At 68.3% G+C, this 57,671-nt stretch carries 48 protein-coding genes and 1 pseudogene (2 of these 49 cut by a window edge); 28 read left to right on the top strand and 21 right to left on the bottom strand.

All coding sequences use genetic code 11. From position 1 onward, the window contains the following. Positions 1 to 1,003 carry the 5' portion of an alanine dehydrogenase gene (ald, locus tag JWS13_RS20795; protein ID WP_206007307.1) on the bottom strand. It extends 104 nt beyond the left edge of the window, so the window shows 1,003 of its 1,107 coding nt (coding positions 1-1,003); the start codon lies at positions 1,001 to 1,003; its stop codon lies off the left edge, out of view. Between the two features lie 213 nt (positions 1,004 to 1,216). After that, the gene (locus JWS13_RS20790; protein WP_206007306.1) at positions 1,217 to 2,824 is read right to left on the bottom strand and encodes a PucR family transcriptional regulator; all 1,608 of its coding nucleotides are present in this window, start codon (positions 2,822 to 2,824) and stop codon (positions 1,217 to 1,219) included. A gap of 139 nt (positions 2,825 to 2,963) precedes the next feature. Between JWS13_RS20790 and JWS13_RS20785 the strand changes: the two genes are divergently transcribed. From JWS13_RS20785 to JWS13_RS20775, 3 genes are all read left to right on the top strand, one after another. Then, positions 2,964 to 4,508, top strand: a complete 1,545-nt coding sequence (locus JWS13_RS20785) for a CoA-acylating methylmalonate-semialdehyde dehydrogenase (RefSeq protein WP_241032258.1) — start codon at positions 2,964 to 2,966, stop codon at positions 4,506 to 4,508. 20 nt (positions 4,509 to 4,528) lie between these two features. Beyond that, positions 4,529 to 5,917 (top strand): aspartate aminotransferase family protein, encoded by a 1,389-nt coding sequence (locus JWS13_RS20780; RefSeq protein ID WP_206007305.1) that lies wholly within the window; start codon positions 4,529 to 4,531, stop codon positions 5,915 to 5,917. A gap of 129 nt (positions 5,918 to 6,046) precedes the next feature. After that, on the top strand, positions 6,047 to 9,313 hold the full coding sequence (locus JWS13_RS20775; protein WP_206007304.1) for an NAD-glutamate dehydrogenase domain-containing protein: 3,267 nt from the start codon (positions 6,047 to 6,049) through the stop codon (positions 9,311 to 9,313). 77 nt (positions 9,314 to 9,390) lie between these two features. Here JWS13_RS20775 and JWS13_RS20770 read toward each other — a convergent pair whose 3' ends face one another. Further along, entirely contained in the window at positions 9,391 to 10,884 is a 1,494-nt protein-coding gene (locus tag JWS13_RS20770) for an APC family permease (protein WP_206007303.1), read from the bottom strand. Between the two features lie 253 nt (positions 10,885 to 11,137). Between JWS13_RS20770 and JWS13_RS20765 the strand changes: the two genes are divergently transcribed. Beyond that, positions 11,138 to 11,599, top strand: coding sequence for an Lrp/AsnC family transcriptional regulator (locus JWS13_RS20765; protein ID WP_160095411.1), 462 nt, complete (start codon positions 11,138 to 11,140; stop codon positions 11,597 to 11,599). Positions 11,600 to 11,601: 2 nt separating this feature from the next. Here JWS13_RS20765 and JWS13_RS20760 read toward each other — a convergent pair whose 3' ends face one another. Further along, positions 11,602 to 13,128, bottom strand: a complete 1,527-nt coding sequence (locus tag JWS13_RS20760; RefSeq protein ID WP_206007302.1) for a gamma-aminobutyraldehyde dehydrogenase — start codon at positions 13,126 to 13,128, stop codon at positions 11,602 to 11,604. Between the two features lie 290 nt (positions 13,129 to 13,418). On the opposite strand from JWS13_RS20760, the gene JWS13_RS20755 reads away from it, so the two are divergent. From JWS13_RS20755 to JWS13_RS20730, 6 genes are all read left to right on the top strand, one after another. Continuing rightward, on the top strand, positions 13,419 to 14,798 hold the full coding sequence (locus tag JWS13_RS20755; protein ID WP_206007301.1) for an aspartate aminotransferase family protein: 1,380 nt from the start codon (positions 13,419 to 13,421) through the stop codon (positions 14,796 to 14,798). 321 nt (positions 14,799 to 15,119) lie between these two features. Beyond that, entirely contained in the window at positions 15,120 to 15,956 is an 837-nt protein-coding gene (locus tag JWS13_RS20750; protein WP_206007300.1) for a polysaccharide deacetylase family protein, read from the top strand. Beyond that, entirely contained in the window at positions 15,953 to 17,458 is a 1,506-nt protein-coding gene (locus JWS13_RS20745; protein WP_206007299.1) for a C45 family autoproteolytic acyltransferase/hydrolase, read from the top strand. The genes JWS13_RS20750 and JWS13_RS20745 overlap by 4 nt, the downstream gene beginning before the upstream one ends. Next, positions 17,455 to 18,225: an SDR family NAD(P)-dependent oxidoreductase gene (locus JWS13_RS20740; RefSeq protein ID WP_206007298.1), complete on the top strand. Its 771-nt coding sequence runs from the start codon at positions 17,455 to 17,457 to the stop codon at positions 18,223 to 18,225. Before JWS13_RS20745 ends, JWS13_RS20740 begins: the two co-directional genes overlap by 4 nt. 19 nt (positions 18,226 to 18,244) lie before the next feature. Next, positions 18,245 to 19,270 (top strand): aromatic ring-hydroxylating oxygenase subunit alpha, encoded by a 1,026-nt coding sequence (locus JWS13_RS20735; RefSeq protein WP_206007297.1) that lies wholly within the window; start codon positions 18,245 to 18,247, stop codon positions 19,268 to 19,270. Then, positions 19,251 to 20,204, top strand: a complete 954-nt coding sequence (locus tag JWS13_RS20730; protein WP_206007296.1) for a PDR/VanB family oxidoreductase — start codon at positions 19,251 to 19,253, stop codon at positions 20,202 to 20,204. The genes JWS13_RS20735 and JWS13_RS20730 overlap by 20 nt, the downstream gene beginning before the upstream one ends. A 21-nt stretch (positions 20,205 to 20,225) precedes the next feature. On the opposite strand, the gene JWS13_RS20725 is transcribed toward JWS13_RS20730, so the two are convergent. Continuing rightward, positions 20,226 to 20,846, bottom strand: a complete 621-nt coding sequence (locus tag JWS13_RS20725; RefSeq protein WP_206007295.1) for a 5-oxoprolinase subunit B family protein — start codon at positions 20,844 to 20,846, stop codon at positions 20,226 to 20,228. Then, the gene (locus JWS13_RS20720) at positions 20,846 to 21,604 is read right to left on the bottom strand and encodes a LamB/YcsF family protein (RefSeq protein WP_206007294.1); all 759 of its coding nucleotides are present in this window, start codon (positions 21,602 to 21,604) and stop codon (positions 20,846 to 20,848) included. The genes JWS13_RS20725 and JWS13_RS20720 overlap by 1 nt, the downstream gene beginning before the upstream one ends. Before the next feature lie 129 nt (positions 21,605 to 21,733). Here JWS13_RS20720 and JWS13_RS20715 point away from each other — a divergent pair, with 129 nt between their 5' ends. From JWS13_RS20715 to JWS13_RS20685, 6 genes and pseudogenes are all read left to right on the top strand, one after another. After that, a complete protein-coding gene (locus JWS13_RS20715) occupies positions 21,734 to 22,906 on the top strand; it encodes a PPE domain-containing protein (protein WP_206007293.1) in 1,173 nt (390 codons plus the stop codon). Next, positions 22,903 to 23,664 carry an ESX secretion-associated protein EspG gene (locus JWS13_RS20710; RefSeq protein WP_206007292.1) on the top strand — a complete coding sequence of 254 codons (762 nt, stop codon included), beginning with the start codon at positions 22,903 to 22,905 and terminating at the stop codon, positions 23,662 to 23,664. The genes JWS13_RS20715 and JWS13_RS20710 overlap by 4 nt, the downstream gene beginning before the upstream one ends. Positions 23,665 to 23,717: 53 nt before the next feature. Further along, positions 23,718 to 24,131 carry a hypothetical protein gene (locus tag JWS13_RS20705; protein WP_206007291.1) on the top strand — a complete coding sequence of 138 codons (414 nt, stop codon included), beginning with the start codon at positions 23,718 to 23,720 and terminating at the stop codon, positions 24,129 to 24,131. A 38-nt stretch (positions 24,132 to 24,169) separates the two neighbouring features. Beyond that, complete coding sequence (locus tag JWS13_RS20700; RefSeq protein ID WP_206007290.1) at positions 24,170 to 24,664, top strand: DUF3558 domain-containing protein; 495 nt, start codon at positions 24,170 to 24,172, stop codon at positions 24,662 to 24,664. A 937-nt stretch (positions 24,665 to 25,601) separates the two neighbouring features. Further along, positions 25,602 to 26,043 (top strand): annotated as a pseudogene (locus JWS13_RS46615) (IS110 family RNA-guided transposase); the annotation flags it as partial. A 317-nt stretch (positions 26,044 to 26,360) separates the two neighbouring features. Beyond that, the gene (locus JWS13_RS20685) at positions 26,361 to 27,503 is read left to right on the top strand and encodes an RNA-guided endonuclease InsQ/TnpB family protein (protein WP_206007289.1); all 1,143 of its coding nucleotides are present in this window, start codon (positions 26,361 to 26,363) and stop codon (positions 27,501 to 27,503) included. A gap of 167 nt (positions 27,504 to 27,670) precedes the next feature. Here JWS13_RS20685 and JWS13_RS20680 read toward each other — a convergent pair whose 3' ends face one another. From JWS13_RS20680 to JWS13_RS20670, 3 genes are read right to left on the bottom strand one after another with little or no spacing between them, the layout of a single operon-like run. Continuing rightward, the gene (locus JWS13_RS20680; protein ID WP_206007288.1) at positions 27,671 to 28,564 is read right to left on the bottom strand and encodes a metal ABC transporter permease; all 894 of its coding nucleotides are present in this window, start codon (positions 28,562 to 28,564) and stop codon (positions 27,671 to 27,673) included. Then, on the bottom strand, positions 28,561 to 29,439 hold the full coding sequence (locus JWS13_RS20675; protein WP_206007287.1) for a metal ABC transporter ATP-binding protein: 879 nt from the start codon (positions 29,437 to 29,439) through the stop codon (positions 28,561 to 28,563). Before JWS13_RS20675 ends, JWS13_RS20680 begins: the two co-directional genes overlap by 4 nt. Before the next feature lie 13 nt (positions 29,440 to 29,452). Continuing rightward, positions 29,453 to 30,418 carry a metal ABC transporter solute-binding protein, Zn/Mn family gene (locus tag JWS13_RS20670; RefSeq protein WP_206007286.1) on the bottom strand — a complete coding sequence of 322 codons (966 nt, stop codon included), beginning with the start codon at positions 30,416 to 30,418 and terminating at the stop codon, positions 29,453 to 29,455. A 137-nt stretch (positions 30,419 to 30,555) separates the two neighbouring features. Between JWS13_RS20670 and JWS13_RS20665 the strand changes: the two genes are divergently transcribed. Continuing rightward, entirely contained in the window at positions 30,556 to 31,644 is a 1,089-nt protein-coding gene (locus tag JWS13_RS20665) for a LacI family DNA-binding transcriptional regulator (RefSeq protein WP_206007285.1), read from the top strand. Between the two features lie 13 nt (positions 31,645 to 31,657). Here the strand turns inward: JWS13_RS20665 and otsB are convergent, their stop codons facing one another. Continuing rightward, positions 31,658 to 34,198 carry a trehalose-phosphatase gene (otsB, locus tag JWS13_RS20660; protein ID WP_206007284.1) on the bottom strand — a complete coding sequence of 847 codons (2,541 nt, stop codon included), beginning with the start codon at positions 34,196 to 34,198 and terminating at the stop codon, positions 31,658 to 31,660. Between the two features lie 68 nt (positions 34,199 to 34,266). After that, entirely contained in the window at positions 34,267 to 34,905 is a 639-nt protein-coding gene (gene kstR / locus JWS13_RS20655) for a cholesterol catabolism transcriptional regulator KstR (RefSeq protein WP_005566090.1), read from the bottom strand. 94 nt (positions 34,906 to 34,999) lie between these two features. On the opposite strand from kstR, the gene JWS13_RS20650 reads away from it, so the two are divergent. The 6 genes from JWS13_RS20650 to JWS13_RS20625 all read left to right on the top strand — a co-directional run bounded on the left by JWS13_RS20650 (position 35,000) and on the right by JWS13_RS20625 (position 42,017). Next, positions 35,000 to 37,162, top strand: coding sequence for an acyl-CoA dehydrogenase family protein (locus tag JWS13_RS20650; RefSeq protein ID WP_206007283.1), 2,163 nt, complete (start codon positions 35,000 to 35,002; stop codon positions 37,160 to 37,162). 83 nt (positions 37,163 to 37,245) lie between these two features. Next, positions 37,246 to 38,286: an acyl-CoA dehydrogenase family protein gene (locus tag JWS13_RS20645; protein ID WP_206007282.1), complete on the top strand. Its 1,041-nt coding sequence runs from the start codon at positions 37,246 to 37,248 to the stop codon at positions 38,284 to 38,286. Further along, positions 38,271 to 39,422, top strand: a complete 1,152-nt coding sequence (locus tag JWS13_RS20640) for an acyl-CoA dehydrogenase family protein (RefSeq protein WP_206007281.1) — start codon at positions 38,271 to 38,273, stop codon at positions 39,420 to 39,422. Before JWS13_RS20645 ends, JWS13_RS20640 begins: the two co-directional genes overlap by 16 nt. A 14-nt stretch (positions 39,423 to 39,436) precedes the next feature. Further along, positions 39,437 to 40,432, top strand: coding sequence for a bifunctional MaoC family dehydratase N-terminal/OB-fold nucleic acid binding domain-containing protein (locus JWS13_RS20635; RefSeq protein ID WP_206007280.1), 996 nt, complete (start codon positions 39,437 to 39,439; stop codon positions 40,430 to 40,432). Beyond that, positions 40,429 to 40,851: a MaoC family dehydratase gene (locus JWS13_RS20630; protein WP_206007279.1), complete on the top strand. Its 423-nt coding sequence runs from the start codon at positions 40,429 to 40,431 to the stop codon at positions 40,849 to 40,851. The genes JWS13_RS20635 and JWS13_RS20630 overlap by 4 nt, the downstream gene beginning before the upstream one ends. Continuing rightward, a complete protein-coding gene (locus tag JWS13_RS20625) occupies positions 40,848 to 42,017 on the top strand; it encodes a lipid-transfer protein (RefSeq protein WP_206007278.1) in 1,170 nt (389 codons plus the stop codon). Before JWS13_RS20630 ends, JWS13_RS20625 begins: the two co-directional genes overlap by 4 nt. Here JWS13_RS20625 and JWS13_RS20620 read toward each other — a convergent pair. Beyond that, the gene (locus JWS13_RS20620; protein WP_206007277.1) at positions 41,989 to 43,098 is read right to left on the bottom strand and encodes a flavin-containing monooxygenase; all 1,110 of its coding nucleotides are present in this window, start codon (positions 43,096 to 43,098) and stop codon (positions 41,989 to 41,991) included. The two genes, JWS13_RS20625 and JWS13_RS20620, sit on opposite strands and share 29 nt — an antisense overlap. 108 nt (positions 43,099 to 43,206) lie before the next feature. Continuing rightward, on the bottom strand, positions 43,207 to 44,847 hold the full coding sequence (locus JWS13_RS20615; protein WP_206011673.1) for a helix-turn-helix transcriptional regulator: 1,641 nt from the start codon (positions 44,845 to 44,847) through the stop codon (positions 43,207 to 43,209). Between the two features lie 149 nt (positions 44,848 to 44,996). Between JWS13_RS20615 and JWS13_RS20610 the strand changes: the two genes are divergently transcribed. Both JWS13_RS20610 and JWS13_RS20605 read left to right on the top strand, forming a co-directional pair. Beyond that, on the top strand, positions 44,997 to 45,953 hold the full coding sequence (locus JWS13_RS20610; RefSeq protein ID WP_124396275.1) for an ATP-binding cassette domain-containing protein: 957 nt from the start codon (positions 44,997 to 44,999) through the stop codon (positions 45,951 to 45,953). Continuing rightward, on the top strand, positions 45,950 to 46,768 hold the full coding sequence (locus JWS13_RS20605) for an ABC transporter permease (protein WP_124396276.1): 819 nt from the start codon (positions 45,950 to 45,952) through the stop codon (positions 46,766 to 46,768). The genes JWS13_RS20610 and JWS13_RS20605 overlap by 4 nt, the downstream gene beginning before the upstream one ends. A 12-nt stretch (positions 46,769 to 46,780) precedes the next feature. On the opposite strand, the gene JWS13_RS20600 is transcribed toward JWS13_RS20605, so the two are convergent. Beyond that, positions 46,781 to 47,209 (bottom strand): ester cyclase, encoded by a 429-nt coding sequence (locus JWS13_RS20600; protein ID WP_206007276.1) that lies wholly within the window; start codon positions 47,207 to 47,209, stop codon positions 46,781 to 46,783. Positions 47,210 to 47,267: 58 nt separating this feature from the next. Then, positions 47,268 to 47,861, bottom strand: a complete 594-nt coding sequence (locus tag JWS13_RS20595) for a nucleotidyltransferase family protein (protein ID WP_206007275.1) — start codon at positions 47,859 to 47,861, stop codon at positions 47,268 to 47,270. Between the two features lie 132 nt (positions 47,862 to 47,993). Between JWS13_RS20595 and JWS13_RS20590 the strand changes: the two genes are divergently transcribed. Continuing rightward, positions 47,994 to 48,938: an alpha/beta fold hydrolase gene (locus tag JWS13_RS20590; RefSeq protein ID WP_206007274.1), complete on the top strand. Its 945-nt coding sequence runs from the start codon at positions 47,994 to 47,996 to the stop codon at positions 48,936 to 48,938. Here the strand turns inward: JWS13_RS20590 and JWS13_RS20585 are convergent. Then, positions 48,935 to 49,834, bottom strand: coding sequence for a LysR family transcriptional regulator (locus JWS13_RS20585; protein WP_206007273.1), 900 nt, complete (start codon positions 49,832 to 49,834; stop codon positions 48,935 to 48,937). The genes JWS13_RS20590 and JWS13_RS20585 overlap by 4 nt on opposite strands. 155 nt (positions 49,835 to 49,989) lie before the next feature. Between JWS13_RS20585 and JWS13_RS20580 the strand changes: the two genes are divergently transcribed. Continuing rightward, on the top strand, positions 49,990 to 51,294 hold the full coding sequence (locus JWS13_RS20580) for an NAD(P)/FAD-dependent oxidoreductase (RefSeq protein WP_124396280.1): 1,305 nt from the start codon (positions 49,990 to 49,992) through the stop codon (positions 51,292 to 51,294). A 9-nt stretch (positions 51,295 to 51,303) separates the two neighbouring features. Further along, positions 51,304 to 51,780, top strand: coding sequence for an NUDIX hydrolase (locus JWS13_RS20575; protein WP_206007272.1), 477 nt, complete (start codon positions 51,304 to 51,306; stop codon positions 51,778 to 51,780). A gap of 7 nt (positions 51,781 to 51,787) precedes the next feature. Here JWS13_RS20575 and JWS13_RS20570 read toward each other — a convergent pair whose 3' ends face one another. The 5 genes in view from JWS13_RS20570 to uraH are tightly spaced (at most 4 nt apart) and all read right to left on the bottom strand, a layout consistent with a single transcriptional unit that may run on beyond the window. Further along, the gene (locus JWS13_RS20570) at positions 51,788 to 54,499 is read right to left on the bottom strand and encodes a molybdopterin-dependent oxidoreductase (protein WP_206007271.1); all 2,712 of its coding nucleotides are present in this window, start codon (positions 54,497 to 54,499) and stop codon (positions 51,788 to 51,790) included. Then, on the bottom strand, positions 54,496 to 55,305 hold the full coding sequence (locus JWS13_RS20565; RefSeq protein WP_206007270.1) for an FAD binding domain-containing protein: 810 nt from the start codon (positions 55,303 to 55,305) through the stop codon (positions 54,496 to 54,498). Before JWS13_RS20565 ends, JWS13_RS20570 begins: the two co-directional genes overlap by 4 nt. 4 nt (positions 55,306 to 55,309) lie before the next feature. Further along, the gene (locus JWS13_RS20560) at positions 55,310 to 56,677 is read right to left on the bottom strand and encodes an 8-oxoguanine deaminase (RefSeq protein ID WP_206007269.1); all 1,368 of its coding nucleotides are present in this window, start codon (positions 56,675 to 56,677) and stop codon (positions 55,310 to 55,312) included. Further along, positions 56,677 to 57,588, bottom strand: a complete 912-nt coding sequence (pucL, locus tag JWS13_RS20555) for a factor-independent urate hydroxylase (protein ID WP_206007268.1) — start codon at positions 57,586 to 57,588, stop codon at positions 56,677 to 56,679. Before pucL ends, JWS13_RS20560 begins: the two co-directional genes overlap by 1 nt. A gap of 2 nt (positions 57,589 to 57,590) precedes the next feature. Beyond that, positions 57,591 to 57,671, bottom strand: the 3' end of a protein-coding gene (gene uraH, locus JWS13_RS20550) for a hydroxyisourate hydrolase (RefSeq protein ID WP_206007267.1). It continues 249 nt past the right edge of the window; the window shows 81 of its 330 coding nt (coding positions 250-330); its start codon lies beyond the right edge, outside the window; its stop codon occupies positions 57,591 to 57,593.

The raw sequence follows: 57,671 nt of genomic DNA, 5'->3' as shown, positions 1-57,671 counted from the left end.
TGGCGGTGGCTTCCTTCCAGCCCTTGTCGGCGAGGGCGACGACGTACGGCAGGGTCGCGTTGGTGAGGGCGTAGGTGGAGGTGCGGGGGACGGCGCCGGGCATGTTGGCGACGCAGTAGAACACCGAGTCGTGGACCTGGTACGTGGGTTCGGCGTGGGTGGTGGGCTTCGAGTCCTCGAAGCAGCCGCCCTGGTCGATGGCGATGTCGACGAGCACCGAACCGGGCTTCATCCGCGAGACCAGGTTGTTGGAGACGAGTGTGGGGGCCTTGGCGCCGGGGACGAGGACGGCGCCGATGACCAGGTCGGCGTCGAGGACGGCCTGCTCGAGTTCGAGGGTGTTGGAGGTGATGGTCTTGACCTGGCCGTGGTACTGGGCGTCGATTTCGCGGAGGCGCGCGATGGACAGGTCGAGGACGGTGACGTCGGCGTGCATGCCGTAGGCGACGGCGATGGCGTTCTTGCCGGAGACGCCGGCGCCGATGACGACGACCTTGGCGGGGCGTACGCCGGGGACGCCGCCCATGAGGACGCCGCGGCCGCCGCCCTGGCGCATGAGGTGGTAGGCGCCGGCTTGCGGGGCGAGGCGTCCGGCGACCTCGCTCATCGGGGCCAACAGGGGCAGGGACCCGTCGGCGCCGACGACGGTTTCGTAGGCGATGGAGGTGGTCTTCGACGCCAGCAGTGCGTCGGTGCAGTCCTTGGATGCGGCGAGGTGCAGGTAGGTGAACAGGACCTGGTCCTGGCGCAGTCGGGCGTATTCCTCGGCGATGGGTTCCTTGACCTTGAGCAGCAGGTCGGTGCTCTCCCAGACCTGGTCGGCGGTCGAGAGGATCTGGGCGCCTGCGGCTTTGAAGTCCGCGTCGGCGAAGGATGATCCGACGCCGGCACCGGCTTCGATGATCACGTCGTGGCCGCGGCCGACGAGTTCGTGGACACCGGCGGGGCTGATGGCCACGCGGTATTCGTGGTTCTTGATTTCGCGGGGGATGCCGATCTTCATGAGAGCTCCGTGCTGTTGGAAATTCGATTGGTAGGTGCCAATAGTGAAGAAAGCGATCATTCATGCCAACAGTTCTGAAGATAATTCTCAAAATTGCCGCCACGGCATGCGACAATTCGAACGCGGCCGTACCGGGGACGTTCTCGTCGAACGATGTTCGGCCAGTGGCTCCGCCCCGTGAGTACTTATTAACGTCGGGCGGTTAATAAGTACTCACGGGCGGCGGAGCTGCAGGATCAGCATCGCCGTGTGCAGCGACGTCCGGGACTCGGCGTCGTCGAGGTCGACACCGAGCAGGCGCTCGATCGTGGCCAGCTTCGCGTAGAGCGTGGGTCGGGAGAGGTGGAGCCGCTTCGCGAGTTCCGTCTTGTTGCCGCCGACTTCGAGGAAGCTTTGCAGGACGTCGACGCTGTCGCCGCCGTGACGCGCCCGATGCTCCAGCAAGCCGCGGAGTTCGGTTTCGGCGAACGCCTGCACCCGCGGATCGGTCCGGATGAGGGCGAGGAGCCCGCGCAACCGGATGTCGGCTGCCCGGTGAAAGGCCTTGTCGTCCGGTGGCAACGACAGCGCGACGTCGGCGATGTGCGCGGATTCCGTGAGGCCGCCCGCGGCGTCCAGTAGTCGGGTCGATTCGGGGCCGACGCCGATCGTGCAGTGCAGGACGCCGTCGAGTCGGGTGAGTGCGGCGCGGATCGCCCGACAGAGTTCGGGCAGCGCACCGGGTGCGGACGCCGGCGGATGGGACAGGAGCAGGTCGATCTGCCCGGCCCGGGTGTTCGCGGTCAGTGCCGTCTGCCGCGACGTCCGGACCGCGTGACGCACGGCGTCGAGCATGGTGACGCGGCGTCGTTGCGCCAGAACCTGGTCGGCGCTTGCGGTTTCGCTTACCCGGACCGTCATCGGCAGGTAGGTCAGTGCAGGCCGGAGACCGAGTGCGTGGGCGCGTGCGGTCGCCTCCGCCTCGTCCTGGATGCGTCCGCGGCGGAGTTCGTCGATGAGCCCGCTCTGGGCCTGCTGCTCGAGCGCGGTCCGGTCCTGTTCGACCATGCGATGCAGTGCGAGCGCCTGGGCCGCGCGTTCGAGGGTCATCCGCGCGCGACCTTCCGCGGCGACGGGGCGGGGGGCGACGAGTCGTCCCCATTCCTGACGATGTGCGCCGACGGGCGTCGTCGTCCACGACTCGGGACCGTCGACCGCGGTCTGATGCGACACGGGCGTGAGCCGCGACCGGCGTTCCCACTCGGCGAGAAGGTCCGCCGTCGCGATGCCCTGCGCCGCGAACGCCAGCACCTGCCGGTTGAGGTCTTCGAGCACGATCGGGGCGCCGAGCATGCCGGCGGCGGCGTCGACGATCTCGCCGAGCGACGCCCGCTTCATGCTGAGGTCGGTGAAGACCTCGTGGGCGTGCCGTGCGAACGCGACCTCCTCGTACTGCTCCGCGACGATCGACCGGTGCACTGCCTCGGTGACCTCGACGAACTTGATCTGACGGTGCAGCGCGATCACGGGAAATGACAGTCGGTCGGCCGCGCGTGCCACCCCGTCCGGGACGGTGTCGACATGGACACCCAGTTCGACGACGAGTCCCGCCGCGCCCGCAGCGGCCAGTCCTTCCAGGTATTCCACGCTCGACGAGTCGTCCGCGAGGGGTTGCCCGGTGGTGAGGACGAGTTCGCTGCCCTGGAGGAGGTTCGACAGGTCGGGTAGATCGCTGACGTGCACCCACCGCACCGGCCGGTCGAGTGGTCCGCCGCCGATCACCTCCGGCGTTCCGGCCTGGACGACCGGGAGCGCCAGGATGTCTACGATCGTGGGCAGCATTTACGCAGTGTAAATCAGAAGGCGGATTGCTATACAGATCGTCGGGGTCTGGGGGCTGGTTCACGGACCAGAGTGGAGGCATCACGCGATCCGTGCGGATCGCCCCGGTATCCGCTCTCTCGGTAAGGACACCCATTTCATGACACACAGCGACGGCGCCGCGCAGACCCGAACGATCTCGCACTCCGGCGAAGGCCGGATCATCTCGCACTGGTTCGACAACAAGAGCTTCGCCGGCACGAGCGGGAACACCGCACCGGTCACCAACCCCGCGACCGGTGCCGTCACCGGTGAGGTCGCGTTGGCCAGTGTCGGGGACGCCCGCGCGGTCATCGACTCGGCTGCGGCGGCGTTCCCCGGATGGCGTGACACCTCCCTCGCCAAGCGGACACAGATCATCTTCAAGTTCCGGGAACTGCTCAACGAGCGCAAGGGTGAGCTCGCCGAGATCATCACCTCTGAGCACGGCAAGGTTGTCTCGGACGCCCTTGGTGAGGTGTCCCGCGGCCAGGAGGTCGTCGAATTCGCCTGTGGCATTGCGCACCTGCTCAAGGGCGGCATGACCGAAAACGCGTCGACGAACGTGGACGTGCATTCGATCCGCCAGCCCGTGGGCCCGGTCGCGATCATCTCCCCCTTCAACTTCCCCGCGATGGTCCCGATGTGGTTCTTCCCCGTCGCCATCGCCGCCGGCAACACGGTGGTGTTGAAGCCCTCGGAGAAGGACCCGACCGCCGCCATCTGGATGGCCGAACTCTGGGCCGAAGCCGGACTGCCCGCGGGTGTGTTCAACGTCCTGCAGGGTGACAAAACCTCCGTCGACGAACTTCTCACCAACCCCGCCGTCAAGGCCATCAGCTTCGTGGGATCCACCCCGATCGCCCAGTACGTGTACGCCACCGGTACCGCCCACGGCAAGCGCGTCCAGGCCTTGGGTGGGGCGAAGAACCACGCCATCGTCCTCCCGGACGCCGACCTGGATCTGGCGGCCGACGCCATGGTCAACGCCGGTTTCGGCTCCGCCGGTGAACGCTGCATGGCCATCTCCGCGCTGGTTGCGGTCGGGGACATCGCCGACGAGTTGGTCGCGAAGATCGAAGAGCGCACCAACACGTTGAAGATCGGCGACGGCACCAGGGACTCCGATATGGGACCGCTGGTGACGAAGGTGCACCGCGACAAGGTCGCCTCCTACATCGACGCCGGCGAGGCGGCCGGCGCCACCATCGTCGTGGACGGCCGGACCGTGCAGCCCGACGGTGGGGCGGACGGGTTCTGGCTCGGACCGACCCTGATCGACCACGTCACCACCGACATGTCCGTCTACACCGACGAGATCTTCGGACCCGTCCTGTCCGTGATCCGCGTCGAGAGTTACGACGAGGCCCTGGAACTCATCAACTCCGGCCCGTTCGGCAACGGCACCGCCATCTTCACCAACGACGGCGGCGCGGCCCGGCGGTTCCAGAACGAGGTCGAGGTCGGCATGGTCGGCATCAACGTCCCCATCCCCGTCCCGACGGCGTACTACTCCTTCGGTGGCTGGAAGAACTCGCTATTCGGCGACACCCACGCGCACGGCGCCGAGGGTGTGCACTTCTTCACCCGCGGCAAGGTCGTCACCAGTCGCTGGCTCGACCCGAGCCACGGTGGCATCAACCTCGGCTTCCCCCAGAACAACTGAGCAGGAAAGGACCCACGGTCATGACGACGACAGTCTCCCAGGAACTCCTGCCCACCGGTCAGCCCCTCGACGCGGCCCGTGCCGAGGGTGAGCGCACCTACGCGCTCGACCGCGCGCACGTGTTCCACTCGTGGTCCGCGCAGGAGCAGATCACACCGATGACGATCCTCGCGTCCGAGGGTTCATACGTGTGGGACGGTGCCGGGAACCGCATGCTGGACTTCTCGTCCCAGCTGGTCAACACGAACATCGGGCACCAGCACCCCAAAGTCGTTGCCGCCATTCAGGACCAGGCCGCGAAGCTGTGCACCATCGCACCTCAGTACGCGAACGACGCCCGCTCCGAGGCCGCGCGGCTGATCGCCGAACGGACGCCGGGCGATCTGAACAAGGTGTTCTTCACCAACGGTGGCGCCGACGCCAACGAGCACGCCGTGCGGATGGCCCGCCTGCACACCGGCCGGTACAAGGTGCTCTCCCGCTACCGCTCGTACCACGGTGGCACGGACACCGCGATCAACCTCACCGGAGATCCGCGCCGCTGGCCCAACGACTACGGCAACAGCGGAGTTGTCCACTTCCACGGACCGTTCCTGTACCGCTCGCAGTTCCACTCGGAGAACGAGCAGCAGGAAACCGAGCGCGCGCTCGAGCACCTCGATCAGTTGATCCGTCTCGAGGGGCCGAACTCGATCGCGGCGATCGTGCTCGAATCGGTTCCCGGAACCGCGGGGATCATGGTGCCCCCGCCCGGCTACATGGCGGGCGTCCGCGAGATCTGCGACCGCTACGGCATCGTGTTCATCGCCGACGAGGTGATGTCGGGGTTCGGCCGGACCGGAAAGTGGTTCGCGATCGACCATTTCGGCGTCGTACCCGACCTGATCACGTTCGCGAAGGGCGTCAACTCCGGTTACGTTCCGCTCGGCGGTGTCGCGATCAGCGAGAAGATCGCGGCGACGTTCGCGAACCGGCCGTATCCGGGCGGACTCACCTACTCGGGACATCCGCTGGCCACGGCCGCCGCGGTCGCGACGATCACTGCGATGGAGGACGAGCGGATCGTCGAGAACGCGGCCCGGATCGGTAGCGAGATTCTCGGTCCCGGACTGCGTGGCCTCGCCGACCGGCACCCGTCGATCGGTGAAGTCCGCGGGCTCGGCGTGTTCTGGGCGATCGAACTCGTCGCCGACCGTGCCACGAAGGAACCGCTCGCCCCGTACGGTGCGTCCAGTCCGGCGATGAACGAGGTGATCGCGGCGTGCAAGGCAAGTGGACTGCTGCCCTTCGCCAACTTCAACCGCATTCACGCGGTGCCGCCGTGCACCGTCACCGAGGCCGAGGTCCGTGAGGGTCTTGCGATCCTCGACTCGGTTCTCGACATCGCGGACGCACACCGCAACTCCTGACACACCCCGTCCGACGACACACCCGTGTCCCGACACTCGATCCGTCCCGCGGTCAATGGCGCCCGCGGGGCGGATCTTTCTCATTTCCACGACAACCACTCGGCGCCCGGATCTCAACGGAGAGAATCTATGAGCTCGATTACGTCCACGCTCGCCCCGTCCTTGCCGGAAGGCTATGTCGAAGAACGGGATCGGCCGCCGGTTCCCGACGTCGCCATCCTCGACCGATTGACCGCTGACGCCTTCGACCTGCACGTCGACACCGCCGGAACCGGTGAGAATCCGCAGTTCCGGGTCACGCTCTACAGTGGCGGCTCGACCGTGTCGCTCGAGCGGGTGCTCCGCCTTCTCGGAAGTCTCGACCTCGAGGTCGACGACCAGCGGACGTCCGTATTCCGCCGCGCCGACGGTCTGGTGTGCCGGCTCTACGACTTCCGGGTGTCCGCGGGACCGCTCGTCGCGTCCGCGATGGCCGCGGGGTCCGTCGAACCCGAGGCCGTCGTGGAGACGTTTCGGGCGATGTGGTCGGGCCGGGCGGAGGCGGATCGGTTCAACGTGCTGGTGCTGGCCGCCGGCCTGGACTGGCGGGAGGTCGTGCTCGTGCGCGCCTACGCACGCTTTCTGCGGCAGAGTGCTCTGCCCTACGACCAGGGCCGGATCGAGGCGGTGCTGCTGTCGCGCCCGGAGTTCGCGTCTGCGCTCGTGGGTCTGTTCCACGCGCACTTCGATCCGCGCGGGCATTCCACCGACGACGTCGAAACCCGCCGAGCCACGGTCGAATCACTGCTCGAGGAGGTCGAGGGCCTCGACGCCGACCGGATCCTGCGCGCGTACGTGAATCTCGTCTCGGCGACGACCCGCACCAACTTCTATCGAGACGGAGCGCTCGGTCCGGCGCGGCCCCAGCTGTCGCTGAAATTCCGCTCCGGCGAGATCGACGAGCTTCCGCGGCCGCGGCCGTTCTACGAGGTCTTCGTGTATTCACCGGACATGGAGGGTGTGCACCTGCGATACGGACCCGTCTCGCGCGGTGGCCTCCGCTGGTCCGACCGACCCGACGACTACCGCACCGAGATCCTCGGACTCGTCAAGGCGCAGGCGGTGAAGAACGCCGTGATCGTGCCCGCGGGCGCCAAGGGCGGTTTCGTCGTGCGCAATCCGTCGTCCACCGGCCTGGACTGCTACCGGCAGTTCATCTCCGGTTTGCTCGACGTCACCGACAACCGTTCGGACACAGCCGAATCGGTGCACCCGGACCGCGTCGTCTGCCGCGACGGCGACGACCCCTACCTGGTGGTGGCGGCGGACAAGGGCACGGCCACGTTCTCCGATGCCGCCAACGAGGTGGCCCGGAAATACGACTTCTGGCTCGGGGACGCGTTCGCGTCCGGCGGTTCGGTCGGCTACGACCACAAGAAGATGGGCATCACCGCGAAGGGCGCCTGGGTGAGCGTCACCCGGCATCTGGCCGAACTCGGAATCGACGTCGACGGTGACCCGTTCACGGTGGCGGGGATCGGTGACATGAGTGGCGACGTGTTCGGAAACGCCATGCTGGCGACGTCGGGCATCGGCCTGGTCGCCGCGTTCGACCACCGGCACATCTTCGTCGATCCCGCTCCCGGCCGCGAGCAGGCCTGGCAGGAACGCCGCCGGTTGTTCGAGCTGCCGAGGTCGTCGTGGGCCGACTACGACCGGGCCCTCATCAGTGAGGGCGGGGGTGTGTGGTCGCGGGAGAGCAAGTCGATTCCGGTGAGCAGCCAGATGCGGGTTGCGCTCGGACTGGCGCCGTCGGTGACGACGTTGACGCCGCCGGAGATGATCCGCGCCATCCTCGCCGCCCCGGTGGATCTGCTGTTCAACGGCGGCGTCGGGACGTACGTCAAGGCCTCGTCGGAGTCGCACACGGACGCGGGCGACAAGGCGAACGACAACGTCCGGATCGACGCCGGCCGGCTGCGTGCACGGGCCGTCGCCGAGGGCGGCAACCTGGGCCTGACCGCACTCGCCCGCATCGAATTCGCCCGCACGGGTGGACGCGTCAACACGGACGCACTGGACAACTCGGCCGGCGTGGACTGCTCGGACCACGAGGTGAACATCAAGATCCTGCTCGACTCGCTGCCGGTCGACCGGCGGCTCGACCCGGTCCGGCGCTCGGACCTGCTCGGGACGCTCACCGACGACGTGTCGGAACTCGTCCTCGCGAACAATCGAGCACAGAACCGGGTTCTCGGCGACGCCCGGTCGAACGCCCACCGGATGGTGGACGTGCACGCACGGATGGTGAACGATCTGGTCGACAAACGCGGTCTGGACCGCGAACTGGAGGCGCTGCCGACCGCCGACGGCTTCACCGAACTGTCGGAGGCGGGGCTTGGGCTGACCTCACCGGAACTCGCGACGGTCCTCGCGCACGCCAAGCTGGATCTGAAAGCGGAACTGGAGGATTCGGACGTCTTCACCGACGGGTACTTCTCCGGACGGCTCGGCGGGTATTTCCCGGCCGCATTGCGCTCCGTCCTCCCCGTCGACGCGCACCCCCTCCGCCAGGAAATCCTGGCCACCGAGATCGTGAACGACATCTTCGCCCGCGGCGGGCTCACCTACGCGCACCGGTTGCGCGAAGAGACCGGGGTCGGGCCCGCGGATGTGGTGCGCGCGTTCGTCATCACGTCGGAAGTGTTCGGGCTCGCGGAACTCTGGTCCGACATCGCCGCGGCGAAATTGCCGCCGGCGACGGAGTACGAATTGGTCGTCGAGGCCCGCAGGTTGCTCGACCGGGCGTCGCGGTGGTTCCTCGCCAACCGGCGTCAGCCGCTGTCGGTGGACGCCGAGATCGACGACTTCCGGCGCGCCGTCCACACGCATTCCGGTGACGTCGGCGGATGGTTGCGCGGCGCGGAGGCGCTGGCGATGGAGGAGTCGCGGCGCATTTACGACGAGGCGGGCGTCGAGACGTCCATCGCCCGTCGTATCGCGGACGGTCTCTACCGGTTCAGCCTGCTCGACATCGCCGACGTCGCCCGCGAACTGGACCACGACGTCGCGGAGGTGGCGCCGCTCTATTTCGCGCTTTCCGATCACCTCGGTGTGGATCGGTGGCTGATCAAGGTGTCGGCGCTTCCGCGGGGTGAACGGTGGCACACGCTCGCCCGGGTGGCGCTGCGTGACGACCTGTACCGCTCCGTCCGGCTCCTGACCCGCGACGTGTTGTCTTCGGGCGAACCCGGGGATTCGGCGGACTCCCGGATTCTGCTGTGGGAGAGCACGAATCGGGCGCGGATCGAGCGTGCTCGACGGACGCTGGGCGAGATCGACGCCGCGTCCACCCACGACCTCGCGTCGCTGTCGGTCGCGGCGCGCCACGTGCGGTCCATGGCGGACGGGCACTGATTCCACACACAAAAGGGGCGAATGTACCTCTCGGCGCTGTCATCGCGTCGAGAGGTACATTCGCCCGGGTGGGGGTCTTACAGGGTGCGTGCCGGATCGGCGGTGGGGGCGTCGTCCTCGTCGTCGGGCACGAAATCGGCCTCGACGGCGGACGCCGGTTCCTTCCAGACCCACGGCTGACCGTCCTGCACGACGCGCCGGTAGGCGTACAGCACGATCGACAGTGACAGGACGAAGACTCCGACGATCAGTTCCTTCGTACTGCCGTAGCCGGTGATGGAGGCACTGAGAGCGCCGACGACGACCATGATCGTGTCGACGACCACGAGGACACCGGCGATGTACACCCACTGCTTGCCGAGCTTGATGGGGCGATGGGCGTCCGGTTCGTCGCGGCGCAGGTTGAGGAAGCCGGTCAGCGACAGGATGTGGCAGATGAGGTAGCCGACGATGCCGGCGACGATGACGGCGAGGGCCTCGCCGACGAACAGGATCAGGACGACGTTGACGAGCAGATCCAGCGACATCGCGCGTCCCGGAACCTTGAAGCGGTTGAGCTCACCGAGTTGCTTGACGGTGAGCCCCTCCCGGGCGCTGCCGTGGAGGACGCGTCCGCCGTCGGCGGTGGTCATCACCATCAAGAGGACGAGGCCGGCGATGAGGCAGATCGCCATCACGATGTCGCCGCCGGGGAACAGGCTCTCGAACACGGTCAGGTAGAAGGAGACGGGGTTCTCGGCGACGTCCGCCTGGTCGACGAGTCCGCCGACGCCGAACGGGACGAGGATGTAGACGGCGATGACGAAGAAACCGGCCAGTCGCAATGCAATTCGGCTGTCCCGGATGGTGTCGCGGAACTCCGGCACGAATGAAGCGACCGCCTCGATGCCGTAGACCGACCAGGCGAGGACGAACATCCAGGCGATCGCGGTGCGCCAGCCCGCTTCACCGCTGGCGGCGATGTCCCAGTGCAGGTTGCTCATCGACCAGCTGTCGGACAGGAGCGGAGCGGCAGCGAAGACGACGATCGGGACGAGGACGAGGGCGCCGGTCGCGTACATCAGCCACATCGCGGGACGCATCCCGAGGACGTTCAGTCCCCAGCCCATGAACAGCACGCCCAGCGCGATGACGTGGGGTAGTCCGATGGTGGCCAGGCCCGTGGAGAACGTCCACGTCTGTTCGGGGAACCACTCGGCCTGGACCAGTTTCCCGATCTGCAGGCCGTAGATGGCCAGCGAACTGGACCACGAGAACCAGTAGCCGTACGTCGCGAGCGGACCGACGAGGGTCGAGCGGGTCCGCCAGCCCTGATGGGCGTACATGGAGATGCCGCCGACCTTGTCGACGAACATGCTGGCCATCTCGGAGTAGATGAAATTCTGCAGGCACGCCAGGACGGCGACGGCGCCGAGGAGGACGAGCGTCGTCCAGGCGCCGATCAGGCCGATTGCGTAGCCCATGCCGACGAACAGTGCGGCCGGGATGGAGAGGCTGATGGTGAAGCCGTCCCACCACCGCAGGTTCTTCTCATAGGTGTGGTCGTCGGCGAAGGAATCGTGCAAGCTCACGGGATTCTCCAGTTCTGGGCCTTGTCGGCGCAGTGTGTGTATTCAGAATGCGGCCCTCGGCGACTCGAGTCGAGTGGGGTGGAGGCCGACGGGCCGCCGCAAGTATGTGATTCAAGACACTAACACCGCGCAATGCGTCGCACAAGACGAAATTGTCCTCGCAATGCGTATTCACCGGTGTTTAACATCCACGAAATGCAGCCATTTGTGCCCGCAACGCCACTGATCTCGTCGTTCTGGATAGAGTCGGTCCATGTCTCAGCACACTCTGGACGAACTGGACCGCGCGATCCTGCGGCAACTCGAGGACGACGGGCGGCGGGCGTTCCGGGAAATCGCCCGCAACCTGGGCTCGTCCGAGGCGACGGTACGGGCCCGCGTGAAGCGTCTGCAGGACCTGAACATCCTGCGCATCGTCGCGTTCGCCGATCCCGAACGGCTCGGCGACTCCCAACTGGCTCTCGTGTTCCTGACCGTCGACCCAGCCAGGCACCAGGCCGTCGTGGACACGCTGACCGAGATGCCCGAGATCACGTACGTCTCGACGCTGCTGGGGCGGAGCGACATCTGCGCCGAGGTCGGCAGCGCCAACAACGCCGAACTGTGGGCCTTTCTCAATCAGCACGTCAGCGCCATCGAGGGCGTGCGCACCACGGAGACCATCTCGATCTGCAAAGTGCACAAGTTGCGGTACGGCACGCCCTCGAAGGAGTAGTCCTACTGCGCCGCGCCGAACACCGTGCGGTGCCACGCTTTCCGTGACACACCGGTGATGTCGCTCATGACGTGCTTGACGGTCAGGTACTCCTCGAACGAGTACGTCGACATGTCCTTGCCGAAGCCGGACGCGCCGACCCCGCCGTGCGGCATCTCGCTGATGATCGGGATGTGATCGTTGATCCACACGCATCCCGCGTCGATCTCCCGTGATGCGCGCTGCGCGCGGTACAGGTTTTTCGTCCATGCCGACGCGGCGAGACCGTAGTCGGTGTCGTTGGCGCGGCGGATCGCGTCGTCGTCGCCTGAATGGCGGCTCACGGTGAGCACCGGTCCGAACACCTCGTCGCGATACACCTCCGCGTCTTCGGTGACGTCGGCGATCAGGGTGGGGAGATAGAACGCTCCGGGCAGGTCGGGGGCGGATCCGCCCGTCACGATCCGGAAGCCGGCGGCGCGGGCGCGCTGCACCATGCCGTCGACCCGGTCGCGATGCGCGAGCGTGATCAGCGATCCGAGGTCGGTGTCCGGGTCGTAGGGATCGCCCACCACCACCCGCTCCATCAGTGCGGCCACACCGGCGACGAAGTCGTCGTACAGCGAGTCCGCCACGATCGCGCGGGTCGCCGCGGTGCAGTCCTGGCCGCCGTTGATCAGCGACGCCGCCACCGCGCCGTGCACGGCCGCCTCGAGATCGGCGTCCTCGAACACGACGAACGGGGCCTTGCCGCCCAGCTCGAGCTGCACGCGGGTGCCGTTCGTGGACGCCTGCGCCATCACCGTGCGGCCCACGGCGGTCGACCCGGTGAAGGTCAGCACGTCGATTCCGCGGTGTCCGGCGAGCGCGGCGCCCACCTCGGCGCCGGTGCCCGTCACCACGTTGAACACGCCGTCGGGCAGCCCGGATTCGGTGGCCAGCCGGGCGAGACGCAGCGTCGTGAGGGGAGTGAGCTCGCTCGGTTTGAGGACGACCGTGCACCCGGCGGCCAGTGCCGGGATCACCTTCCACACCGCCATCTGCAGCGGATAGTTCCACGGCGTGATCGACCCGACGACCCCGACGGCCTCACGCCGGATGCTCGATGTGTGATTGGGGGAGTACTCCGCCGAGGCCTTGCCCTCGAGATTGCGGGAGGCTCCGGCGAAGAAGTCGATGTTGTCGATGCTGCCCGGGACGTCGAACTCGCGAGCGAGCCGGATCGCCTTGCCGGTCTGCGCGACTTCTTCGCGGGCAAACAGTTCCGCGTCGCGCTCGAGTGCACGGGCAAGGGTGGTGAGGACTGCCGCTCGCTCGGCCGGGGCGGCACCCGACCAGCTGGGGAAGGCGGCACGCGCCGACCGGACGGCGGCGTCGACGTCCCCCGCGGTCGCGAGGGTCAGCGTCGTGACGGGGGTGCCCGTCGCCGGATCGATGATCCGGTGGACGGCACCCGAGCCCTCGGCCGGGCATCCGGAGATCCAGCAGCCGGGCACGGTGGGCGGCAGGTCGAGCGAGGTGGACGGCGGAAAAGGGACCGAGACGGTCATGAGATCACTCCAAGACGGGGGCGACGAAAAGGTGCACCCACAGTAGAAGAGCGCACCCGTGTTGGCTACCCGCTGCCACGAATTCAGTCAAAGAACCCCGATATTTTCTGCGCATTGCGTCAACATTTATCCCGTAACTACTTGAATTCGTCGGCTCGAGGCGTCACGATTGACGCATGCCGGATCGGACCTCGGCGTTCGACGACCTGTCGAGGCGATCGTCCCGGATTCGGCCACTGAAGCTGGACCGGTCCGAATTCGACTGAACCGAAACACAATTGAGGACTACGATGACTGCAGTCACCGAAAGAACCACCACCGGACTCGAACGCTCGGCCGCGCGCCACCTGTGGGGGCATTTCTCCCGGCACGGGGAGAACATCACCCCGCCGATCATCACCCGCGGCGACGGCGCCCGGATCTTCGACTCCACCGGGAAGAGTTACCTCGACGGGCTGTCCGGGCTGTTCGTCGTCCAGGCCGGGCACGGCCGCCTAGAGCTCGCCGAGGCCGCCGCCAAGCAGGCCGAACAACTCGCCTTCTTCCCACTCTGGTCCTACGCCACCGAACCGGCCATCGAACTCGCCGAACGCCTCGCCGGCTACGCCCCCGGCGATCTGAACCGGGTGTTCTTCACCACCGGCGGCGGCGAGGCCGTCGAAAGCGCCTGGAAACTGGCCAAACAGTACTTCAAACGGGTCGGCAAACCCGGCAAACACAAGGTCATCTCCCGCTCCATCGCCTACCACGGCACCCCCCAGGGCGCGCTGGCGATCACCGGCATCCCCGCGTTGAAGGCCCCGTTCGAACCGCTGACCCCCGGCGCGTTCCGGGTCCCGAACACCAACCTCTACCGCGCCCCCGACCCCCTCGGCGCCGATCCGAAGGCGTTCGGGATCTGGGCCGCCGACCGGATCGCCGAGGCCATCGAATTCGAGGGACCCGACACCGTCGCCGCCGTCTTCCTCGAACCGGTGCAGAACGCCGGCGGCTGCTTCCCGCCGCCGCCCGGCTACTTCGAACGGGTCCGGCAGATCTGCGACGACTACGACGTGCTGCTGGTCTCGGACGAGGTGATCTGCGCGTTCGGGCGGATCGGGTCGATGTTCGCGTGCGAGGACTTCGGGTACGTCCCCGACATCATCACCTGCGCCAAGGGCCTGACGTCGGGGTACTCGCCGATCGGGGCGATGATCGCCTCCGACCGGTTGTTCGCACCGTTCGCGGACGGGACGTCGATGTTCGCGCACGGCTACACCTTCGGCGGCCACCCGGTCTCCGCCGCGGTCGCATTGGCGAACCTGGACATCTTCGAACGCGAAGGCCTGAACGCGCACGTCGCCGAGCAGGCGCCGGCGTTCCGGGCCACCCTCGACAAACTCACCGATCTGCCGATGGTCGGGGACGTACGCGGGGAGGGCTTCTTCTACGGCATCGAACTGGTCAAGGACAAGGCCACGAAGGAGTCGTTCAGCGATGAGGAGGCCGAGCGGATCCTGCACGGGTTCCTCTCCACCGCCCTGTTCGACGCCGGCCTGTACTGCCGGGCCGACGACCGCGGCGACCCGGTCATCCAGCTCGCACCCCCGTTGATCTGCGGGCAAACCGAATTCGACGAGATCGAAACCATCCTCCGCAATGTCCTCACCGAAGCCTGGACCCTGCTGTAACGCACCAGGTTCCACGCCGGAAGGCGGCACCTCGACAATGGCGTCGAGGTGCCGCCTTCGTGTTGTCCGGTGCGCAGCCCGGCTGCCTATGCGGCGCTGCGGGACGGTGAACCGCAGAGTGGCGACTGACGCTGCGCAATGCGCAGCAGGGACGACGGAGTTCGACGCAAAGTTTTAGCAATTCTAGGGTTGTGTGCCGGTTTGCGTGCTGTTAATGTGGTCTGCAACACGCAAAGCGTTGAATCAATCGCCATTGGATGCCGAAATGCGCAGCATCGGGTCCCACCCGCCGCCGAAGCGGCGCAATCAGAGGAGCGTGTCTTGACGATTCAGGACTTTCCCACCGCAGACTGGCCGGGCGGCAAGGCCGCCGCAGTGTCGCTGACCTTCGACGTCGACGCGGAGGCCGGCTGGCTCGGGGAGGGCGACGAGTACGCACGCCGTCTGACCATCCTGTCCGAGGGTCGCTACGGCGTCACGCGCGGAGTGCCGCGCATCCTCGACCTGCTCGGCCGCTACGACATCCCGGCCACGTTCTTCGTCCCGGGGCATACCGCGCAGCACCATCCCGCGATGGTGGAGAGCCTGCTGGACGCGGGGCACGAGATCGGCCACCACGGACACCTGCACCTGCGCAGTGACAAGGTCAGCGAGCAGCAGCAGATCGACGAGATCGACAGGGGCCTCGAAGCTCTCGAGCGGCTCGGCGTCCCGCGGCCGCGGGGATACCGCTCCACGTCCTGGGAACTCACCCCCGAGACATTCGGACTGCTCGTCGACCGCGGATTCCTCTACGACTCCAGTTGTATGGGCGACGACCGCCCGTACGTCGAGTCGTGGGACGGCCTCGAGATCCTCGAACTGCCCGTCCACTGGTCGCTCGACGACTGGCCGCGCTTCGGCTGGAACATCGACGGCGGTGGCAACGTCGCCGACCCCGAAGAGTTGCGTCGTTGCTGGACAGCCGAATTCGAGTCGGCCCGCGCCGAACGCAGGCACACCAGCTTCACCATGCATCCCGAGGTCATCGGACGCCCCTACCGGCTCGCCCAATTCGAGCAGGTGGTGGCGCACATGGCCGAATCCGCCGACGTGTGGTTCGCCCGCCTCGACGAGGTCGCCGAACTGGTGTCGCCGCGGCTGCGGGTGGCGTCGTGACCCGCCGGTTCCGGTCCACCCAGGCCCGGCCGTGGGATCGTGGACACGAATTCGGCAGCACCCACGCGGAACAGGTCGGTGCGTCCGTGGCGGCGTACCAGCGGTTGTTCGACCGCGCCGCCGGTTCGGTGGTCGACCTCGACCACTGGGGGACTCTCGCCCTCGAGCGGATCACGGCGGCCGCACCCGCACTGGCCGAAGAGATCGCCGGCATCGCGGACGGCTCCGGTCTGCCGGTGACCGCGGTCGCCGCGATCAATGCCCGCACCGAAGTGCTTGCGGCGGTGGGCTCGGCCACGCCGAGCGAGTGCTCGACGGTCGTCCGGCTCCGGAACGGGGCGCCGCCGGTTTCCGTCCAGGCATGGGACTGGTTCGCCGAACTCGCCGACCTGTGGCTCGTCTGGGAGATCCCGCACGACGACGGTCACCTGACCACCACCGTCACCGAATACGGCATCGTCGGCAAGATCGGCGTCAACGACCGCGGCCTCGGCGTGCACTTCAACATCCTCCACCACACCGGGGACGGAAACGGGATCGGCGTCCCGGTGCACGTGCTCGCCCGTGCCGTGCTCGACGAGTCGCGCGACCTCAACCACGCGCTCGTCCGGCTCGCCCAGGCGGAGGTGTCCGCGTCGACGTCGCTGACACTCGTCGCGAGCACCGGCGGTGAATCCGCCGCCGTGAGCGTCGAACTCAACCCCGGCGGGATCGGGTATGCCCTGCCGGACCCCGACGGCCTCCTCGTCCACACCAACCATTTCCTCAGCAGCCCGGCGAACCTGCACGACAAGGAACTCCGAGACGGACCGGACACCGTGATCCGGTTCGACATGCTCCGCCGTCGACTGGCCGGCAGACCGGACGTCGACGCACCCGCGGTTGTCGAGGCGATGACGTCGCACCTGCTCGGCGGCGGAGCGACGTGCTGCCACGTCGACCCCACCCTGCCGGAGTCGACACGCTTCGAAACCCTCGCCACCGTCTCGCTCGACGTCGAGAACGGCACCCTGACCGCCCATTCCGGTGGTCCCTGCACCATTCCCGCCGATTTCGCGGCACCGACCAAGGAGAACATTGTGCTGAAACTGAAGCGCATCGACAACATGGACATCCTCACGCGCGATGTCGACGCCCTGGTGGAGTTCTACCACGGCGTCCTCGGGCTCCCCTTCCACCTTCCGTACGAGAAGGACGAGGAGTGGGCGGCGATCGACATGGGCAACGTCACGCTGTACATCTTCAAATCCGAAGTGGGCGAACATGCGCCGCGCCGCACCGCGGTCAACCCCGACAACGCGCCCGGCTACGACTCGATTGCGTTCGAGGTCGACAGCCTCGACGAGGCCGTGGCCGCGCTCGACGGGCGGGTCGAATGGGTCGACGAACGGATCCAGTGGAAGCATCCCAGCGGCACCTGGTACCAGTACCGCCCGTTCTTCGACCCCGACGGCAACATGCTGTACGTCACCGAGCCGCACATCGTGGGGGCCGGGGCATGAGTCTCACCGCGATTCCGGGTGACCGGCTGGACGACCGCGTCGCACTGGTCACCGGCGCCGCCCGGGGAATGGGCGCCGCACACGCGTGCACCCTCGCGGCCCGCGGCGCCGACCTGATCGTCGCGGATCTCGACGCCGCGGAACTGTCGGCGGTCGCCAAGGAGATCCGCGACAGCACCGGCCGCCGCGTCGAATGCCTCGAACTGGACGTCACCGCGCCGGACGCGGGTGAGCGAGTCGTCGCCGTCGCGAACGACAACTTCGGTCGCCTCGACATCCTCGTCCACAACGCCGGCATCATGCACGACTGGAAGACCCTCGGCGACACACCCGTCGAGAACCTGCGGCCCTACCTGGATGTCAACGTCCTCGGGCCGTACGCCGTCACCCGGGCCGCCGCGCCGCTCCTCGCCCGCAGCGAGGCGCCGCGCGTCATCTTCATCTCCTCGCAGTGGGGGCAGGTGCCGGACGGCCACTCCTACGGCTACATGGTGTCCAAGACCGCGCAACTCGGGCTGATGAAGGCCCTTGCCTCCGAACTCGTCTCGCAGAAGATCCTCGTCAACGCCGTCGCCCCGGGCGCGATCCACACCCGGATGGTCCCCGACGACGTCTACGCCGAAGAACTCGCCGCCGTCCCCCTCGGCCGTCTCGGCGACGCCCACGAAATCGCCGCGGCCGTCGCCTTCCTCGCCTCCGACGGAGCCGCCTTCATCACCGGTCAGACCCTCGCGGTCAACGGTGGAGCGCTCGTCGTCGGCGCCTGAACTCCCCGAAAGGACCCTCGTGACCACCTCGATCCCCACCCCGACCAAACGTGAACTGGCCGAAGCGTCGATGCGTCGCTCCTGGTTCCCCGTCGCACGCCTCTGCGACCTCGACAAGCCCCAGACGGCCACACTTCTCGGCGTCAACCTGGTGATCTACCGCGACGGCGAGGGGCGGGTCTCGGTGCAGTCCCGGCGCTGCCCGCACCGCGGCGGCGACCTGTCCATGGGTGAAGTGCACCGGAATTCGATCGGCTGCCCGTACCACGGCTGGGAGTTCTCCAGCACCGACGGCAGCTGCAGCCGCATCCCTTCCCTGGCGGATCAGGGCAAGATCCCGCCGCGCGCCTCGATCGCCACCTACCCCGCGGTCGAACGGTTCGGCCACGTCTGGACGGTGCTCGAGGACCCGATCCGCGACATGTACGAGATCGAGGAATGGCAGGGCCTCGACCTCGAATGGCTTGCCGCCGAACCCATCGACTCGTCTGTCGGGGTCGGGGTGACGATCGAGAACTTCCGCGACGTCGCACACTTCCCGTTCGTCCACAAGGTGTCGATGGGCCCGACTCCGGAGGTCGTCGAACCGCTGAGCGTCAACAGGGACGGCCTCGACGTCTGGATGGACCGGCCCCTCGACGCCGGCTCCGGCGACTGGGCCAACGACGGAAATTGCATGATGCGGTACCGCTGCTCCGCACCGGGTCTCGCGTCCATCACGTATCACTACGAGAAGCTGGGACGCCGCATCGTCGCCGGGTTCCCTTCGCCGATCGACTACGAGCACGTCAAGATCTTCTGGGGCGTCGCCAACGAGGTCGGCTACCGGGGCGCGGACCTCGAGGAATGCCTGCGCGTCGAGGAGATGGTGTACCTCGAGGACATCCCGATCGTCGAATTCATCGAACCCCGCGAAATCCCCTGGGATTCGGAGTTCCAGGAATTCTCCGTGCCTGCCGATCTGTTCACCCTCAACTACCGGCGCTCGTTCACCGAGCTGATGAACCGCGTCAAGGACGGCAGTCATGTCAACGAGTTCGTCTGATACGCACACCCTTCGGTTGCGCGTGGTCGTAGCCCGCCGAGAGGCCGAGTCGATCACCTCATACGAGTTCGCGCACCCGGACGGCGCCGCGCTGCCCGCCTGGGAGCCGGGCGCCCACGTCGACGTGCACCTGCCGTCGGGCACGATCCGGCAGTACTCGCTGTGCGGCGACCCGGCCGACACGTCCCGCTACCGCATCGCCGTCCTCGAACTGCCCGCAGGCCGGGGCGGTTCGGTGGAGGTCCATCGCGAACTGCGTCCCGGCCGGCTCATCGAGATCGGCAGGCCGCGCTCCAACTTCGCACTGGCAGAAGCGGACCGGTACGTCTTCGTCGCCGGCGGCATCGGCATCACCCCGATGCTGCCGATGATCCGCGAAGTGCAGCGGCGCGGTCGAACCTGGGAACTGGTGTACGGCGCGCGCACCGCCGAGCACTTCGCGTTCGTGAGCGAACTGGACCCGTCCGCGCTGCAGTTGGTGCCGCAGGACACGCACGGTCACCTCGATCTGGAGTCCGTCGTGGCGTCCTCGTCGGGGGCCGCGGTCTACTGTTGCGGGCCCACACCGCTCATGGATGCGCTGGTGGAACGGATGTCGCAGGCGGGTCGCGCCGGCGACCTCCACCTCGAACGGTTCGCCGCGGCCGCCCCCGCGGTCGAGTCGAGCGGAGAGTTCGAGGTCGAACTGGCGCGCAGCGAGAAGGTCGTCGCCGTGCGCCCCGACCAGACGGTGCTCGAAGCGGTCCGCGACGCCGGAATCGACCACCCGTCGTCCTGCGAGATGGGTATCTGCGGGTCCTGCGAGGTGAAGGTCCTCGGCGGCGACATCGACCACCGCGACGACCTCCTCACCGAAAGCGAACGCGCGCAGTGCAACAGCATGATGATCTGCGTGTCCCGGGCGAGGGGTGACCGCCTGGTCCTGGACCTGTGAGTACTTGTTAACCGCCCGACGTTAATAAGTACTCACGGGTGCGAAGCGCACCACCACACCGGGACGGAGCAGGGCAGGGGGAGTGCGCCCGGCATCCCAGATCGGTTCGTCCGTGGTCCCGATGAGCTGCCATCCGCCGGGCGAGGAGCGGGGATAGATTCCCGTGAACTCCCCTCCGAGCGCCACGGTCCCGGCGGGGACGGAGGTCCGGGGCGTCGCGCGACGCGGCACGTGCAATTCAGGTGCGCCGCCGGTGAGGTACCCGAAACCGGGGGCGAAACCGCAAAACGCCACCGTCCACGGCGTTCCGGTGTGTGCTTCGACGACGCCGTCGACTCCGAGACCGGTCAGCTCGGCCACGTCCTCGAGGTCGGGTCCGTCGTAGCGCACGGCGATCCGGACCTCCTCCGGGGCGTCCTCGGCGACAACCGCCGCCGGTTCCGTCGTCCGCACCCACTTGGCGACGCGGTCGCGGCTGGTCGCGCCGTGGTCGAACCGCACCAGAATGGTGCGTGCCGCCGGTGTCACCTCCCGGACACCGGGCGGCCGGGAGTCGTCCAGAGCGCGGAAGTGCGCGAGCACGGTGCCCTGATCCTCGAACTCGGCGAGGATCGCGCTTTCTCCGACGTCGAGGATGCGCATCACACGAACGGCTCCACCGTGACGCCCTCGGTGTCGAGCAACGACCGGATGGCGCTGGCCATCTCGACGGCGGCGGGGGTATCGCCGTGGACGCAGACGGATTCGGCGGTGACCGCGACGATGGTGCCGTCGACCGCTTCGAGGGTGTGATCGACGACGAGTCGACGGACCCGCTCCGCCACGACCGCCGGATCGTGCAGGACCGCGCCGTCCGTCCCGCGGGGCACCAGCGTTCCCTCTGGGGTGTACGCGCGGTCCGCGAATGCCTCGGTGACCGTCCGCAGTCCGGCCTTCTCGGCCTCCTCCAGGAACACCGAACCGGGCAGACCGAGAACCGGAAGCGTGTCGTCGTACGCGGTCACCGCCGCAACAACCGCGCGGGCCTGCTCGCGGTGATGCACTATCGCGTTGTACAGCGCGCCGTGCGGTTTCACGTACGCCACCGCGGACCCGGAAACCTGGGCGAGACCGTCGAGGGCGCCGATCTGGTAGACGACGTCGGCCGTCAGATCGCGCGGTGTGACGTCGATGAACCGGCGGCCGAACCCGGCGAGGTCGTGATAGCCGACCTGCGCGCCGATCCGGACCGTCAACTCGGACGCCGCGGAACAACACGCCAGCAGCGTCGCGGGATCGCCCGCATGGAAACCGCAGGCCACGTTGGCGCTGGTCACGAGCTTCAGCATCGCGACGTCGTCGCCGAGGGTCCAGGCGCCATAGCTCTCGCCGAGGTCGCTGTTCAGATCGATTGCCGGCACATATTCGATATTAGGGTTCCGAGGGCCGTCTTGTAGATTCTCTCGCGGGGGCGGGCGGAACCGGTGAGGGTCCTGCTGCGTCAGAACAATTGACCGTGTGTGGCGGACCGCGCCATCGGAGGGGGAAACGTGACCGACCCGGCATACATCAAGGATCCCGAGAACTTCCACTCGGACCAGTGGGACCACGCGCGGATCGCGAGCGCCGTCGCCGGCATGGACGTCGAGCACGTGAGCGGCATCGCGCGAGCCTGGACCGGCCTGGGGACGACGGCCCACGACGCGATCGTCGAGTTCAGCGACGCGATCAAGAAGACGATCGGCGAGAGCTGGCAGGGGGCTGCCGCGTCGGCGGCCTACGCCGAGACCGAGCGGTACTCGACGTCCGCGCCGGAGGCACGGGATCAACTCCACGGAGTGGCGGCGGCGCTGACCCCACTGGCGGAGACCGTCGCGTCGCTGCGGTCGCAGGTCCCCGAAACCATCGGCACCGGACTGTGGGACAAGCTGACGCCGTGGGACACGGACACCGAGGACGAGTACTACCGGCGCGAGGGCGAGGCGCGCGAGAAGATGGCCACGATCTACAACCCGGGGCTCGCGACTTCGGACGGCAACGTCCCGTCGTTCACGAGACCGGAGAGCATCGTCGATGTTCCTTCGGGTCCGTCCGCGCCGGGCGTCGACTACTCGAGCGGCACCCCCAGCTCGAGCGATCGCTTCGGGGGACCGAGCGCCGGCCAGCCGAATTCCGGAGCCGCACCCGACAGTGACGCATCCGCTTTGCCCGGTACTCCCGCAGCGGACGGCACTCAGCAGAATGCAGACACCGCACCGTCGTCGGCCACCGCACCGGCGGCGACGGCTCCGGCCTCGGTAACGGGTGATCAGGCAGCCCAGAGCCGATCGGCCGTGCCGCCGGGCGCCGATTCGTCCTCGGGCGTCGGCTCACGATCCGCGGGTGCGGGTGCGGGTGCGGGCGGGGGCGCCGGAGCAGGCGGACTCGGCGTCGGCGGGCTCGGAAGCGCGAGCGGAGTCGGCGCCGGAAGCCGGGCGGGGGCCGTAGCCCGGCCGGGCTCCATGCCGCCCGGGGTCGCGGGAGCTGCAGCTGGTGGTCGCACCGGCGCGGGGATGCGGGGCACCGGCCCGGGCGGCGGAATGATGGGCGGCGCCCCGGGGGCGGCCAAGGGTGGCGGCGAGGACAAGGAACACAAAACGCCCGACTACCTGATCACCCTCGACAACGGCAACGAACTGATCGGCAAGCTGCCCCTCGTCTCGCCGCCGGTGATCGGCGCATGAGCATGCGCAATTGGCGGTTGCGTCCCGAACTGTTCGACGCGCTGTGGGCCGGCACCGGGCAGGACCGCATCCCGTACCCGTTCCGGATCGTGAGCGCACATCCCGGGCTCAACGCCTATGTGGCAGAGCAGAACCGGATACGAGAAGCCTTCGCGGGAGCCGAGCACGACGACGTGAAGTCGGCGTTGGGTGTGCTCGCCGAGCCCGAGGTGTACGTCGAGATCTCCGGCTCCACCGCCGACGAGACCCCGATCCGCATCATCGGTGCGCAGCACCGGCAGTGGGTCGTGATTGCGTCACAACTCCCCGGCCGGGCACCGCGGATCGGCGGCGACGTCGTGATCGGCGCCGGGCAGGCCGGACGACTGGGCGCGCAACTGGTCGGCCTCATCCCGCAGAACGCCGCCGGCAGGCGCCGGTTCCAGCGACGCGACGAAGAAGACGCCCACTTCTCCCAGGGAATCCTGCAGGAGGTCAACCGGGCGGCTCCTGTCCCGCGACTCGAATCCGCCGTGCAGAAGGGATACGCCGGCCGCGGCAAGATCCGAGTCTTCCGCGGCCCCCGGTACGGCACCGGCCGCGACGTCGGCGTCATGCAGTGGATCGACATCGCCGGCGACGGCCGCTACCTGATCGGCCCGCACGATCCCGCCGCCGCACACCCGGCAGGTCCCGACCAGCTCGTATCCTCGCTCGACACCCTGATCAGGGTGGGTACGACTCCTCGGGCAGGCTCGGTCGGTGCCCGCGGTTGGTAGATTGCCACGCGCCGGCGATTGCACAGGTGGGGACACAGGGAGGGGACACGAACATGGCGGGGCCAGATGCACCGGAGGCCGGTTGGAAGGCTTTCACCGAAAACGTCGTCGGGGGCGGCCGGCTCGAACTCGACCCGGCCGGGATAGAGCAGTGCATCAAGCTTTGTGATGACCACGCGAAGGGGTGGGGAGACCTTGCGAGCCGGGCCCGCACAGAACTACGCGCGGTGGCCTTGGGAATCGGTGAGGCGGACATTGCGTCGGCAGCGGATATCGCTCGCAAGTTCGACGAGAAGGCTATTGGTGGCGAGGGAACTGATTTCGCAAACACTGCTGTGGGCCTATTCAGGGCTCACCAAACGTATGCATTGGACATGAAGTCAATGTTCGAAGCGGTCTTGCGACGATATATGGAGCAGGATTCCGCGAACGCGGCTGCCCTCGGCGCGACGGGGGGAATGGCGTGAGAAAGAGTCGGTACCGAGTTGTGGCGAGCGTCTGCGCTATGGCCTCGCTGGGTGCCATAGCGGCTGCCTGTACGACTGATACCGAAGGCGACGCTGTGCACGAAGACACGCCAGTCATCACGTACCAACCATGCGATGGAATTCCGGCGGATGCCGTTGCCCAGGCTCGAATCGACGCCCAAGCTCCAGTGCGTGAGAACGATAAGAACCCGACCTCGAATTCGTGTCGATATTTGGATCGCGACCTCTATTACGGTGTCGTGGTCTCAGCGCGTGCCGAGAGCTTCGAGGACATCGAGTCGAGCGGGCGATTTCGAGTCTTGAACGAGACCGAAATCGGCGGACGGCGAACGCTCGTCTCGGACTTCCATGGCGGTAGTGCGTGCACGGTGTCAGTGGACGTCGATCCGGGGGTTTTCGAGATCATGATCGGTTACAGCGAGTTGGAGGACTTCAGGACTGTCGATGCGGCGTGCGGTAGGGCCTTAGAGGTTGCAACTACTCTTTCACCGCACTTTCCCGACCACCTGTGATTCCTCGTGTCCGGCGCTTCTCATAGCTGTTCGTGATTGTGACGGGCGTCGGGCTCGCGCGCGGCAGTACGGAGCCGGTCGAGGGTCGGGCGGACTAGGCGACACTCTTGGAGATTGCGTTCCACCCGTGCGACGGGTCTTCCTCGGAAGCCCTCGCTGCTGTCCGTCTGGAGGCCTGGCTATCGGACCGCATGCCGACTGCGACAATCCCCAGAATTTCGGATGCGGATTGCAGTCGCAGAATTCCTACTCAGGCGTCGTAATTTCGGCAATCGGTGAATCTCCCGACAGCGTAGTGAGCGACGATCGCTTCGCCGTCCTGAGTGAGATGGAGATCGATAGTTGACGTGCGTTGGTGTCGGATTTTCGTGGGGGTAGTACGTGCACGGTGTCGGTTGCGATCGAGCCGGGGATTCTCGAGTTCATGATCGGGTACAGCGAACTGGAGGATTTCACCACTGTCGAGGCGGCGTGTGATCCGTGAGTCTTTCGGCGCAAACCCGGTCCTTCAGGTCTGGGATAGCCGATCTGGTTTTGAGTACATATCGGAGGTCAAGCCACGTGGCGGCTCGGAGGCTTGGTCTTGGCGGGCCGGGCTGTTGGAGCGCATCGCGACTCTTGGGACTCCTGGCCCGCCGCCTGCTTGCGGCGCTCACCCATCCGCTTGTATCGGACGCTGTCGCGCCGCCGCGGGTCGATCTTGTAGCGCGCCTTGACGATGGCCCGGCCTCGGCCTCGGTGATGTGGGTGCCGTCGACGTCCCGCAAGGCGTACGGCCGGCCGGTGCGTATGCAGGCGGCGATCCGGGTGACCAGATCGGTGGCCAGATGACAGATCGCAGACTCGTGATGCCGGTCGCCGACCATCAACCGCTGGTACTTCGCCGCGAACTGGGGATCGACCCTGTGGGCCTGGTCGGCAGAGGTGCACAACATGACGACTGGTCAAGCAGCGTTCCACGATGGTCAAGCCCGGGTTGCGGTCTATGCCCGGCTCGATGCGTTGGCCGAGTTGCTCGGGCCAGCGTGGTATGCGGTACTCGGGTCCAACTACAGCATCGCGGCGCTCGAATTCCTGGCCCGCTATGGCGATCCGCATGCCGTAATCCGGTTAGGCCGAGCGCGGCTGACCAGGTTCCTGATCGCCCGGTCCCGCGGCGCGACGATCACGCCGCCGGGCTCATCACCGCGGCCCGAGAGGCCCTCGCCCTATGGGGCACCAGCGACGGGTCCGACGATATGGACTTCGCCGAGCTCGCTGAGGACATCGCCCGCGAAGCCGAACAGGCACTGTTCCTGACCCGTCAGATCAAGCAGATCGACGAGCGAGTCGCGAACCTCTACGCCGACGCCGACGCCGACCCGGCCAGCTGCGCCGCCGAATGCGCACACTGGGTCAGGTCGAAGGCTTCCCAGATCTCCATCACTTCCCTGGCACACGTGGTCATGGGGTTCCTTCGGTCGGTTGGTTTGCGCGGCAAACCAAGCCAACTCGGCGAAGGAACCCCGCCCGGTATTTACGCCTGCGTGTCAATCAGCTGTTTCGTGGCCGCCGACCCGGAATTCTCGTGTCCACTGATCCGGAGAAACCGTGTCCGCCCAACTGGAGCGAACTGACCGCCTACAAGGAGTCTGACGTGTCCGTTGGCAACTCCTTCCGAGGCTAGATGTCGGACTGTGTGGCTAGTGTCTGGGTTATGGCGGGGAGGGTGGTGAAGCGGGCATTCAAATACCGTTTCTATCCGACTGCGGTGCAGGCGGAACAGCTCGCGCGAACGTTCGGGTGCACCCGGTATGTCTACAACCGGGCGTTGGCGGAGCGGACGCGGGCCTGGTCGCAGGAACAGCGGCGAATCACCTACGCGGACACCTCGACGATGCTCACCGGATGGAAGCGCGATGCCGAGACCACGTGGTTGGCGGAGCCGTCGAAGGGGCCGTTGCAGGAGTCGCTGCGGCAATTGCAGGGCGCGTTCGAGAGGTTCTGGCGCGGGCAGTCCTGCTACCCGCAGTTCAAGAAGAAGGGGCAGTCGAAGGATTCGGCGACCTACTTCTCGAACTGCTTCACCTACCGGGGCGGGCAGATCCGGTTGGCCAAGCAGTCCGAACCCCTGGATATTCGGTGGTCGAGGCCGCTGCCGGAGGGGGCTGTGCCGTCGCAGGTGACGGTGTCGCGCAATGCTCGCGGTCAGTACCATGTTTCGATCCTCGTCGAGGACACCATTCCCGAACTCGAGCCGGTCGATCGGGTGGTCGGGCTCGATGCCGGGATCACCAGCCTCTACACGCTCTCGACGGGGGAGAAGATCACCAACCCACGCCACGAGCGCAGGGACCGTGAGCGGCTGGCGAAGGCGCAACGGGTGCTGGCCAAGAAGCAGAAAGGATCGCGGAACCGGGCCAAGGCCCGACTGAAGGTCGCGAAGATTCATGGCCGGATCGCCGATCGGCGTCGCGATTATCTGCATAAACTCTCCACTCGTTTGGTGCGCGAAAATCAAGTGATCGCCATCGAGGATCTGAGTGTGCGGAACATGGTGAAGAATCGGTCGTTGTCGCGGGCGATCTCGGATGCGGGTTGGTCGGAGTTCCGGTCGATGCTCGAGTACAAGGCCGTCTGGTACGGGCGGCGGGTGGTGGCGGTCGACCGGTTCTTTCCGTCGTCGAAGACCTGCTCGGTGTGCGGGGTGATCGCGTCGGCGATGCCGCTGGATGTGCGGGAGTGGGCGTGCCGGTGCGGCGCCGTCCACGACCGGGATGTGAACGCGGCGAGGAATATTTTGGCCGTCGGACTGGCGGTGGCAGCCTGCGGAGACGGTGTGAGACCGCCTCGCACATGAAGTGTGGGGAGGCGACTGTCTGTGAAACAGGAACCTCGGGACGTGAGTCCCGAGGGGAATCTCGGTCGTTCACGGCCGAGAGGACGTCAACAGGCGACGAAGGTGGCGACGACGACGCTGGCGCCGTATTTCCCCGACCACCTGTAGGCGGCTTGCATCGATCCGGCTCAGTGCGTGTGTGCGTGGGTGTGGGCGATGCGTCCGGCGTTCTTTCGTCGTGAGGACCCGCTGAGTCGGCAGGCGAGGTAGATGACGAACGAGATCGTGGTGACGAAGCTGGACACGGGCACGCCGGGTGCGAGGGACAGCAGGATGCCGCCGACGGCGGCGAGTTCGGCGAACACGATCGACAGGATGGTCGCCTTGAGGGGGCTGGCGGTGACGTAGGCGGCGGCTGCGGCGGGGGTGATGAGCAGTGCCATGACGAGCAGTGCGCCGACGATCTGGACGCCGAGGGCGGCGGTGATGCCGACGAGGACGGCGAACACGATCGACAGGGCGCGCACGGGGACGCCGCGGGCTTCGGCGACGTCGGGGTCGGTGCTCGCGAAGAGGAGGGGACGGTAGATCAGGCCGAGGACTCCGATGACGAGTACGGCGCAGAGCAGCAGCAACTGCAGGCCGCTGTTGCCGGGTGCGACGATCTGGCCGATCAGCAGCGAGAAACTGGTGCCGGTGCGCCCTTGGTACGACCAGATGAACAGCACGGACAGACCGAGTCCGAACGCCATGATCACGCCGATCACGGAGTCGCGGTCGCGGGCCTTCGCGCCGAGTAGCCCGAAGAGGACGGCCGCGACCACGGAACCGGCGATGGCGCCCGCCCCGACGCTGACGCCGATGAGCAGGGCTGCGGATGCGCCGGTCAGGGACAGCTCGCTCGTGCCGTGCACGGCGAACGACATCTGCCTGCTCACGATCAGTGGCCCGATGGCTCCTGCGAGGAGGCCGAGGATGGCGCCGGCGATCAGGGCCTGCTGCACGAAGTCGTATTGCAGGAGGTCGACGGTGGCGGAGACGTCGAACATGCGTGACATGGCGTCGGTGAACTTGTTGCTCATGCGTGTCCCTCGTCGGTGTGGTGCACACCCTCGCCGGGGCGGAGGCCGCCCGCGCTGCCGAGTGCGTCGATGGCGTCGCCGGTGCCGATCACGACGAGGCGGCCGCGTACGTGCAGCACCTCGACGTCGGTGCGGTACAGCTCGGACAGCACCTCCGACGTCATGACCTCTTCGGGCTTGCCGATGCGGAACTGGCCGTCGACGAGGTAGAGCACGCGGTCGACGAGGGGGAGGATCGGGTTGATCTCGTGGGTGACGAACAGGACGGCGGTGTCGTGGGTGCGGCGTCGCCGGTCGATGAGTCCGGACACGAGATTCTGGTTGGCCAGGTCGAGGCTGAGCAGTGGTTCGTCGCACAGCAGCATCTGCGGGTTGCCGACGAGGGCCTGCGCGATCCGCAGCCGCTGCTGCTCACCACCGGACATGGAACCGATGGGCGCGTCCGCGTAGTGCTGGGCGCCGACCTCGGCGATCGCCGCGTCGACGATGGCCCGGCGCCGGCCGCGGCGGAGGAGACCGGTTCCCCACTGGTGGCCGTCGACGCCGAGCCCGACGAGGTCGCGGCCGCGGAGCGGCAACCCGTCGTCGAGCGACTTCTGCTGGGGGATGTACCCGACGTGCGAATTGCCCTTCCGCGCGGGGGTTCCGGCGATGCGCGCGGTGCCGGAGCTGAGGGCGAGTTGACCGAGCAGCACCTTGAGCAGCGACGTCTTGCCCGACCCGTTGGGTCCGAGGACGGCGACGAATTCGCCGGGTTCCACGGTGAGGTCGAGGCCCTGCCAGAGTGTGCGTTCGCCGAAGGACAGTCGCGCCCCCGTCAATTCCAGTGCGGGGACGCGACCGTTGCCGGCGTTCTTCGAAGTGGGTTCTGTCACAAGCCGATCAGTTCTATTGCAGAGCCGCGGCAAGCGACTCGGCGGTGTTGGTCTGCCACTGAATGTAGTCCAGGCCTTCGGGCAGGGTTTCGGTCACCTCGACGACGGGGATGTCCGCAGACTCGGCCGTGGCGCGCACGTCCTGGGTGACCCGGTCCTGCGTCTGCACGTTGTAGACGAGGGCCTGCACCTGCTTGCCGGTGAGCAGTTGCCGGGTCGCGGCGATGGCGGCGGGCGCTGGGTCGTTGCCGTTCTCGATGGCGCTCGTGAAATCGGGCGGGGTGACGTCCTTCAGACCTGCGGACTGGAGCAGGTAGTAGGCGATCGGTTCGGTCTGCGCGACGGGCGCGTCCTTGTGCGCTGCGGCGATGCCGTCGGTGATCGCGGAGATCTGCTCGAGCTGACCGTGGAAGGCGGCGGCGTTGGCCTTGTAGGCGTCGGCGTTGCCGGGATCGAGTTGGCCGAGTTTGTCGGCGATGGACTGCGCGGTGGCGTCGACGGTGTCGACGTCGAACCAGACGTGTTCGTTGACGTCGCCGTGGTCGTGACCCTCATGCGAGTCACCGCCGTCCGAGTCGCCGCCGTCCGAGTGCTCGCCCGCGTGCGCGCCGCCCTCGAGCAGGTCGAACGCGTTGACCGTGAGCTGGTCGCTGTTGCCGGTGCCGATGATGTCGTCGACGAAGTGGTCGTATCCGCCGCCGTTGTAGACGATCAGGGACGCGTCGGTGAGCTTGGCGGCGTCGGTGGGGCTCGCCTCGAAGGAGTGCGGGTCGGACGACGGCTCGGTGATGATCGAGGTGACGTCGACCTTGTCGCCGGCGACGGCCTGGGCGACGCTGCCCCAGACGTTCGTCGACGCGACGACGGTCAGGGTGCCGTCGCCGGTCGTGTCGGAGCCGCACGCGGTGAGGGTGAGGGCCGCGGCGAACGACAGCCCGACGGCCGCCGTGGCAGCCCGAAAACCTGAGGAAGCGCGCATAGAGAACTCCTGACAGAACGAATCGCTAAACGCTATTGGAAACCGTTACCGTTGCACTTTAGCGGATCGGTCCTGGTAGTGCACTTTCGGTGCAGCCCCGACGAGCCCGAACCCGCGCCAGGTACTAACGTCCCCCTATGCCCAGGTCTCGACAGCCACGTCGCCAAGCCACGCTGGCGTCGCTCGCGGCCGAGCTCAATATTTCGCGAACGACGGTGTCCAACGCCTACAACCGGCCGGATCAACTCTCCGCCGAACTCCGCGACCGGGTGCTGCAGGCGGCGAAGCGCCGCGGCTACCCGGGTCCCGACCCGGTGGCCCGGTCGCTGCGCACCCGCAAGGCCGGGGCCGTGGGACTGCTGCTCACCGAGGCCCTCAGCTACTCCTTCCGCGACCCCGCCGCCATGAGCTTCCTGTCCGGGCTGGCCGAGTCGTGCGAGGCCGCCGGGCAGGGGCTGCTCCTGATCCCGGCGGGCCCGGGCCGGGAGGAGGCGGACGCCGCGGCTGTCGTGCAGCAGGCGGGCGTCGACGGGTTCGTCGTCTACTCGGTGGCCGACGACGACCCGTACCTCGCGGCGGTATACGAGCGGCACCTGCCGATGGTCGTGTGCGATCAGCCGCGGGAGATCCCCGGTGCGTCGCTCGTGGGCATCGACGACCGCGGCGCGATGCGCGGTCTCGCCGACTACCTGATCGGCCTCGGCCACCGCGACATCGGCGTGCTGAGCATGAGGCTGGGACGCGACCGCTCGGACGGGGTCGCCGACGCGGAGCGTCTGCGGTCGCCGAACTTCCACGTCCAGCGCGAACGCATCGAGGGCGTGCGCGACGCCATGTCCGACGCAGGCCTGGACCCCGCCACCCTCACCGTCATCGAGCGGTTCGAGCACACCGGGAAGTCGGGGCACGCCGGTGCCGCGCAGGCGCTCGGCGTCAATCCCCGGATCACCGCGCTCGTGTGCACCACCGACGTCCTCGCGCTCGGTGCGCTGGACTGGGCGCGCTGGCAGGGCATAGACGTGCCCGGCCAGCTGTCGGTCACCGGATTCGACGGCGTCGACGACGCGCTGCGCGAGGGCCTGACCACGGTGCGGCAACCCCAGGAGGAGAAGGGGCGCAGGGCAGGCGCGCTGCTCATGTCCCCGTCGCACTCCGGGGTCGCGACCGTCGAGATGCTCGAGACCGAACTGCTGCGCGGTTCGACGGCCGGGCCCGCCAGACGCTGACCCGGCCTCCGGCTCAGGCCAGGAGCTGGGCGCAGCGCAGCAGGCCCAGGTGGCTGTACGCCTGGGGGTGGTTGCCCAGCGACCGCTCGGCGACGGGGTCGTACTCCTCGCTGAGCAGGCCGGTCGGTCCGGCCGCGTCGACCAGTTGCGCGAACAGCGCCTCCGCCTGCGACCGCTGACCGATCAGCAGGTACGCCTCCACCAGCCAGGCGGCGCATAGGTGGAACCCGCCCTCGGTGCCGGGCAGGCCGTCGTCGTGGTGGTACCGGTACACGGTGGAGCCGCTGCGCAATTCCGCCTCGGTGGCCGTGACGGTGGCCGCGAACTTCTCGTCCGACGGGTCGATCAGCCCGGACAGTCCGATGAACAGGGTGGCGGCGTCGAGGTCGGTGCCGTCGTAGGCGGCGGTGTACGAGCGGACCTCGTCCTTCCAGCCCTTCTCGCGCACCTCCTCCGCGATCTTGTCGCGCAGCGGTGTCCAGCCGGGTTCGACGTCGCGGCCGAAGTGCTCGGCGAGCGTCACCGCACGGTCGACGGTGACCCAGCCCATCACCTTGGAGTACACGTGGTGCCGCGGGTTGTCGCGGATCTCCCAGATGCCGTGGTCGGGTTCGAACCAGCGTCGTTCGACGGCTTCGACCATGGCGCAGACCAGTTCCCAGTCGCGGTCGTTGAGCGCCACCTCGACGCCCTGCTTCTCGCGGGCGTGGGACAGGTCGTGGATGAGTTCGACGATGGGTCCGAACACGTCGAGTTGCACCTGCTGGTTGGCCGCGTTGCCGATGCGGACGGGACGCGAGCCGGCGTAGCCGGGCAGCGAGTCGATGACGGCCTCGGGCGGCAGACCGCCACCGTGCAGCGTGTAGAGGGGGTGCAGGCGTTCGGGGCCGGGCAGCGTCTCGAGGACGTCGTGCACCCAGTCCAGATAGCCCTCGGCCTCGCTGAGCGAACCGAGGCTGACGAGCGCGGACGCGGTGAGCGCCGCGTCGCGCAGCCAGCAGTACCGGTAGTCCCAGTTGCGGACGCCGCCGATCTCCTCGGGCAGCGACGTGGTGGCGGCCGCCATGATCGCGCCGGAGTCCACGTGCACCAGACCGCGGAGAGTGAGCGCGGAACGTTTCATCAGATCGGGTTTCAGCGTGGGCAGGGTGAGGCTCTTCGCCCAGTCCGACCAGTACGATTCGGCCAGCGCGCGGCGTTCCGCCTCTGGGGTCTCGGACGGACCGAGTTCCTCGGTGCCGCAACGCAACTCCAGGACGACGTCGCCGCCGGACGGATCGACGACGGCGTGCGCGGTCTGCTGGTTGCCGTCGGAGGTGACGTTCCATTGCACGCCGGGGGAGCGCAGCACGATCGGCTCGTTGGTGCCGTGCACCCGCAGCCCCTCGGAGACCGCCTCGAGGATGACCTGGCCCTGACCGAACTCGGGCCGCGGTGCGAACGTCACGACGGCGGCGGCCTGCCCGCTGATCACCCGGGTGAGGTCGGTGCGGCCCAGACGGACGTCGTGCGGCAGGTAGTCGGTGACGGAGAGGCTGGCCCATCGGGTCTGCACGGTCATCGTGCTGTCGATGTACCGCTGGCTCAGCGGCAGGGCGCTGCGGTGCGGGCCGACGCTGAAGTGGCCGGCCTCCGGTCCACCGAGCAGGTGTGCGAAGACGGACGCGGAGTCGGGTTCGGGATGACACAGCCACGTGAGGGTCGCGTCGGGGGTGACCAGGGCGACGGTCCGCGGGCTGGCGAGCATGGTGAGGCGCTCGATCGGCGGCGCGTGGGCCCCGGACAGCCAGGTGCGGCGCTCCTCGAGCAGGAACGCGAGGGCGGCGGCGACGTCCTCGGTGCTCGACACCCGGAATTCGGCGAGGCTCTCGCCGGGACCGACCTTCACGCCGAGGTCGGGGCCCTGGAGACGCGCGAACGCCTTCTCGTCGGTGACGTCGTCGCCGACGAACACCGCCGCGGTCGCGCCGTCCTGGTGGCGGATCAGGTCGAGGGCGTGGCCCTTGTCGGTGGCGACGACGGCCAGTTCGATGACGGACTTGCCCTCGGTGACCTGCACGCCCACCCGCTGTCCGGCGTCGGCGCGCACCGCGGCCAGCGCCTGGGCGCCGTCCTCGGCGTCGGCGTTGCGGACGTGCAGGGCGACGCTCGCCGGCTTCGCCTCCACCGACGTGCCGGCGTGCAGGGCGGAGATCCGCCTGAGTTCCTCGGTGATCTCGCCGAGAAGTTTCTTGGCGTCGGCGTCGATCGCGTGGATGAACCCGATGTCGAATTCCGAGCCGTGGCTGCCGACGAGTTGAACCTCGGCGGGCAGCCGCGACAGCGCGGCGAGGTCTTTGAGCGCCCGGCCCGAGATCACGGCCGCCGTGGTTCCGGCGAGGCTGGCCAGGGCGCGGAGAGCGCGCACCGATTCGGCGTGGGGAAACGCCTTTTCGGGATCGGAGACGATGGGAGCCATCGTGCCGTCGTAATCGGACGCGACGAGCAGGCGAGGGGTCCGCGCGACCCGGGAGAGGGCACGACGAAGTTCGATGGGCAGATCATGGGCGCTCACACGTTCAAATCTAGGGGATGTGACGGCTGTGAGCGCGTTCTCGGCCGGGGCTGTGCCCCGATCGGGTCCTATTCGGGTCTGCGGCTCCCGTCACCGAGCAGCAGTTCGACGGTGAGTTCGAGCCGATTCGCGACATCGGTCGCGGACGAGCGGCGTGTGAGCCAGGCCACCAGGTTCGACAGCCACACGTCGGAGATGACGCGGGCGACGGCCAGCTGGTCCTCGGTGGGTTCGGTGTCCGTCATCGCGCGGGCGAACAGCCGGTCCATCAGCTTGCCCACCTGATCGACCTCGGCGGCGGCGGACGCGTCGGCGAACATGAACGCGCGCGTCATGGCCTCGGTCAGCAGCGGGTCGCGCTGCATGGCCCGGGTGATCTGGCTGAGGATCAGCTGCATCCGCTCGAGCGGGTTCCGGCCCGGCGGGTTCTTTCCGCGGGAGTCGATCCGCTCGAACTCGCGGGCGAGCGCCGACACCAGCAGGTGCACCTTGGACGGGAAGTACCGGTACAGCGTTCCCACGGCGACGTCGGCGCGTTCGGCGACGGCCCGCATCTGCACGGCTTCGTATCCGCCCTTGGACGCCAGGGCCAGGGTCGCGTCGAGGATCCGCTTGCGCCGTTCCTTCTGCGCGTTGGAACTGAGATCGTCCTCGCCCAGCGTCGCCGCAGCGACCGTCGTGGACCGTGATCGAGAGCTGGTCGTCATTACCTGTTTTCCTTCGCGCCTTGACTCATGGCCAGGTGTCATATTAGAACACGTTCTAGACGAATGTGTCATTCAGGAGAGGCGGATACCCGTTGTGACTATCGCCACCACCGAGGAACAGAAGGCTGCAGCGGGTGCGATCCAGGCTTGGGCGCGGTCGACGGACCCGCTGGTCACAGTACGGCAAGGACCAGCAGATTCGTGGCACACGTCATGGCCGTCCTTCTCTTCGCTCGGAATTTTCTCGGTCGCCGTGCCCGAAGAGGTCGGTGGGTCGGGGGCGGAGATCGTCGATCTCGCCGCGATGCTCGAACAGGCCGCGACCGAACTCGTCCCGGGTCCTGTTCTCCCCACCGCACTGGCCGCTCTCGTCGTCGGGCGCAGCTCCGGCGCCGCCGCGAAACGATGGTCCGAGGACCTCGCGGACGGCGCGATGCCGTGCGCGGTGGCTCTCGGCAACTCCCCGGTGAACGCAACCCTCGGCGCCGACGGCCGGTTGACGGTCACCGGCGACGCCGGCTTCGCGATCGGCGGCGACGCGGGAGTGACCGTGCTGCTGCCTGCCGACACGGGCGAGCAGGTCGTGTGGTGCCTGGTCGACGGTGAATCCGAGGGTCTCGACATCACGGTCGCCGACACGATCGACAAGAGCCGGCCGCTCGCGCGGGTGCGGTGCGACGGGGTGGCGGTGGCGGCCGACCGCGTGGTCACGGGGGTGCGGGACGGGCTGGTCTCCGACCTCGCCGCGACCCTGGCCGCCGCGGAGGCGTCCGGCATCGCGGCCTGGTGTCTGCGAACGGCGGTGGAATACGCCAAGATTCGCGAGCAGTTCGGCAAACCGATCGGATCGTTCCAGGCGATCAAGCACCTGTGCGCGGAGATGCTGTGCCGCGTCGAACAGTCCGGGGCCGCGGCGTGGGACGCGGCCGTCGCGGCGGAGGAGGCGTGGAACGCGGACGGCGGCGAGCTGCCGGTCGCGGCCGCGGTGGCGGCGACGATCACGCTCGACGCCGCCGTCGAGACCGCCAAGGACTGCATCCAGGTGCTCGGCGGCATCGGCTTCACGTGGGAGCACGACGCCCACTTCTACCTGCGCCGGGCGACGTCGCTGCGGCAGCAGCTCGGCGGCTCCGCCCGCTGGCGGTCGCGGGTCACGGAACTGACCCGGGCAGGCGCCCGCAGGCACCTGTCGATCGACCTGACGGGCCTCGGCGACGAGCGGGCACGGATCCACGCCGACATCGCACAGTTGGTGGCCCGGCCGGAATCGGAGCGACGCGCGGCCCTCGCCGAGTCGGGGTACCTGGCCCCGCACTGGCCCGCGCCCTACGGGCGAGGTGCGCGCGCCGCGGAGCAGATCCTGATCGAGGAGGAACTGGCGGCCGCCGGGATCGGCAGACCCGACCTCGTGATCGGCTGGTGGGCCGTGCCGACCATCCTCGAGCACGGCAGCGCCGAGCAGATCGAGCGTTTCGCCACCCCGACGCTGCGCGGCGAGATCATCTGGTGCCAGCTGTTCAGCGAACCCGGCGCCGGCTCCGACCTCGCGGCCCTGCGGACGTCGGCGGAGAAGGTCGACGGCGGGTGGCGGCTGAACGGCCAGAAGGTGTGGACGTCGAGGGCGCAGGAGGCGGACTGGGCGATCTGCCTGGCGCGCACCGATCGGGAGGCGCCCAAACACAAGGGCATCAGCTACTTCCTCGTCGACATGACGAGCCCCGGCATCACCATCTCGCCGCTGCGCGAGATCACCGGCGACGCCCTGTTCAACGAGGTGTACCTCGCGGACGTGTTCGTGCCGGACGACCTGGTGGTCGGGAATCTCGGCGACGGCTGGAAGCTGGCCCGCACCACGCTGGCGAACGAGCGGGTCGCGATGGGCGGGGGCTCCTCGCTCGGTGCGGCGATGGAGGAACTGCTGGCACTCGCGGGCGACGGAGACCCGGTCACCGACGACACGCTCGGCCGGCTTATCGGCAACGCGCTCGTCGGCTCGCAACTGGAACTGCGCACCACCCTCCGGCAGCTGGACGGCCAGGACCCCGGACCGGAATCGAGCGTCCGCAAGCTGGTGGGCGTCCGTCAGCGACAGGCGGTCGCGGAATTCGCGATGGAACTCGGCGGCACGGACGGCTGGGTGGAGGGTCCGCTCGCGCGCGAGTTCCTGAACACCCGCTGCCTGTCCATCGCGGGCGGAACGACGCAGATCCTGCTGACCGTGGCGGCCGAGCGGATTCTCGGGCTGCCGCGCGGCTGAGCCGGGTCGCGCTCGGCCTTCCGCGGGGTCCGGGATGGTGATACAACTAGAACACGTTCTAAATCGAAAGTGGGATTGTCAGCGTGGACTTCACTCGAGACGAAACCCAAGAGGCCGTGGCCCAGGTCTCGGCCGGACTGCTGGCCCGCGACCTCGACGGCGACGCCCTCTGGGCCGCCTTCGCCGACGCCGACCTGCTGACCCTCGCCCTGCCGGAACGTCTCGGTGGTGAAGGGCTCTCGGTCACCGACGTCGGTGCGCTGCTCACCGAGGTCGGGCGGAAGGCGGCCCAGGTGCCGGCCCTCGCGACGCTCGGATTCGGGGTGCTGCCCATCGTCGCGCTGGGCGACGACGCGCAGCAGGACGCGCTGCTCACCGGTCTCGCGGGCGGCCGCACGTTCACCGCGGCGCTCGCCGAACCCGGGGCACAGTTCCCGGCACGGCCGTCGGTGACGGCGGTCGCGGACGGCGACGGCCACTCCGTCACCGGGCGCGTCCTCGCGGTCCCGTACGTCGAGCAGGCGCACCGGATCCTGGTGCCGACGGACACCGGGGTGGTGCTGGTGGATCCGGGCGCGGACGGCGTCACGCTCGCGCCGACGCCCTCGGCGTCGGGCAGCCCCGAATTCGCGGTCACGTTCGACCGGGCCCGGGGAGAACTGCTCGCGGCCGGGAACGACGCGGTGCAGACGCTCTACCGGATCGCGCTCGCGTCGATCGGGGCGGTGGCCGACGGACTGCTCTCCGGTGCAACGGTTCTGGCGGGTGAGCACCTGGCCACCCGGCGTCAGTTCGGCAAGCCGCTCGCGACGTTCCAGGCCGTCTCGCAGCAGATCGCCGACGTCTACGTCACGTCCCGCACCCTCCACGTGTCGGCGCTCGCGGCGTCGTGGCGGGTGTCCGAGGGTCTGGACGCACAGGACGATCTGGACGTGATGGCCTACTGGATCGCCGCCGAGGTGCCCGCCGCGATGCAGGTGCTGCACCACCTGCACGGCGGCATCGGCGTCGACGTGACGTACCCGCTGCACCGCTACTACTCGACCGCCAAAGACCTGGCCCGCCTCGTCGGCGGCGCCTCGTACCGACTCGACCTCGTGGGGGCCCGGTGTTCATCGATCTGACCGACGAGCAGCGGGAGCTGCAAGCGGAACTCCGGCGCTACTTCTCCGGGCTGATCTCCCCGGCCGAGGCGGAGGTGATGCGCACCGAACGCCACGGCGCCACCTACCGCGAGGTCATCCGCCGGATGGGCAAGGACGGCTGGCTCGGGGTGGGCTGGCCGGTGGAGTTCGGCGGCCGCGGTTTCGGGGAGATCGAGCAGCAGATCTTCGTGAACGAGGCTGTGCGCGCCGATGTTCCGCTGCCGTCGGTGACGTTGCAGACGGTCGGGCCGACACTGCAGACCTACGGCACCGAGGAGCAGAAGCGCAAGTTCCTGCCCGCCATCCTGGCGGGCGAGGTGCACTTCGCGATCGGCTACACCGAACCCGAGGCGGGTACCGACCTGGCGGCGCTGCGGACCACGGCCACCCGGGTGGGGGACGAGTACATCGTCAACGGCCAGAAGATCTTCACCACCGGCGGCCACGACGCCGACTACCTGTGGCTCGCCGTCCGCACCGGCTCGGCCGACTCGCGGCACCGCGGCATCTCCATCCTGATCATGGACACCAAGGACCCCGGTTACAGCTGGACGCCGATCATCACGTGCGACGGCGCCCACCACGTCAACGCCACGTACTACTCCGACGTTCGGGTGCCCGCGAACATGCTGGTGGGCGAGGAGAATCAGGGCTGGCGCCTGATCACCACCCAGCTCAACCACGAGCGCGTCATGCTCGGGCCCGCCGGCCGGGTCGGGGGTCTCTACGACCGGATCCGCAACTGGGCGGCCGCGCACGACCTGCTCGGCGAACCGGACGTGCGGCGCGTGCTCGGCGAGATCCACGCGACGTACCGCCTCAACGAACTCCTCAACTGGCAGGTGGCGTCCAGTGAGTCGGACGCCGTCGACGTCGCCGACGCGTCCGCGACGAAAGTGTTCGCCACCGAACGCATTCAGCGCATCGGCCGGCTCGCGGAGGAGATCGTCGGACGTTACGGTGACCCGTCCGAGCCGGCGACCGCCGACCTCGTGACGTGGCTCGACATGCAGGTGAAGCGCAACCTCGTCATCACGTTCGGCGGCGGGGTCAACGAGGTGATGCGCGAGCTGATCGCGACAGCCGGCCTGAAACTTCCCCGAGTCCCGCGATAGGAGCGCCGCGCGAAATGAGTTCCGAACAGATTCTCGCTGCCGCAGAAGAGGTCCGGTCGGCGGGCCCGAGCGCTCCCCGGCCCGGACGGGACCCGATCAACCTGCCGATGATCCGCAACTGGGTGGAGGCGATCGGCGACAAGAATCCGATCTACGTCGACGAGGCGGCGGCGCGGGCCGCGGGACACGACGGCATCGTCGCACCGCCCGCGATGGCACAGGTGTGGACGATGCAGGGCCTGAACGCCGTTCGGCAAACCGACGACCCGCTCGGGCGCATGACGACCATCCTCGACGAGGCCGGGTTCACGTCCGTCGTCGCCACCAACTGCGATCAGGTCTACCACCGCTACCTGAAAGTCGGCGAGGAGGTCACCATCACCACGACCCTCGAGGACGTGGTCGGCCCGAAGAAGACGGGCCTCGGCGAGGGCTGGTTCTTCAACACCCGCAGTGTGTGGCGCGACGCCGCAGGCGAACCGGTGGCCGAGATGCTGTTCCGGATCCTGAAGTTCATGCCGAAAACCGATAGGCCGGGGCCGTCGGGGAACGGGCAGGGTGCGTCCTACGACGACCTGGACCCGTCGAGGATGATGCGGCCCAGCGCCTCGCAGGACACCCAATTCTTCTGGGACGGCGTGGCCGCGCACGAACTGCGGATCCAGCAGCGCGAGGACGGGACGCTGCAGCACCCGCCGGTGCCCGCGCTGTGGAAGGACAAGGCGGAGACGACGGATTACGTCGTCGCGTCGGGCCGCGGCACGGTGTTCAGTTACGTCGTCCACCACGCGCCGAAGGTCCCGGGACGCTCGCTGCCGTTCGTGGTGGCGCTGGTCGAACTGGAGGAAGGCGTCCGCATGCTCGGCGAACTGCGCGGGGTCGCGCCCGCCGACGTGACGATCGGGATGCCGGTGGAGGCCATCTACCTCGACTTCCCGGGCGACGACGAGACGGGCGGCGCGCCGTGGACCCTGTACGCCTGGCAGCGCGGAGCGAAGGAGCGGTCATGACGTCCACTCTCGATGTCGTCGTGGGAACGACGCTTCCGGAACTGTCCGTCACCGGCGACCCGACGTTCGTCGTCTCGGCCGCGCTGGCGACGCGCGACTTCCAGGACGTCCACCACGACCGCGACCTGGCGCAGCAACGCGGATCGAAGGACATCTTCGTCAACATCCTCACCGACACCGGTCTGGTGCAGCGGTTCGTCACCGACTGGGCGGGACCGACCGCGGTGATCAAGTCGATCGCGCTGCGCCTCGGGGTTCCGTGGTACGCCTACGACACGCTCACGCTGAGTGGCACGGTGGCGTCTGTGGACGACGGGGTCGTCACGCTCGACGTCGTCGGGAAGAACGGTCTCGGCGACCACATCACGTCGAAGGTGACTCTCGTCCTGGACGGACGCACGAACGGAGCGGGTGCATGAGCGGGCTGTCGGGCAAGGCTGTCATCGCCGGGATCGGCGCCACCGACTTCTCGAAGGACTCGGGCCGCAGCGAATTACGGCTCGCGGCGGAGGCGGTGACGGCGGCGCTCGAGGACGCCGGGCTGACACCCGCGGACGTCGACGGCCTGACGTCCTTCACGATGGACACCAACACCGAAGCAGCCGTGGCCCGTTCGGTCGGCATCCCGGACCTGAAGTTCTTCAGCCGCATCCACTACGGCGGGGGTGCGGCGTGCGCGACCGTGCAGCAGGCCGCGATGGCCGTGGCCACCGGCGTCGCCGACGTGGTGGTGGCGTACCGGGCGTTCAACGAGCGGTCGGGGATGCGGTTCGGTCAGGTGAACTCCGGGCTGGTGCAGCAGGTGAACTCGTCCGGCACCGACAACGCGTTCTCCTACCCGCACGGCCTGTCGACGCCTGCGGCGTTCGTCGCGATGGTCGCCCAGCGGTACATGCACGAATACGGCTCCACGAGTGAGGACTTCGGACGGGTCGCGGTCACCGACCGCAAGCACGCGGCCACCAATCCGAACGCCTTCTTCCACGGCAAGCCGATCACCCTCGAGGACCACCAGAATTCCCGGTTCATCGCCGAACCGCTGCACCTGCTCGACTGCTGTCAGGAGTCCGACGGCGGCATCGCGATCGTCGTCACGTCGCCGGAGCGGGCGAAGGATCTGAAGCAGAAGCCGGCCGTGATCGCGGCGGCGGCCCAGGGGAGCGGCAGCGACCAGTACATCATGACCAGCTACTACCGGCCCGAGCTCGCGGGACTGCCCGAGATGGAACTGGTCGGCAGGCAGCTGTGGGATCAGGCCGGACTCGGACCGCAGGACATGGATCTGGCAATCCTGTACGACCATTTCACACCATACGTACTGATGCAGCTCGAAGAACTCGGCTTCTGCGGTCGCGGCGAGGCGAAGGACTTCATCGCCGACGGCACCATCGACCTCGACGGCAGCCTGCCGCTCAACACCCACGGAGGCCAGCTCGGGGAGGCCTACATCCACGGCATGAACGGCATCGCCGAGGGCGTGCGGCAGATCCGCGGTACATCCGTCAACCAGATCTCCGGTGCGCGGAACGTCCTCGTCACCGCGGGCACCGGGGTGCCTACGTCGGGGTTGGTGCTGACGGCCTGACACCGGCCCGCGACTGCCTGCGCGCAATGTGTTTCGCGACGTACCCGGCGTCGCGGCCCACGCCGCCGGTGAGCATCGACGCGAACGCCTGCAGGAACGGCAGTCCCACGAAATACAGTCCCGGATGGTCGGGTGAGACTCCACGGGACTGCTCGGGCCACCCGTCCGCACCGGTAACGGGGATCTGGATCCAGGTCGTGTCCTTGCGGAACCCGGTGCACCAGATCACGTTGCGGACGTCGAGTGCGGTGCCGTCGTCCAGGACCGGTCGGCCGTCGCGGACGTCGGTGACCTTCGCGGGGAAGTGCTCCACACCGGCCGCGGACAGGTCGGCCCGCTTGACCCGCAGCAGTGGGCCGCCGCCCGAGCGGACGTGGGCGCGCATCTTCCGGCCGACGGGGGTGCGTTCCGTCAGAACGTGATTCGCCATGAACCACATGATCGGGATCACGACGTGCGCGGCGCGTCCCTCGAGGTCGAACGGCACCTCACCGCGGACGGGACCGCAGATCGTGGTGCGGTGCGAACGCGACGCCTCCAGGGCGATGTCCGCGCCGGAGTGGCTGCAGCCGACCACCAGCACCGGCCCGTCCTGCAGTTGGGAGGGATTGTGGTAGTCGCTGGAATGCAGTTGCCGGATCCGGGGGTCGAGGCGGTCGGCGAGGTCGGGGATGACCGGGGTCTGCCAGGTGCCGGACGCGACGACGACGTTGCCGGCCTCGTATCGGTCCGTTCCGGCGGTGACGACGTAGCGGTCGCCGAGACGGGTCAGCCCGTCCACGGTGACGCCGGTCCGCACCGGCAGCGCGAACCGTTCCGCGTAGGCCTCGAAGTAGTCGGCGACCTCGTCCTTCCCCGGCCACGACCACGCGGGGGCGGGGATTCCCCAGCCGGGCAGCCCGTCGTACTGTGCGGGACTGTAGAGCCGGAGCGAGTCGAACCGTTCCCGCCACACGTCCCCGACGCGGTCGTGGGCGTCGAGAATCACGAACTGTTGCCCGCGTTCGGCGAGGTGGTAGCCGGTGGCGAGGCCGGCCTGCCCGGCACCGATCACGATCGTGTCGAAACGTTCCGTGGACATGGTGTGCCTTCTTCCCTCGGCGTTCGGTGGTTGTCCTCAACGCTATGAGTGGACCGATCCGGGCGCGTCGGGAGAAAGGCGCAGATACGTACGACCGTATGGGTACTTTCATGCAGACGGGCCGACGAGGTGATGCTCGTAGGCATAGGCGGTGGCCGCCGACCGCGACGAGATCCCCAGTTTGACGAAGATGTTGCTCAGGTGGCGTGCGACCGTCTTTTCGCTGAGGAACAGTTCCGTCGCCACCGCCCGGTTGCTCTTGCCCGCCGCGACGAGGCGCAGCACGCACACTTCACGCGGGGTCAGCGGAGTGGAGTCCGCGGAGTCGGGGCTGAATTCCACCCGCAGTCGCTCGAGGTCGGGGAGCGCGCCCAGTTGCCGGTACGTGGCGGACGCGAGGTCGTGCTCCATCTGCGCGGTGTCGTCGTCGCCGAGGTCGCGGCACACCAGCGCGACCGACTCCCGGACCCGCGCGCACTCGTAGGGCGCGCCGATCTCCTGCCAGCGCCGCCACGCGTCGCGCAGGACGGTCAGCGCGTCGCTGCCCCGGCCCTCTGCGTGCAGCACCGATCCCGAAGCCTGCGCGGCCAGGGCGCACAGATAGGGAATCGCGAACCGGGTTGCCGTCGAGTCGAGTTCGTCCGCAGCGGACCGCGCCGCCGGGACGTCGCCGGCGACGAGCAGGATCTCCACGCACGCGGGCAGCAGCCGGGCGCGTTCCACGGCGCCGGTGGCTTCGTCCACCGCGCAGCGGATCGACGCGGCCGCGCTGCCGACCCGCCCCTGCGCCATCCGCAGCAGCGCGAGTCCGGGTTGTGGACGCCTGCCCAAGCGGTTCGCCTCCAGGAACAACTTCTCGGCCTGCGCGACCTCGCCGCGCAGGCGGTGGAGGTCGGCCATCACGTAGGCGGCGGACCCGGCCGCGGGTTGCGCGCCGAGTCGTTTGTGCGCCCGCCGCGCCGAGTCCATCGCCGTCGGCCAGTCGCCCTGCAGTTGCAGGATCTCGGCACGGTGGACGAGGCACTGGCCGCGGTAGGGGACGAGGCCGGGTTGCGAAGAGCACCACTCCTCCAGCGCCACAGTCCATTCCCTCGACCGCCGGAGGTCGCAGATGTTCTGGCACTGCTCGATCACGGCGCAGTACACGATCCCCGCGACCACCGGGGACACATTGTCGGACGTCACCCCGACCATCGCCTCGTCGAACGCGGAGACCGCCTCCTCGACATTCCCCAGCAGGACGAGCGAATGACCGGTGCCCAGCACCCCGAGCGTCGTCAGATCCGGGTCGGCGAACCGGATGCCGACGTCCGTGATCGCGCGGAAGATGTCCCGGGCCGCGGTGCCGTCGCCGTCGTCGATCCGGCGCAGCCCCTGCGGCACCAGCAGGTAGCCACGCTCCGCGCAGTCCACACCCGCGGTGTCGAGCAGTCGCTGGGCCTTGCCCAGCCAACCGCCGCCGCGGGCGTGCTCGCCGCGCATGAGCAGGCCGAACGAGAGCCAGAACGCGCACCGCGCCGAGCGCACCGGTCGACCCGTCCGGGTCCACTCGCGCACCGCCCGCTCCCACCACTCGGTGCTGGCGTCGTCCTCACCGAGCAGGTAGGCGGCGGTGGCGAGCAGTTCGAGGTCGGCACCGGGCAGCGGGTCCTGCCGATCGGCGCTCGACAGGCGTGCGTACGTGTCGCGCCAGTCTCCCCGCTCGAAGGCCGCACGGCCCGTCCGGAGTTCCGACGCCGCATCCGACATCATGGTCTCCTGCCGAAGATCTGCGCGCTGACCTGCTCGAATTTCAGCCTACCGCCGCACAGGGCCTGCCCGGAACGGCGAATATTCCCCTGCACCTGTCGGTGCCTCGAGTCACACTGGGTCGACACGCCAACGGATGGGAACTTCTGATGGTCGATGCGATAACGGCAGAGGGTCTGGTCAAGAAGTACGGCAAGGTCACAGCGCTGGACGGGGTCGACCTCGCGGTCCCCTCTGGAACGGTCATGGCCCTGCTCGGCCCGAACGGCGCAGGCAAGACCACGGCGGTGCGGGTCTTCACCACCCTCCTCGTCCCGGACGCAGGCCGCGCGCAGGTCGCCGGTCTCGACGTCGTCCACGACGCGCGGGTGCTCCGGTCCCGGATCGGCGCGTCGGGGCAGTACGCGGCCGTCGACGAGTACCTCACCGGTTTCGAGAACCTCGACATGGTCGGGCGGCTCTACCACCTCGGGGCCAAACGCAGTAAGGCGCGAGCCCGCGAACTGCTCGAACAGTTCGACCTGGTCGAGGCGGGCGATCGCCCCGTCAAGGGCTACTCGGGCGGCATGCGCCGGCGTCTCGACCTCGCCGGAGCGCTGGTGGCCGAGCCGGAAGTGCTGTTCCTGGACGAACCGACCACCGGACTCGACCCCCGCGCCCGGCTGGCACTGTGGGACGTCATCGACAACCTCGTCGCCAGGGGCACCACCCTGCTGCTGACGACGCAGTACATGGAGGAAGCCGAGCGCCTCGCCGACCAGATCGCGGTGATCGACCACGGCTCCGTCATCGCCCGCGGAACCGCCGACGAACTGAAGGACCGCGTCGGTGGTGAACGCATCGAGCTGAGCGTCCGCGAGGGCGTCGACCTCTCCGTGGTGCGCGAAGAACTGGCCCCCCTCGCCGCCGGCGACATCCTGGTCGAAGAGAACGTCCGCCGGGTGACGGTGCCGGTGTCCGGCGGCGCCGATGCCCTCGTCGAGGCACTGGGCCGACTCTCGAACAGGGGAGTGAAAGTGTTCGACGTCGGTCTGCGCAGACCGACCCTGGACGACGTCTTCCTCACCCTGACCGGACACGAAGCCGAAGAGGAGCAAGTCTCATGAGCGCCCCACAGACGGCGTCCGTGCACACCGCGCTCGCGGACGGGCTCACGATCGCCAAACGCAACATGATCAAGATCAAGCGCGTCCCCGACCTCATCGTGTTCACCACGTTGTCGCCGATCATGTTCGTGCTGCTGTTCGCGTACGTCTTCGGCAGCGCGATCCAGGTTCCCGGAATGTCCTACCGCGAATTCCTCATCGCCGGAATATTCACGCAGACAGTCATCTTCGGGGCCACCTGGACGGGCCTCGGGATGGTCGAGGATCTGCAGAAGGGGATCATCGACCGATTCCGGTCGCTGCCGATGGCTCCGTCCGCCGTGCTCCTCGGCCGCACGTCCACGGACGTCCTGATCAACATCGTCAGCCTCGTCGTGATGTCGCTGACCGGTCTGATCATCGGGTGGCGCATCCACTCGAGTCTCGGCGAAGCGCTCCTCGGCTACCTGCTCCTGCTGTTGTTCGCCTACGCCCTGTCCTGGGTGATGGCGGTGGTCGGACTCTGGATCCGCACTCCGGAGGTGTTCAACAACGCCAGTTTCATCGTCATCTTCCCGCTCTCGTTCATCGCGAACACGTTCGTCGAGACCACCAACCTGCCCGGTCCGCTCAAGGTGATCGCCGAATGGAACCCGGTGTCCGCGGTGACACAGGCCGTGCGGGAACTGTTCGGAAACACCAACCCGGCCATGACCGTTCCCGACGCCTGGCCGTTGCAGCACCCGATCATCGCCTCACTCCTGTGGTCGGCGGTGCTGCTGGTGATCTTCGTGCCGTTCGCGATCCGGCGGTACAAGAAGGCCGTCAGCCGCTGAGCGCGGGTCGGTCTATCGCGCCGCGACAGGGATCACCCCCAATTGCTGGAGCATGGTGAGGACGTCCTTGTCCGACCACTTCTCCGCGATTCGACCGTTCTCGATGCGGTGGATGACAGTGGCGGTCATCTCCATGCGGTTCCCCGTCGCGGGAATTCCGGGAAGATCGCCCGTGTGCGTGCCGGAGCACAGCAACCGGGTGACGACTTTGTCGCCCTCGGCAACCTGATCTTCTATCCGGTGAGTGCCCGGTGTGGCCTCCCAGAACAGCCGGAACTCCCGTTTCAGTCCCTCACGCCCCGGTGCTTCGATGCCGGGAAACGGCGCCGGTGAATGGTCGAGATAGTTTTCGTCGACGAGTTCGTCCAGCACGTCGATATTGCCTGCGTCGATCTCGGTGTAGAAACGCCGGATCAATTCCTTGTTCGTTTCCAGTGACATGACTCCATTGTCTGCCCGTCACGGCGCGGCGTATACCCACCGTCCGAGGGTGCTACAGCTAGCGGAGTTCGCGCGGCGAATCGACGTCGCGTCCCGATCCCAGATCGGAGCAGTCGACCGACTCGGCGCCGTGGGCGGCGAGGTACTTCCGTGCGCCGGAGTCCCCGGTGAGGCTGCGTCGCAACGGGAGCCAGTGGTCCCGGCCGATCAGTACCGGGTGGCCCGGGTGTCCGTCGTAGTGGGCCTGGCGCAGCGCCGACCGGGCGTCGCCGGCCGGGGTGTCGCCGGGTACAGCCGCCACCCGCCGGACGGCGTCGGCGCCGAGGTCGGGGAGATCGACGAGGGTGATGACGACGGCGTCGACGTCGTCGAACGTCGCCGCGACCTCCAGTCCGCGACGCAGGGAAGCCGACAGCCCCGACTGCCAGTCGTCCGCGATCCCGACGGTGACGGGGACCCCGTCGGGCAGCAGGTGCTCGGCCTCGTCGGCGCGGGCACCGAGCACCACGACGGTGGGCTCGCATCCGGCCTCCGCCAGCACCCGGACCCCGCGCGCAAGCCACGGTTCCCCGTCCGCGCCGATGACGAGTGCCTTCGGCTTGCCCATGCGCGAACCGGCCCCGGCCGCGAGCAGCACGCCCCCGATCGTCATCGAACTCTCCCCGTCCCGCGCTGCATGCGTCCAAACATACGACGATGCTTCCGTAGACTGGCCGGTGGCCTCGGCAGGCCCAACAGACAGCACGCCCGACAGACGGCACGCCCAATCGGAACGGACGGACGCATGGTGGATCCGAACAGAGTCGGCGAACCTGCCCAGCAGGAGTTCGCGCAGCGATGGGGTGGCGCGGGCAGCATCGTCGACCTCGACGGTCCCGTGCACTGGGTCGAATACGGCGAGGACACCGGGTTCCCGCCGGTGGTCATGGTCCACGGACTCGGCGGCTCGCACCTGAACTGGGTGCGGATCGCACCGGTGCTCGCGGAGCGCACCCGAGTGCTCACCGTCGACCTCCCCGGGTTCGGGCTCAGCCCGTCCGGGCGACGCCGGACGGGGGTCGGCGCCAACGCGACGGTGCTGCACCGCTTCCTGCGCGAGGTCGTCGGTCGTCCCGTGATTCTCATGGGCAACTCGATGGGCGGCATGATCTCGCTGTTCGAGGCGGCGGCGCACCCGGAGACCGTGTCGGCCCTGATCCTGGTCGACCCCGCGCTGCCTGTCGCGCAACGGATCCCGGACCCGCGGATCGCCGCACAGTTCGCGATGTACTTCACCCCGTTCGTGGGTGAGCGGTTCCTGCAGTACTCGAGCCGGAAGATGACGGACCGGCAGTTGGTCGAGCGCACGATCGACCTGTGCTTCGCCGATCCGAGCCGGGCGTCGGAGGATTCCCTGGACGCCGCAACGGCGCTCGTGGGTTATCGCCGCGCACTGCCGTCCGAGGACGCGGCATTCCTTCAGGCCAGCCGCTCCCTGATGCGCGTGCTGGCGCGTCCGCGGCGGTATCTCGACGTCATGCAGTCGATCGCGCAGCCCGTTCTGCTGCTCCACGGCGACCGCGACCGGCTGGTCCCGGTCGCGGCGGCACGCAAGGTGGCGACGGCGAATCCGCGGTGGGACAGCGTGATTCTCTCGGACGTGGGGCACACTCCGCAGCTCGAAGTTCCCGACACGATGCTCGACCGCGTGCTGCCGTGGGTCGACAGGCACGGTCTGATCGACGTCTAGATTTCGGCCGATCCGCCGGTCCCGGCGATCGACTGCGCGAGCGCACGAAACAGGTGGGTCAGTTCGGGCCGCGTCGCGGTTCCGCTCCGGACGACCCCGCATACCGGGATGCGCAGTCGGTCGTGCGCCTCGCGCAGGAAACTCAACCCCCGTCGGGGCGTCGCGTCGGCGGTGTCGGCGTACAGCACCGTCCACGACCGCGGGGTGGTGAGGACGTCGAGGGTGGCCGTGTGGTCGCTCGGGATCGACGGCCCGAGCATCACCCGCTGCCCGACCTGCCGGAATGCGTCCTCGACCACGTTGTGGATCAGGATCTGACTGCTCCGGGGTGGCAGCAGGAGGGGGTAGGGCGCCAGTTCGCTGAGGTCGACGGTCGAGACCCCGGCCAGTGGGTGTTTGCTCGACGTCACGATCACCAGGTCTTCGAGCCCGAATTCCACGGTTTCGAGGCCCGGTCGGTCGACGCCGCCGCGGATGAGCGCGAGGTCGGCGTCGCCCGACGCGACCGCGGTCATCCGGTCGGTGAAATCCTTGATGACGAATTCGATGTCGAGCTGCGGGAAGTCTTCGCGGACAAGCGATATCGCCTCCAGGCTCTGGGTCGCGAAGCTCATGCTCGCGCTGATCCGGAGACGGTTGCGCGGATCGAGTCCCACCGACAGCGCGCGCGCCTCGAGCCCCATCATCTCGGCGGCGATGGGCATCAGTCGTTCGCCCGCCGCGGTGAGCCGGGTGGCACGCGTCGAGCGCTCCAGCAGGGTGGTGCCCAACTCGGTTTCGAGTTTGGCGATCTGATGGCTGATCGCAGACTGCGAGATGAAGCAGCGTTGCGCGGCGCGCGAGAAACTGCCCTCCTCGCCGACCGCGAGAAAATAGCGAAGCTGTCGGAACTCCATGACCTGAGGTTACGTCCTTCGGGGAAGACTTATGAGCGATCGAGATAACACTATTTCGATTTCCCCAGCTTATTGGTAATTGACACCGGTCGATCCCTAATGTGGAGCTCATACGCGGAGCTAAGTAGACGCATTGAAGCAGTAGGAGGTTTTCGGTGGATCGCACACAGGTCGTCATCGTGGGATCGGGATTCGGCGCACTCGCGGCGGCGAAGAAGCTCGGCAAGGCCGGCACGCCGTTCGTGCTGATTTCCGAGACCACCGAGCATCTGTTCCAACCCCTTCTGTACCAGGTCGCGACCGGTGTCATCTCGCCCGGCGAGATCGCCCCGTCCATCCGCGCGATCCTCGCCAAGTACCCCAGCGGCGACGTCCGCCTGGGCCGCGTCGTCGACGTCGACCCGGACAAGAAAGAGGTCGTCTACGAGGCCGGTGGCGTGAGCCACACGATTGGCTACGACAGCCTGATCGCCGCCACGGGCGCCCGGCAGGCCTACTTCGGCCGCGACGAGTTCGCCGAGGTCACGTACGCGCTCAAGACCGTCGCCGACGCCGACCGGCTGCGCAGGCAGATCGTCCGCTGCTTCGAGGAGGCGCACACCACCTCCGACCCGGAGCGCCGCCGCGACCTGCTGCACTTCATCGTGATCGGTGCCGGCCCGACCGGTGTCGAACTCGCAGGCCAGATCAAGGAACTGGCGGGCCGCTACTTCGAGAAGTCGCTCCGCGACGTCACGTCCGAAGACGTCACCGTCACCCTCGTCGAGGGTGCGGGGGAGGCGCTCCCGGTGTTCGGTGGCAAGCTCAGCAAATACACCCAGGATTCGCTCGAAAAGGCCGGTGTCGAGTTGGTGCTCGGCACGATGGTGACCGACATCGACGAGCACGGCGCCACCCTGTCGTCGCCGAGTACCGGATTCGAGAAGCGCCTCACGGCGGACACGATCATCTGGTCGGCCGGCATCCAGGCCAACGACTTCGCGGCAGTGCTCGCGGACCGCACGGGCTGCGAGACCGGGCGCGGCGGCCGTCTGCTCGTCGACGAGGACCTCACGGTGGGTCGCTACGACGACGTCTACGCGATCGGCGACATGGCGTCGCTGAACAACCTGCCTGCGCAGTCGCCGTTCGCGATGCAGGGCGGACGCCACGTCGCGGCCATCATCACCGGGAAACGCGCCCTCGGCACGCCGTTCACGTACCGCGACAAGGGCAGCATGGCGATCATCAACCGGTTCCGGGCCATCACCCGCGTCGGCAAGATCGAGCTGACCGGTGTGCTCGCCTGGTTCCTGTGGCTCGCCGTGCACCTCGTCTACCTGGTCGGATTCCGCAACCGGTACGTCGCGGTGATGTCGTGGTGCGGTTCGTTCCTCGGACACCGCCGCCCGCACTTCCACTACGCCCAGGAGATAGAAACCATCGAGTTGAGCGACCAGCGAGAGGACGCCGCGGCCTAACGTGGTCCCATGACCGTCACCAGCGCTGGAGTACTCCTGTATCGCACCGACGATGCGGGGGTGCTCCAGTTGTGGATCGTGCACATGGGTGGCCCGTTCTGGGCGCGCAAGGACGAGGCCGCGTGGTCGATCCCCAAGGGCGAATACGTCGACGGCGAGGATCCCTACGCGGCCGCGCTGCGGGAGTACGAGGAAGAGATCGGCGCACCGCCGCCCGCAGTAGAGTACGAGTTGCTCGGCGAATTCCGGCAGCCCTCCCGCAAGGTGATCACCGTCTACGCGGCAGAGGTGAGCGAAGACGTCGCTTTCGTCGAGAGCAACACGTTCGACCTGGAATGGCCGCCGCGGTCGGGGAAGATTCAGCAGTTCCCCGAGGTCGACGACGCCCGCTGGTTCCCGGCGGACATCGCCGAGAAGAAGTTGGTCAAGGGCCAGCGTCCCATTGCGCGTCGCGCCCGTGAGTACTTATTAACCCCCCGACGTTAATAAGTACTCACGGGTGCGTCAGCGCACGCCAGACGGCGGCGGGGGTCATCGGGAGCCGCCGCAGCCGGGCGCCGGTGGCGTCCGCGATCGCGTTGGCCAGGGCCGGGGCGACCGGATTGTACGGAGACTCGCTCATCGACTTCGCGCCGTGCGGGCCCAGTTCGTCGTACGTGTCCGCGAAATAGACCTCGGTGTCCGGCACGTCCACGAGCTGCGGGATGTGATAGTTCCGCAGCTGCGGGTTCAGCACGGTGCCGGCGCCGTCGAGCAGGATCTCCTCGTGCAGCGCGCTGCCGATCGCCTGCGCCACGCCGCCCTCGACCTGCCCGCGGCACTGCTGCGGGTTGAGGACCGTGCCCGCATCCGCCGCCTGGATGGACTGCAGGATCCGGACCTCCCCGGTGACGGTGTCGACCGCCACCCGGAAGGCGTGCACGTTGAACACCACCGACCGCGGGGTGCCGTCGTGGTGGCCCTCGGCCCGGAGCGGTCCCTCGGGCACCAGCTTGTCGAGTTCGACGGTCCGCCCGGCGACCACGACCGCGTCGGGTGTGAGCGCGCAGTCGCTGTCCTCGGCGGCGCCCGCGACGCGGCGTGCGACGTCGAACAGCTGCTCCCGCAGCCGGGTTCCGGCGAGATGGACCGCCTTCCCGGCGACGACCGTGCCTGCCGAACCGAATGCTCCGGTGTCGTGCCCGGCGACGTCGGTGTCGGATTGGAGCACCGTGATCCGGTCGGCGGTGGTGCCGAGCGCGGACGCGGCGAGCTGCGCGTGCACGGTGGTGGTGCCGTTCCCGAACTCGGCCGTGCCCACCCGCAGTTCGTACCGGCTGCCCTCGACGAGGGTGCACGACACGTCCGCAAAGTGCCCCCGCGGCGGGATGGTCGCGATCATGGACGCCGCCATGCCCTCGCCGACCCGCCACTGCGGACCGTCCGGCGGTCGCACGTCGTTGCCGCGGCGCAGCGCGGCCTCCGCCAAGTCGAGGCACTGGTCGAGCCCATAGCTGCCGTACGTGAGGTCGCCGTGTTCCACTTCGAAATCGACGAAGTCGTCACCCGGGACGACCACGTTGCGACGACGCAACTCGAACGGATCGATTCCCAGCTCCGCGGCCAGTTGGTCGAGCGCGGACTCTACCGCGAAGATGATCTGCCCCAGCCCGTAGCCGCGGAACGCCCCCGACGGCAGGTTGTTGGTGTAGACGGCCTGGGCGTCCACCCGCTTGTTCGGCGACCGGTACAGCGCAACGGATTCGCTGCAGCCGTGGAACATCACGCCCACCGAATGATTGCCGTACGCACCGGCATCCGAGAGCACGTCGACGGCGAGTGCCGTCAGCGTGCCGTCGCCGTCGGCACCGACCTTCACCGACACCCGCATGGGATGCCTGCAGGGGGCGATCGTGAACTGGTCGGAGCGCGTGAACTCGTACTGCACCGGTCGGCCGGTGCGCAGCACGGCGAGGGCGACGAGATCCTCCACCAGCATCTCCTGCTTCGCGCCGAAGCCGCCCCCGACACGGGCCGTGAACACCCGGACCTGCGCGCGGTCGAGCGAGAACAGGTGGGCGAGTTCGTCGCGGACGAGGAACGGCACCTGGGTGCTGCTGCGGAGGGTGAGTCGACCGTCGGGGTCGAGCCAGCCGATGGCCGAGTGGGTTTCGAGATGTGTGTGCTGAACGCGCTGCGTCTGCCACGTGCCCTCCACCACTGCGCCCGTGTCCCGTGCCGCCGCGAGCCCGGCGGCGAGGTCGCCGGTCTCGCCGTGCACCTCGGCCACCAGATTTCGGGCCGGGTCCGCGATCCGGGACTCGGCGCCCTTGTCGCCGTGCAGCAGCGGTGCGCCCGGGCGGCGCGCGAGGTCGGGGTCGAAGACCGGTTCGAGGACTTCGTACTCCACCTCGATCAACTGCAGTGCGCGCCGGGCGATGTCGACCGAGTCCGCGACCACCGCGGCCACGCGTTGCCCCCGGAACCGCAGGATCGTGTCGAACACATGGGTGTCGTCGGGGTCGTCGGTGCGGAACTCGTGACGCGCGGTGGAGAACGCGACGTCGGGGCTGTCGCGGTGGGTGAGCACCGCGTGGACGCCGGGCAGTCGCTCGGCGGCGGACGTGTCGAGGCGGGTGATGCGGGCGTGCGGATGCGGGCTGCCGAGGATCTGGATGTGCGTCAGCCCGTCGACGGCCAGGTCGAGCGTGTACGGCTCGGCGCCACACACCACCCGGGTGGCCGCGGGCGCGGGAATCGACCGTCCGAACGACTCACCGGCACTGTCCGATTCGGTGGTGCAGACGCCGCCGACGGCGTCGCGGACGGACCGATAGCCGGTGCAGCGGCACAGATTTCCCTTCAGTGCGCGCGGCAGATCGGCACGTTGTCCGGAGTCGAGCGCGGACGCGGTGACCACCATCCCGGGTGTGCAGAACCCGCACTGGAATCCCGCTGCGTCGACGAACTGCTGCTGCACGGGATGAAGCTGGTCGGGACTGCCGAGACCGGCGGCGGTGGTCACCTCGCGGTTCTCCGCGCGATGCGCCGGCACCACACACGAATGCACCGGGGCGCCGTCGAGCAGCACGGAACAGGCGCCGCAATCCCCGGCGTCGCAGCCTTTCTTGACCGCGAACCGCTGCTGTTCCCGCAGGAAGGTGCGCAGGCACTGACCGGGCCGTGCGTCGGCCTCCACCGACTGACCGTCGACCGTCAACTTCATTCCAGCTCCCTCCGGATCTCCTCGGCGAGGACGCCCGTGACATGACGACGCCAGTCCGCGGCGCCGTGCGCGTCCGTCAGGTAGTCGTCGGGGGAGATCCGTTCGGCCAGAACGGCGCTCAACTCGTCGACGCCGGGCACGACGGGGAAGCGCAGGACGAACGGGCGGACGGTCGACGCGGTGACGGTCAGCGTGAATCCGTCCGTGCCGACGCGTCCGGCGAGCAGCGCGCCGGACCGGCCGAGCGGCGAGTACGCGATCTTGCGCAGCGACGTGCGGCCCCGCAACGCGGCGGCGGGGAGGTGGATGCTGCGGATCAGTTCACCGGCCCCCAGCGTCGCGCGGCCCGCCCCGGTGACGAACTGGTCCACCGGAACCCGGCGTTCACCGCCGTCGGGGGTCCAGATCAGGAGTTCGGCGTCGAGCGCGCAGCACAGCGTGATCATCGCGCCGGCAGGCAGTGCCAGCGCGAGGTTGCCGCCGACGGTCGCCGTGTGCCAGATCTTCCATGACGCGACGAGCGACTCGGCGCACGGCCGGAACAGGGTCTTCGCCGTCCACTCGGCGGGAAGCGGTGCGTGGCAGAGATTCTCGATGGTGCACGTCGCGGCGAGTTCGAGTCCGTCGTCGTGGACAGTGATCGCGGGCCAGTCGAGGGTGGCCAGGTCGACCAGCCGGGTGACCCTCGGTTGCGGCTCCGAATACAGCCAGGTGCCGCCCGCCAGGTACGCCGTTCCGGGTTCCGGGGCGGGCAGGTCGTCCCGGCTGCGCGGCGCCGAGACCTCCGTCACGAACGACAGATCCATGGTCTCACCCCGCCTTGCGCACCAGGGCCCGGTGGGCCTGCTCGACCTCCGCGGCGACGTCGTCCTCGTTCACGGTGATCACTCTCCCACGCTCGACGACGGCGCGCCCGTTCACCAGGAGCAACTCCAGCGGCGCGGTGGCCCCGAGGACCAAGGCCGCCACCGGGTCGGTGATGCCGGAATGCGCGAGGGTGTCGACTCGCCACAGCGCGAGGTCGGCGAGTTTGCCGGGTTCGAGGGAGCCGAGTTCGTCGTCCCGGCCGAGCACCCGGGCTCCGCCGATGGTGGCGAGTTCCAGCGCGGTGCGCACCGTCATCTCGCGCGGGCCGCCGCGGGCCCGGGCGAACAGCACGGCGTGGCGGGCCTCCTCGAGCATGTTGCACGCCTCGTTGCTGGCGGCGCCGTCGACACCGAGTCCCAGCGGGACCCCGGCCGCGTGGAGGTCCCGGGCCCGGGCGATCCCGGCGCCGAGGCGGGCATTGGACGTGGGGCAGTGGGCGACACCGGTACGGGTGCCGGCCAGGGTGCTGATCGCGACGTCGTCGAGGTGGACGGCGTGGGCGTACCAGACGTCGGGACCCACCCAGCCGAGTCGCTCCATGTACTGCACCGGGGTGCAGCCGAACCGGTCGAGGCAGAAGTCCTGCTCGTCAACGGTTTCCGCGAGGTGGGTGTGCAGTCGCACGCCGGCGGACCGGGCGAGGGCTGCGGCCTCCGTCAGCAGGTCGGCGGTGACGGAGAACGGGGAGCAGGGCGCCACCGCGACCCTCAGCATCGAGTCGGGCGAAGGGTCGTGCCAGCGGTCGATGACGTCCTGGGTGCCCGTCAGGACGTCGTCGAGACGCTCCACCACCGAGTCGGGTGGCAACCCGCCCTGGCTGTGGCCGAGGTCCATCGACCCCCGGCTGGGGTGGAACCGCAGCCCGACGGTCCGGGCGGCCTCGATCTCGGCGCCGAACACGTCGCCGCCGTCGCGGGGCACGACGTAATGGTGGTCGGTGGTGGTCGTGCACCCGTGTTTCGCCAGCCAGGCGAGACCGCCGGTGGCCGCGGTCCGGACGGCGTCGGCGTCGATGCCCGCCCAGATCGGGTAGAGGGTGGTCAGCCAGCCGAACAGGTTGTCGTCGGCGGCGAGCCCGCGGGTGATCCACTGGTACAGGTGGTGGTGGGTGTTCACCAGCCCGGGTGTCAGCAGGCAGCCGCGTCCGTCGACGACCCGTGCGCCCTCGACCACCGGCGCGCGGCCGGCACCGACGTCGACGATGCGGTTGCCCCGCACGACGACGTAACCGTCCGGATGCTCGGTGCCCGACGTGTCGACCGTGGCGACGTAGGCGCCGGCGACGACGACCGTGCCGGGGGCGTCGGACATCAGCTGAGCCACCCCGCGTACGCGGACCACGCGGGCCCGGGTTCCGGGGCGTCGGAACGCTGCACCGTGGCCTGGATCAGGCCGTACGGGCGGTCGGCGGCGTGGAAGACCTCGTTGTCGTTCTCCACACCGAAACGGGCGAGGTCGTGGGCGAAGTGGTGCTTGTTCGGCGCGGACAGTCGCACTTCCGCGAGCACGGGGTAGCGCTCCAGGATCGCCTTGCCGATCTCGTACAGCGTCTGCTGCAGGGCGAGCGAATGGACGGTCGCGAACGTCGCGACGATCTGCTCCTTGATGCCGGCGTAGACGCTGTTCCAGTCCACGTCGGTGGTGACGAACCGCCACTGCACGACCAGCGACGTCGCCATCACCCGGTCGTGGGTCTCCTCGAGGATCGTGTACTCATCCTTCAGGAATCCGAAGAATTCGCTGCCCGTGGACTTGAGGATCACCAGATCCTTGAGCCCGCCGACCACCCACGTGCCGTCGGCGTCGACGGTGATCGCCGCGGTGCGCACCTCCTCGCCCTTGCGCACCCAGGTGTGGTCGTGTTCCGCTCCGTCGACCACGGCGCGCTGCCACGCGTATTCCTCGATCTCGATGCGGGCGCCTTCGACGGGGGCCACGTCGTCCACGAAGTGCCGTGCCAGCGTCAGCCCGTACTCCTCGATGGAGTCGAGTCCCTTCTCCTTCGCGTAGGAGTACGCCGTCTGCTTCTGGGTGTCGGTGGGCAGCACCGAACTCTGGTCGCCGGCGAGGTGCGCCGCCGAGAAGTCGCCACGCAGGCACGTCGACACGCTCACGTCCCGGATCTCGTGCCGGGGGGTGTCGCGGTAGATCCGCACGATGCGGTTCTCGGCCTTGCCGTACTGGTTGTCGCCCAGAATGATGGCGCCGGTGAGGTCGGTCATCTTCAGCTCCCGCGGTAGGTGGAATAGGCGAACGGGGACAACAGCAACGGGACGTGATACCCCCGCTGAGGGTCGTCGAGGAC

Source organism: Rhodococcus pseudokoreensis, assembly GCF_017068395.1.
GTDB lineage: Bacteria > Actinomycetota > Actinomycetes > Mycobacteriales > Mycobacteriaceae > Rhodococcus_F > Rhodococcus_F pseudokoreensis.
Note: the sequence above shows the minus strand (reverse complement) of the source record. Positions and strands in the feature narration are given on the sequence as shown.

Coding starts and splice junctions, on each gene's coding strand:
- JWS13_RS20790 (WP_206007306.1), bottom strand. CDS start 2,824: ATGCTGCCCACGATCGTAGACATCCTGGCGCTCCCGGTCGTCCAGGCC.
- JWS13_RS20785 (WP_241032258.1), top strand. CDS start 2,964: ATGACACACAGCGACGGCGCCGCGCAGACCCGAACGATCTCGCACTCC.
- JWS13_RS20780 (WP_206007305.1), top strand. CDS start 4,529: ATGACGACGACAGTCTCCCAGGAACTCCTGCCCACCGGTCAGCCCCTC.
- JWS13_RS20775 (WP_206007304.1), top strand. CDS start 6,047: ATGAGCTCGATTACGTCCACGCTCGCCCCGTCCTTGCCGGAAGGCTAT.
- JWS13_RS20765 (WP_160095411.1), top strand. CDS start 11,138: ATGTCTCAGCACACTCTGGACGAACTGGACCGCGCGATCCTGCGGCAA.
- JWS13_RS20760 (WP_206007302.1), bottom strand. CDS start 13,128: ATGACCGTCTCGGTCCCTTTTCCGCCGTCCACCTCGCTCGACCTGCCG.
- JWS13_RS20755 (WP_206007301.1), top strand. CDS start 13,419: ATGACTGCAGTCACCGAAAGAACCACCACCGGACTCGAACGCTCGGCC.
- JWS13_RS20740 (WP_206007298.1), top strand. CDS start 17,455: ATGAGTCTCACCGCGATTCCGGGTGACCGGCTGGACGACCGCGTCGCA.
- JWS13_RS20730 (WP_206007296.1), top strand. CDS start 19,251: ATGTCAACGAGTTCGTCTGATACGCACACCCTTCGGTTGCGCGTGGTC.
- JWS13_RS20725 (WP_206007295.1), bottom strand. CDS start 20,846: ATGCGCATCCTCGACGTCGGAGAAAGCGCGATCCTCGCCGAGTTCGAG.
- JWS13_RS20710 (WP_206007292.1), top strand. CDS start 22,903: ATGAGCATGCGCAATTGGCGGTTGCGTCCCGAACTGTTCGACGCGCTG.
- JWS13_RS20705 (WP_206007291.1), top strand. CDS start 23,718: ATGGCGGGGCCAGATGCACCGGAGGCCGGTTGGAAGGCTTTCACCGAA.
- JWS13_RS20700 (WP_206007290.1), top strand. CDS start 24,170: ATGGCCTCGCTGGGTGCCATAGCGGCTGCCTGTACGACTGATACCGAA.
- JWS13_RS20685 (WP_206007289.1), top strand. CDS start 26,361: ATGGCGGGGAGGGTGGTGAAGCGGGCATTCAAATACCGTTTCTATCCG.
- JWS13_RS20680 (WP_206007288.1), bottom strand. CDS start 28,564: ATGAGCAACAAGTTCACCGACGCCATGTCACGCATGTTCGACGTCTCC.
- JWS13_RS20670 (WP_206007286.1), bottom strand. CDS start 30,418: ATGCGCGCTTCCTCAGGTTTTCGGGCTGCCACGGCGGCCGTCGGGCTG.
- JWS13_RS20665 (WP_206007285.1), top strand. CDS start 30,556: ATGCCCAGGTCTCGACAGCCACGTCGCCAAGCCACGCTGGCGTCGCTC.
- kstR (WP_005566090.1), bottom strand. CDS start 34,905: ATGACGACCAGCTCTCGATCACGGTCCACGACGGTCGCTGCGGCGACG.
- JWS13_RS20635 (WP_206007280.1), top strand. CDS start 39,437: ATGAGTTCCGAACAGATTCTCGCTGCCGCAGAAGAGGTCCGGTCGGCG.
- JWS13_RS20630 (WP_206007279.1), top strand. CDS start 40,429: ATGACGTCCACTCTCGATGTCGTCGTGGGAACGACGCTTCCGGAACTG.
- JWS13_RS20625 (WP_206007278.1), top strand. CDS start 40,848: ATGAGCGGGCTGTCGGGCAAGGCTGTCATCGCCGGGATCGGCGCCACC.
- JWS13_RS20620 (WP_206007277.1), bottom strand. CDS start 43,098: ATGTCCACGGAACGTTTCGACACGATCGTGATCGGTGCCGGGCAGGCC.
- JWS13_RS20615 (WP_206011673.1), bottom strand. CDS start 44,847: ATGTCGGATGCGGCGTCGGAACTCCGGACGGGCCGTGCGGCCTTCGAG.
- JWS13_RS20610 (WP_124396275.1), top strand. CDS start 44,997: ATGGTCGATGCGATAACGGCAGAGGGTCTGGTCAAGAAGTACGGCAAG.
- JWS13_RS20605 (WP_124396276.1), top strand. CDS start 45,950: ATGAGCGCCCCACAGACGGCGTCCGTGCACACCGCGCTCGCGGACGGG.
- JWS13_RS20600 (WP_206007276.1), bottom strand. CDS start 47,209: ATGTCACTGGAAACGAACAAGGAATTGATCCGGCGTTTCTACACCGAG.
- JWS13_RS20595 (WP_206007275.1), bottom strand. CDS start 47,861: ATGACGATCGGGGGCGTGCTGCTCGCGGCCGGGGCCGGTTCGCGCATG.
- JWS13_RS20590 (WP_206007274.1), top strand. CDS start 47,994: ATGGTGGATCCGAACAGAGTCGGCGAACCTGCCCAGCAGGAGTTCGCG.
- JWS13_RS20585 (WP_206007273.1), bottom strand. CDS start 49,834: ATGGAGTTCCGACAGCTTCGCTATTTTCTCGCGGTCGGCGAGGAGGGC.
- JWS13_RS20575 (WP_206007272.1), top strand. CDS start 51,304: ATGACCGTCACCAGCGCTGGAGTACTCCTGTATCGCACCGACGATGCG.
- JWS13_RS20570 (WP_206007271.1), bottom strand. CDS start 54,499: ATGAAGTTGACGGTCGACGGTCAGTCGGTGGAGGCCGACGCACGGCCC.
- JWS13_RS20565 (WP_206007270.1), bottom strand. CDS start 55,305: ATGGATCTGTCGTTCGTGACGGAGGTCTCGGCGCCGCGCAGCCGGGAC.
- JWS13_RS20560 (WP_206007269.1), bottom strand. CDS start 56,677: ATGTCCGACGCCCCCGGCACGGTCGTCGTCGCCGGCGCCTACGTCGCC.
- pucL (WP_206007268.1), bottom strand. CDS start 57,588: ATGACCGACCTCACCGGCGCCATCATTCTGGGCGACAACCAGTACGGC.